Annotated in this window: 46 protein-coding genes, 2 rRNA genes and 1 pseudogene; 13 read left to right on the forward strand and 36 right to left on the reverse strand. The window is 72.6% G+C overall.

Annotated features, from left to right (window positions below; genetic code table 11):
* Positions 1-124 precede the first annotated feature (124 nt).
* Positions 125-1,726, reverse strand: coding sequence for an MFS transporter (locus HNR57_RS22450; protein WP_184562105.1), 1,602 nt, complete (start codon positions 1,724-1,726; stop codon positions 125-127).
* Positions 1,727-1,989: 263 nt separating this feature from the next.
* On the opposite strand from HNR57_RS22450, the gene HNR57_RS22455 reads away from it, so the two are divergent.
* Both HNR57_RS22455 and HNR57_RS22460 read left to right on the forward strand, forming a co-directional pair.
* Positions 1,990-3,177, forward strand: coding sequence for a mannosyltransferase family protein (locus HNR57_RS22455; RefSeq protein ID WP_184562107.1), 1,188 nt, complete (start codon positions 1,990-1,992; stop codon positions 3,175-3,177).
* A 227-nt stretch (positions 3,178-3,404) separates the two neighbouring features.
* A complete protein-coding gene (locus HNR57_RS22460; protein WP_184562109.1) occupies positions 3,405-4,388 on the forward strand; it encodes a phosphatase PAP2 family protein in 984 nt (327 codons plus the stop codon).
* 72 nt (positions 4,389-4,460) lie between these two features.
* Here the strand turns inward: HNR57_RS22460 and HNR57_RS22465 are convergent, their stop codons facing one another.
* Positions 4,461-4,676 (reverse strand): I78 family peptidase inhibitor, encoded by a 216-nt coding sequence (locus HNR57_RS22465; protein ID WP_184562111.1) that lies wholly within the window; start codon positions 4,674-4,676, stop codon positions 4,461-4,463.
* A gap of 430 nt (positions 4,677-5,106) precedes the next feature.
* Here HNR57_RS22465 and ctaD point away from each other — a divergent pair.
* A pseudogene (ctaD, locus tag HNR57_RS22470) lies at positions 5,107-6,678 on the forward strand (aa3-type cytochrome oxidase subunit I); the annotation flags it as partial.
* Here ctaD and HNR57_RS22475 read toward each other — a convergent pair.
* From HNR57_RS22475 to HNR57_RS22485, 3 genes are read right to left on the reverse strand one after another with little or no spacing between them, the layout of a single operon-like run.
* Positions 6,677-7,717: a helix-turn-helix transcriptional regulator gene (locus HNR57_RS22475; protein WP_246554821.1), complete on the reverse strand. Its 1,041-nt coding sequence runs from the start codon at positions 7,715-7,717 to the stop codon at positions 6,677-6,679. The pseudogene ctaD and the gene HNR57_RS22475 sit on opposite strands and share 2 nt — an antisense overlap.
* A gap of 38 nt (positions 7,718-7,755) precedes the next feature.
* A complete protein-coding gene (locus tag HNR57_RS22480; protein ID WP_184562115.1) occupies positions 7,756-9,042 on the reverse strand; it encodes an ABC transporter substrate-binding protein in 1,287 nt (428 codons plus the stop codon).
* Complete coding sequence (locus HNR57_RS22485) at positions 9,017-9,580, reverse strand: MTB12 C-terminal domain-containing protein (protein ID WP_184562117.1); 564 nt, start codon at positions 9,578-9,580, stop codon at positions 9,017-9,019. Before HNR57_RS22485 ends, HNR57_RS22480 begins: the two co-directional genes overlap by 26 nt.
* A 145-nt stretch (positions 9,581-9,725) precedes the next feature.
* On the opposite strand from HNR57_RS22485, the gene HNR57_RS22490 reads away from it, so the two are divergent.
* The 3 genes from HNR57_RS22490 to HNR57_RS22500 are packed head-to-tail and all read left to right on the forward strand — an operon-like array spanning position 9,726 to position 13,737.
* Positions 9,726-10,199 carry a hypothetical protein gene (locus HNR57_RS22490; RefSeq protein ID WP_184562119.1) on the forward strand — a complete coding sequence of 158 codons (474 nt, stop codon included), beginning with the start codon at positions 9,726-9,728 and terminating at the stop codon, positions 10,197-10,199.
* Positions 10,199-13,099 carry an ABC transporter permease subunit gene (locus HNR57_RS22495; RefSeq protein WP_184562121.1) on the forward strand — a complete coding sequence of 967 codons (2,901 nt, stop codon included), beginning with the start codon at positions 10,199-10,201 and terminating at the stop codon, positions 13,097-13,099. Before HNR57_RS22490 ends, HNR57_RS22495 begins: the two co-directional genes overlap by 1 nt.
* On the forward strand, positions 13,096-13,737 hold the full coding sequence (locus HNR57_RS22500) for an ABC transporter ATP-binding protein (protein ID WP_184562123.1): 642 nt from the start codon (positions 13,096-13,098) through the stop codon (positions 13,735-13,737). Before HNR57_RS22495 ends, HNR57_RS22500 begins: the two co-directional genes overlap by 4 nt.
* A gap of 72 nt (positions 13,738-13,809) precedes the next feature.
* On the opposite strand, the gene HNR57_RS22505 is transcribed toward HNR57_RS22500, so the two are convergent.
* Positions 13,810-14,442, reverse strand: a complete 633-nt coding sequence (locus HNR57_RS22505; protein WP_184562125.1) for a LysM peptidoglycan-binding domain-containing protein — start codon at positions 14,440-14,442, stop codon at positions 13,810-13,812.
* Between the two features lie 543 nt (positions 14,443-14,985).
* Here HNR57_RS22505 and HNR57_RS22510 point away from each other — a divergent pair.
* Together HNR57_RS22510 and HNR57_RS22515 are read left to right on the forward strand one after the other, a co-directional pair.
* Positions 14,986-15,783 (forward strand): DUF8842 C-terminal domain-containing protein, encoded by a 798-nt coding sequence (locus tag HNR57_RS22510; RefSeq protein ID WP_184562127.1) that lies wholly within the window; start codon positions 14,986-14,988, stop codon positions 15,781-15,783.
* Between the two features lie 85 nt (positions 15,784-15,868).
* Positions 15,869-16,255, forward strand: a complete 387-nt coding sequence (locus tag HNR57_RS22515; RefSeq protein ID WP_184562129.1) for a hypothetical protein — start codon at positions 15,869-15,871, stop codon at positions 16,253-16,255.
* A 63-nt stretch (positions 16,256-16,318) separates the two neighbouring features.
* Here HNR57_RS22515 and der read toward each other — a convergent pair whose 3' ends face one another.
* The 5 genes from der to aroH all read right to left on the reverse strand — a co-directional run bounded on the left by der (position 16,319) and on the right by aroH (position 20,788).
* The gene (gene der, locus HNR57_RS22520; protein ID WP_184562131.1) at positions 16,319-17,812 is read right to left on the reverse strand and encodes a ribosome biogenesis GTPase Der; all 1,494 of its coding nucleotides are present in this window, start codon (positions 17,810-17,812) and stop codon (positions 16,319-16,321) included.
* A gap of 78 nt (positions 17,813-17,890) precedes the next feature.
* Complete coding sequence (locus tag HNR57_RS22525; protein ID WP_184562133.1) at positions 17,891-18,538, reverse strand: lysophospholipid acyltransferase family protein; 648 nt, start codon at positions 18,536-18,538, stop codon at positions 17,891-17,893.
* Positions 18,535-19,197 carry a (d)CMP kinase gene (gene cmk, locus HNR57_RS22530; protein WP_376772274.1) on the reverse strand — a complete coding sequence of 221 codons (663 nt, stop codon included), beginning with the start codon at positions 19,195-19,197 and terminating at the stop codon, positions 18,535-18,537. The genes HNR57_RS22525 and cmk overlap by 4 nt, the downstream gene beginning before the upstream one ends.
* Positions 19,198-19,343: 146 nt before the next feature.
* A complete protein-coding gene (locus HNR57_RS22535; protein ID WP_184562137.1) occupies positions 19,344-20,429 on the reverse strand; it encodes a prephenate dehydrogenase in 1,086 nt (361 codons plus the stop codon).
* The gene (gene aroH / locus HNR57_RS22540; protein WP_184562139.1) at positions 20,426-20,788 is read right to left on the reverse strand and encodes a chorismate mutase; all 363 of its coding nucleotides are present in this window, start codon (positions 20,786-20,788) and stop codon (positions 20,426-20,428) included. The genes HNR57_RS22535 and aroH overlap by 4 nt, the downstream gene beginning before the upstream one ends.
* Before the next feature lie 179 nt (positions 20,789-20,967).
* Between aroH and HNR57_RS22545 the strand changes: the two genes are divergently transcribed.
* On the forward strand, positions 20,968-21,408 hold the full coding sequence (locus tag HNR57_RS22545; RefSeq protein WP_184562141.1) for a Rieske (2Fe-2S) protein: 441 nt from the start codon (positions 20,968-20,970) through the stop codon (positions 21,406-21,408).
* Positions 21,409-21,431: 23 nt separating this feature from the next.
* Here the strand turns inward: HNR57_RS22545 and HNR57_RS22550 are convergent, their stop codons facing one another.
* The 11 genes from HNR57_RS22550 to pyrG all read right to left on the reverse strand — a co-directional run bounded on the left by HNR57_RS22550 (position 21,432) and on the right by pyrG (position 34,528).
* Positions 21,432-22,451, reverse strand: coding sequence for an ADP-ribosylglycohydrolase family protein (locus tag HNR57_RS22550; RefSeq protein ID WP_184562143.1), 1,020 nt, complete (start codon positions 22,449-22,451; stop codon positions 21,432-21,434).
* The gene (locus HNR57_RS22555; RefSeq protein WP_184562145.1) at positions 22,448-23,167 is read right to left on the reverse strand and encodes an NUDIX hydrolase; all 720 of its coding nucleotides are present in this window, start codon (positions 23,165-23,167) and stop codon (positions 22,448-22,450) included. Before HNR57_RS22555 ends, HNR57_RS22550 begins: the two co-directional genes overlap by 4 nt.
* Positions 23,168-23,247: 80 nt before the next feature.
* Positions 23,248-24,309: a pseudouridine synthase gene (locus tag HNR57_RS22560; RefSeq protein WP_184562147.1), complete on the reverse strand. Its 1,062-nt coding sequence runs from the start codon at positions 24,307-24,309 to the stop codon at positions 23,248-23,250.
* Positions 24,309-24,998 (reverse strand): SMC-Scp complex subunit ScpB, encoded by a 690-nt coding sequence (scpB, locus tag HNR57_RS22565; RefSeq protein ID WP_184562149.1) that lies wholly within the window; start codon positions 24,996-24,998, stop codon positions 24,309-24,311. Before scpB ends, HNR57_RS22560 begins: the two co-directional genes overlap by 1 nt.
* The gene (locus tag HNR57_RS22570; protein ID WP_313674419.1) at positions 24,995-25,975 is read right to left on the reverse strand and encodes a segregation and condensation protein A; all 981 of its coding nucleotides are present in this window, start codon (positions 25,973-25,975) and stop codon (positions 24,995-24,997) included. The genes scpB and HNR57_RS22570 overlap by 4 nt, the downstream gene beginning before the upstream one ends.
* Positions 25,976-26,488: 513 nt before the next feature.
* A complete protein-coding gene (locus HNR57_RS22575; protein WP_184562153.1) occupies positions 26,489-27,067 on the reverse strand; it encodes a hypothetical protein in 579 nt (192 codons plus the stop codon).
* Positions 27,052-28,179, reverse strand: a complete 1,128-nt coding sequence (locus HNR57_RS22580) for a ParA family protein (protein WP_079128914.1) — start codon at positions 28,177-28,179, stop codon at positions 27,052-27,054. Before HNR57_RS22580 ends, HNR57_RS22575 begins: the two co-directional genes overlap by 16 nt.
* Before the next feature lie 424 nt (positions 28,180-28,603).
* The gene (gene ald / locus HNR57_RS22585) at positions 28,604-29,728 is read right to left on the reverse strand and encodes an alanine dehydrogenase (RefSeq protein ID WP_184562155.1); all 1,125 of its coding nucleotides are present in this window, start codon (positions 29,726-29,728) and stop codon (positions 28,604-28,606) included.
* Positions 29,729-29,866: 138 nt separating this feature from the next.
* Positions 29,867-31,906 carry a tetratricopeptide repeat protein gene (locus HNR57_RS22590; protein WP_184562157.1) on the reverse strand — a complete coding sequence of 680 codons (2,040 nt, stop codon included), beginning with the start codon at positions 31,904-31,906 and terminating at the stop codon, positions 29,867-29,869.
* Between the two features lie 242 nt (positions 31,907-32,148).
* The gene (locus HNR57_RS22595; RefSeq protein WP_184562159.1) at positions 32,149-32,775 is read right to left on the reverse strand and encodes an NUDIX domain-containing protein; all 627 of its coding nucleotides are present in this window, start codon (positions 32,773-32,775) and stop codon (positions 32,149-32,151) included.
* A gap of 94 nt (positions 32,776-32,869) precedes the next feature.
* A complete protein-coding gene (gene pyrG / locus HNR57_RS22600; protein ID WP_033312764.1) occupies positions 32,870-34,528 on the reverse strand; it encodes a CTP synthase in 1,659 nt (552 codons plus the stop codon).
* 525 nt (positions 34,529-35,053) lie between these two features.
* On the opposite strand from pyrG, the gene HNR57_RS22605 reads away from it, so the two are divergent.
* The gene (locus HNR57_RS22605) at positions 35,054-36,856 is read left to right on the forward strand and encodes a glycoside hydrolase family 15 protein (RefSeq protein ID WP_184562233.1); all 1,803 of its coding nucleotides are present in this window, start codon (positions 35,054-35,056) and stop codon (positions 36,854-36,856) included.
* A gap of 21 nt (positions 36,857-36,877) precedes the next feature.
* On the opposite strand, the gene HNR57_RS22610 is transcribed toward HNR57_RS22605, so the two are convergent.
* Positions 36,878-37,834: an LLM class F420-dependent oxidoreductase gene (locus tag HNR57_RS22610; RefSeq protein WP_184562161.1), complete on the reverse strand. Its 957-nt coding sequence runs from the start codon at positions 37,832-37,834 to the stop codon at positions 36,878-36,880.
* 125 nt (positions 37,835-37,959) lie between these two features.
* Between HNR57_RS22610 and HNR57_RS22615 the strand changes: the two genes are divergently transcribed.
* Entirely contained in the window at positions 37,960-39,639 is a 1,680-nt protein-coding gene (locus HNR57_RS22615) for a PucR family transcriptional regulator (protein WP_184562163.1), read from the forward strand.
* A gap of 5 nt (positions 39,640-39,644) precedes the next feature.
* Here the strand turns inward: HNR57_RS22615 and HNR57_RS22620 are convergent, their stop codons facing one another.
* From HNR57_RS22620 to HNR57_RS22640, 5 genes are all read right to left on the reverse strand, one after another.
* On the reverse strand, positions 39,645-40,787 hold the full coding sequence (locus HNR57_RS22620) for a glycosyltransferase family 4 protein (RefSeq protein WP_184562165.1): 1,143 nt from the start codon (positions 40,785-40,787) through the stop codon (positions 39,645-39,647).
* A gap of 210 nt (positions 40,788-40,997) precedes the next feature.
* Complete coding sequence (recN, locus tag HNR57_RS22625; protein ID WP_184562235.1) at positions 40,998-42,716, reverse strand: DNA repair protein RecN; 1,719 nt, start codon at positions 42,714-42,716, stop codon at positions 40,998-41,000.
* 171 nt (positions 42,717-42,887) lie between these two features.
* The gene (locus HNR57_RS22630) at positions 42,888-43,793 is read right to left on the reverse strand and encodes an NAD kinase (RefSeq protein WP_031112347.1); all 906 of its coding nucleotides are present in this window, start codon (positions 43,791-43,793) and stop codon (positions 42,888-42,890) included.
* On the reverse strand, positions 43,790-44,605 hold the full coding sequence (locus HNR57_RS22635; protein ID WP_184562167.1) for a TlyA family RNA methyltransferase: 816 nt from the start codon (positions 44,603-44,605) through the stop codon (positions 43,790-43,792). The genes HNR57_RS22630 and HNR57_RS22635 overlap by 4 nt, the downstream gene beginning before the upstream one ends.
* 31 nt (positions 44,606-44,636) lie before the next feature.
* Positions 44,637-44,939, reverse strand: coding sequence for a hypothetical protein (locus HNR57_RS22640; RefSeq protein WP_184562169.1), 303 nt, complete (start codon positions 44,937-44,939; stop codon positions 44,637-44,639).
* Positions 44,940-44,981: 42 nt separating this feature from the next.
* Between HNR57_RS22640 and HNR57_RS22645 the strand changes: the two genes are divergently transcribed.
* Positions 44,982-45,329 (forward strand): sterol-binding protein, encoded by a 348-nt coding sequence (locus tag HNR57_RS22645; protein ID WP_184562171.1) that lies wholly within the window; start codon positions 44,982-44,984, stop codon positions 45,327-45,329.
* On the opposite strand, the gene HNR57_RS22650 is transcribed toward HNR57_RS22645, so the two are convergent.
* From HNR57_RS22650 to HNR57_RS22665, 4 genes are all read right to left on the reverse strand, one after another.
* The gene (locus tag HNR57_RS22650; protein WP_184562173.1) at positions 45,313-46,200 is read right to left on the reverse strand and encodes an ABC transporter ATP-binding protein; all 888 of its coding nucleotides are present in this window, start codon (positions 46,198-46,200) and stop codon (positions 45,313-45,315) included. The genes HNR57_RS22645 and HNR57_RS22650 overlap by 17 nt on opposite strands.
* Positions 46,197-47,237 (reverse strand): FecCD family ABC transporter permease, encoded by a 1,041-nt coding sequence (locus HNR57_RS22655; protein WP_184562175.1) that lies wholly within the window; start codon positions 47,235-47,237, stop codon positions 46,197-46,199. Before HNR57_RS22655 ends, HNR57_RS22650 begins: the two co-directional genes overlap by 4 nt.
* Positions 47,234-48,277: a FecCD family ABC transporter permease gene (locus HNR57_RS22660; RefSeq protein WP_184562177.1), complete on the reverse strand. Its 1,044-nt coding sequence runs from the start codon at positions 48,275-48,277 to the stop codon at positions 47,234-47,236. Before HNR57_RS22660 ends, HNR57_RS22655 begins: the two co-directional genes overlap by 4 nt.
* Positions 48,278-48,363: 86 nt before the next feature.
* Complete coding sequence (locus HNR57_RS22665; RefSeq protein WP_184562179.1) at positions 48,364-49,395, reverse strand: HAD hydrolase-like protein; 1,032 nt, start codon at positions 49,393-49,395, stop codon at positions 48,364-48,366.
* Positions 49,396-49,467: 72 nt separating this feature from the next.
* Here HNR57_RS22665 and HNR57_RS22670 point away from each other — a divergent pair, with 72 nt between their 5' ends.
* Positions 49,468-50,760 carry a DUF1015 domain-containing protein gene (locus tag HNR57_RS22670; RefSeq protein ID WP_184562181.1) on the forward strand — a complete coding sequence of 431 codons (1,293 nt, stop codon included), beginning with the start codon at positions 49,468-49,470 and terminating at the stop codon, positions 50,758-50,760.
* Between the two features lie 82 nt (positions 50,761-50,842).
* Here HNR57_RS22670 and HNR57_RS39195 read toward each other — a convergent pair whose 3' ends face one another.
* The 4 genes from HNR57_RS39195 to HNR57_RS22685 form a co-directional block, all read right to left on the reverse strand.
* On the reverse strand, positions 50,843-51,634 hold the full coding sequence (locus tag HNR57_RS39195) for a tetratricopeptide repeat protein (RefSeq protein ID WP_221342898.1): 792 nt from the start codon (positions 51,632-51,634) through the stop codon (positions 50,843-50,845).
* Positions 51,526-52,671 carry a hypothetical protein gene (locus HNR57_RS39200; RefSeq protein WP_221342899.1) on the reverse strand — a complete coding sequence of 382 codons (1,146 nt, stop codon included), beginning with the start codon at positions 52,669-52,671 and terminating at the stop codon, positions 51,526-51,528. The genes HNR57_RS39195 and HNR57_RS39200 overlap by 109 nt, the downstream gene beginning before the upstream one ends.
* Before the next feature lie 279 nt (positions 52,672-52,950).
* Positions 52,951-53,067, reverse strand: a 5S ribosomal RNA gene (rrf, locus tag HNR57_RS22680).
* A gap of 105 nt (positions 53,068-53,172) precedes the next feature.
* Positions 53,173-53,385: ribosomal RNA gene (locus HNR57_RS22685) — 23S ribosomal RNA — on the reverse strand; the annotation flags it as partial.

Genomic DNA, 53,385 nt, shown 5'->3' on the forward strand with positions numbered 1-53,385 from the left:
TACAGGCGGCGCGCGGGTGGGCCAAGGCCGTCCACCGCAAGCCGCCAACGGCGAACCACCCCCACCGGCGACCCCGGCATCTCAACCCGCCGTAACGGGCGGCGCGTGGGTGGGCGAAGGGGCGTCACACCGAGACGCGTGAGTCCGCCGCGTCCCTGGGGGCAGGAAGCTCCACCGGCTCCGACTCACACTGCATGACCCGCGGCAACCGCAGCGCCATCACCGCCCCCAGCAGCAACAACCCCGCACTCACCAGCAACGTCACATGCAGCCCGTGCACGAACGCATCCCGGGCGGCATGCCGCAGAGCGGCACCGGCAGACCCGCCCAGCTGCGCAGCAACCTCGTACGCCTCCCCCAGCGAATGCCCCGCCGCCGCCGACGCCGACTGCGGAACGCCCGGCACACCCGACAACCCCGGCGCGTACGCCGCGTTCATCACCGTGCCCAGCAGGGCGATCCCGATCCCCGCCCCCAGCTGGTACGACGTCTCCCCGATCGCCGCCGCCCCACCGGCCTGCTCCTGCGGCGCCTCGCTCAGCATCGACTCGTACGCCCCGAACAGCGTCGTCTCCAGCCCGAAGCCGAGCAGCACGAACCCGCTCAGCATCAGCGCGCAGTCGTCCGTCCGGCCCAGCGCCGTCAGCAGCACCACCGCGAACGCCGTGAGGCAGAACCCGGCGCACACCATCCGCCGCGGCCCGAACCGCCGCAGCATCCGCGCCCCGGCCAGTCCGGCCGCCATGGCCGCGAACGTCAGCGGCAGCAGCCGCAGCCCCGTCTCCAGCGGCGACAGCCCGAGCACCAGCTGCAGGTACTGCGCCGCGATGAGTTCCAGTCCCACCAGCGCGAGCATCGCCAGCACGATGCACCCGACGGACGTACTGAACGCCGGCCGCGCGAACATCTTGAGGTCGACCAGCGGATACGTCCGCCGCCGCTGCCGCCGTACGAAGCCGAACAGCAGCGCCGCGCCCACCACCAGCGGCAGCACCGTGAGCAGGCTGCCCACCGACTCCCCGCTGCCGAGCCGCTTCACGCCCAGCACGACACCGAACAGCCCGGCCGCCGCCATCAGCGCACCGACCACGTCCCAGGGGCCCGTGCCGTCCCCCTTCGACTCGGGCAGCAGCAGCCGTCCCACCGGGAGGCTGACCAGCATCAACGGAATGTTGACGAGGAACACCGAGCCCCACCAGAAGTGCTCCAGCAGGAAGCCGCCGAGCAGCGGACCGACCGCCGCGCCCACCGCGGCCACGGCACTCCAGATGCCGATCGCGAGCGCCCGCTCACGCCGGTCCGGGAAGACCTGCCGCAGGATCGACAGGGTGGCAGGCATGATCATCGCGCCGCCCACGCCGAGCAGCGCCCGCGCCACGATCAGCACCTGGGCGCTGTCGGCCAGGGCCGCGAGGCCGGAGGCGACGCCGAACAGCGCGTATCCGAGGAGCAGCACTCTTCGGCGGCCGATGCGGTCGCCCAGTGTGCCGAACAGGATCAGCAGCGAGGCGCAGACCAGTGGGTAGACGTCGACGATCCAGAGCAGCTCGATCCCGCCGGGCTTCAGGTCCTCGGTGACGGCGGGGACCGCCACGTGCAGCACGGTGGCGTCGACGGCGACCAGCAGCAGGCTGACGCAGAGGACGACGAGAACCACCCAGCGGTTGGCACCGGCCCCGGCCGCCCGACGGCGCAGCGCAGCGGCGGCCGTGGTCGTCCCGGACATGTACGTACCTCCCAGAAGCTTCCTCGCGATCGGCGGGCTCACGGGGTGGGGGACGCCCCCGCGACTCGGCCGGAGAGGAGCGGTGGTCCCCGGCCCGCGCAAACGAAAAGCGAGTGACACGTCAGAGTACGCGAGTCCTCGACGGAGACCAGTGGCGGACCTCTCACACCTCCGGCGGAAGGATGTGGCGTACGCCACTTCCTCCCACCTCGTCCACGCCCCGGCCGGCCGGGTGGTTCCGGCCCGGGTCGATAATCGGGCGCGTGACCGATCTTGAGACGCGCGCGGCTCCGACCCGCGCCGGGGCGCTGCGCCGGGCGGCTCCGGCGCTCGCCGGGTACGCGGCCGTCCGTGCCCTGGGCCTGCTCGCCCTGTTCCTGTGGAGCGCGGCGCGGGACAAGAGCGCGTACACGCTGCTGACCGCCCGCTGGGACGCGCTCTGGTACGTCAGGGTCGCCGAGCTCGGCTACGGCTACGAGGTGCGGCTGGCGAACGGGGACGTGCACTCGAATCTGGCGTTCTTCCCGCTGCTGCCCTGGCTGGAGCGGCTGGTGGCGGCGGTGTCGCCGCTGTCGTACGCGGACGGGGGGTTCCTCGTCAGCCTGGTCGCCTCGCTCGCCGCGGCCTGGGGGATCTTCGCGGTGGCGGACCACGTGTACGGCCGCCGCGCGGGGGTGTGCGCGGTGCTGCTGTGGGCCGTTCTGCCGGTCGGGATCGTGCAGTCGATGGCGTACAGCGAGTCCCTGTTCACGGCGCTCGCGGCCTGGGCGCTGTACGCGGTGCTGACCGGCCGCTGGGTGACGGCCGGCGCCCTGGCCCTGTTCGCCGGGCTGACCCGCCCGGTGGGGCTGGCCGTGGTGGCGGCGCTGTGGGTGGCGGCGGTGGCCTCCTTCGCACGGGAGCGTCGTGCGGCCGGGCAGGACGGTCCGCCCGTCCCCGCCGAGCCCGGGGCCCGGACCCGGCGCGTCCTCGGCATGGTCCTGGCCCCCCTCGGCACCGCCAGCTACGTGCTCTGGGTCGGCCACCACACCGGCAAGGGCCCGCTGGGCTATCTGGACGTCCAGGCGGGATGGCGCAACGGCTTCGACGGCGGCTACGCCTTCGCCCGGTTCGTCGCCGACAAGTTCACGACGTTCCCGTCGGCTCTGGCCGGAGCAGGGCTCATCGTCGGGGTCGCGTCAGTCGTCTGGCTGTACGTGACCGGAGTACGTCAGCGCCAGCCGCTGCCGCTGCTGGTCTACAGCGGGTTCGTGACCGCGCTCGCCCTGTGCGCGTCGAGCTACTTCGGCTCGAAACCGCGTCTGCTGCTGCCCGCCTTCCCCCTCTTGCTGCCTCTCGCGCTGGCCCTGGCCAGGGCGCGTACGCGCAGGTCAGCGACTGTTCTGGGGTCTGTGGCGGTGGTCTCCGCGGTGTACGGGGCGTTCTGGCTGAACGGCTCCGGTCCGCCCTGACCCGCTGTGAGCGCGAGGGGAATTGCGCACCATGCCCCGGTGAACGAATTCAAAAGGGCAATAAAACCCGCATCCGGAATGATCAAAGGAATTGAAGGCCGCAGCGGCCGACGATTGCAGATTCGCTGGAAATAAACCCCCTCCTGAGAGGAATCCCACATCACATCGTCATCACAAAGCCGTTGATTCGCCCGGGATCTGAGCTCACTCGCTGTAACGTCGATTGGGTGCGTACCGAACCGAAGCTCACCCGTCTGGACCGGGTGTTCGCCCGGCTGGACCGTGAGCCGGAACGACCGGCCCACATCGATGTGCCGAAGATGAGCAGGCACCGCATCGTGCTCTTCGCGGGAACCCTGGCCTTCTACGGCGCGATCGTGTGGGCCGTGGTGATCACGTCCTGGCTGGTCCGGCTCGACTGGCAGGTCATGTTCTTCCGCCCGTACCAGCAGTGGTCGGAGATCCACTGGTTCGTCGACTACTACGTGGTCCTCGGCCAGCGCGGCCCGACCGCCGTGATGGTCGCGGCGTGGCTGGGCTGGCGCTCCTGGCGGCAGCACACCCTGCGGCCGCTGCTCGCGCTCGGCGTTTCGCTGCTGCTGCTGAACATCACGGTCGGCGCCGCCAAGTACGGCATGGGCCGTCTGGGCCCGCACTACGCGACCGTGATCGGCTCGAACGAGATGTGGCGCGGCGGCGATATATTTCCGAGCGGTCACACCGCCAACGCCGTGGTGACCTGGGGAATCCTGGCCTACCTGGCGTCCTCCGCGAGAGCGCAGCGCTGGCTTTCCGCCGTGTCCGCGGTGACCTCGCTCGGCGTGGGGATGGCCACGGTCTACCTCGGTACGCACTGGCTGAGTGATGTGCTCCTCGGCTGGACCGCGGGTCTGCTGATCATGCTCGGCCTGCCGTGGTTCGAGCCGCTGATCGCCCGTGCGGAGGCCGCGATCTTCGATCTGCGCGACCGTCTGCGGGCCCGTTGGCGCCGCACCCCGGCCGGTGCTCCCGTCGTGATCACACCACTGCCCGCCGACCGGGAGGACGTGGCGGCCCGCACGTCCCGGCCCCCGGTCTACCTGGCGCCGGGCCCGCACACGGCCCGCTCGGAGCGCACGCCGATCACCCCGGCAGGCAGCCGCCGCCCACCGCATCCGGAGCGCCACCCGCGCGGTTCGGCCTCGTCGGCCCGCCCCGTGGCGGGCGGCTGACCACGGCCGGTGTGCACCCCGGCATAGCGAAGGCCCCGGTTCCGTTCCCGGAACCGGGGCCTTCGCCGGGTCTCAGCCCTTCCAGGCCCGCGCCACCCGGCCGCCCTTGACCTCGAAGTTCAGCCGGCCCACGCGGTACTCCATCGTGATGATCGCCCCCGGCGGCAGCGAGCGCACCGTCGGCCAGCCGCGCTCCCGCGCGAGGCGTTCGGCCCGGCCGGCCTCCAGGCCGACATAGGCGTCCGGGCTGTCGTCGGGTTCCGCGGAAGGTGTCGGAGTCGGTGCCATGCCGCCACGCTATGTGCTGCCCGCCGACCATGGAAGTCCGGGCCCGCGGCTTCGGTCACTGTCCGCCCCCCGTCACGCTTCTGTCACAAGATCACGACAGGCGTTTCGGAAGCTGTCCGTCACACGGACGAGCGGTTCCGTACGCCTTCCGCAGGCATTCCATCGGAATTCCCGCGTGTCACATGAGCTCATGGAAAAGCCCGGCGGAAAGTGCCGGGTGAAGTGCCTCCAGGGCTCCATTGCTTTCCTGTGCCGCACCGGCCCGACGGGATCGGCGCGGCACAGGAAATACATGGCTTCGGCACACAGAGGCCGATACGCCCCCTGTCGGAGCGCGCTGTGACGCGAGCATCATGGCGTGAGCTCGCGGGTACGTGAGGCGCGGGCTGCGGCGGGCCCGGTGCGCGATCAGCGAAGGGGCGAGCGAGCGATGGGGACGCAGACCGTACAGGCGCCGGTGCCGCCCGAGCAGCGGACGCGGCACGGCCGGGTGCTGGTCGACTGGCTCACGACCACGGACCACAAGAAGATCGGCCACCTCTACCTGATCACGTCGTTCATGTTCTTCCTGGTCGCCGGTGCGATGGCGCTGCTGATGCGCGCCGAACTGGCCCGCCCGGGCCTGCAGATCGTCGACAACACACAGTTCAACCAGGCGTTCACCCTGCACGGCACGATCATGCTGCTGCTGTTCGCCACCCCGACCTTCGCGGGGTTCGCGAACGAGTTGATGCCGTTGCAGATCGGCGCGCCCGACGTGGCCTTCCCGCGGCTGAACATGCTCTCGTACTGGCTGTTCCTGTTCGGCGGGCTGATCGTGCTCGGCTCGCTGCTGGTGCCCTCGGGCCCGGCCGACTTCGGCTGGACCGCCTACGCCCCGCTCAACAGCGCAGAGCGCTCGCCGGGGATCGGAGCCGACCTGTGGATCATGGGGCTCGCGCTGTCGGGCTTCGGCACGATCCTCGGCGCGGTCAACTTCGTCACCACCATCATCGGGATGCGCGCCCCCGGCATGACGATGTTCCGGATGCCGATCTTCGTCTGGAACACGCTGTTCACGTCGATCATGATCCTGATGGCCTTCCCGGTGCTGGCGGCGGCGCTGCTGGTGCTGGAGGCGGACCGGCGGTTCGGCTCGCAGGTGTTCGAGGCGGCCAACGGCGGGGCGATCCTGTGGCAGCACCTGTTCTGGTTCTTCGGCCACCCCGAGGTGTACATCATCGCGCTGCCGTTCTTCGGCATCATCACGGAGATCATCCCGGTGTTCAGCCGCAAGCCGCTGTTCGGCTATCTGACGCTGGTCGGGGCGACGATGGCGATCACCGGCCTGTCGATGATCGTGTGGGCGCACCACATGTTCGCCACGGGTGCGGTGCTGCTGCCGTTCTTCTCCTTCATGAGCTTCCTGATCGCGGTGCCGACGGGTGTGAAGTTCTTCAACTGGGCCGGCACCATGCTGAAGGGCTCGCTCTCCTTCGAGACGCCGATGCTGTGGGCGACCGGCTTCCTGGTGACGTTCCTGTTCGGCGGCCTGACCGGGGTGATCCTGGCGTCGCCGCCGATGGACTTCCACGTGACGGACACGTACTTCGTGGTCGCGCACTTCCACTACGTCGTCTTCGGCACCGTCGTCTTCGCGATCTTCGCCGGGTTCTTCTTCTGGTGGCCCAAGTTCACCGGGAAGATGCTCGACGAGCGGCTCGGCAAGATCCAGTTCTGGGTGCTCTTCGTCGGCTTCCACACCACGTTCCTGGTGCAGCACTGGCTGGGCGCCGAGGGCATGCCCCGCCGGTACGCGGACTACCTCGCGGCGGACGGCTTCACCGCGCTCAACACCGTGTCGACGATCGGCGCGTTCCTGCTCGGCATGTCGACACTGCCGTTCCTCTACAACGTGTGGAAGACCGCCAAGTACGGCGTGAAGGTCGAGGTCGACGACCCCTGGGGCTTCGGCCGTTCCCTGGAGTGGGCGACGTCGTGCCCGCCGCCGCGGCACAACTTCACGACGCTGCCCCGGGTCCGCTCCGAGTCGCCGGCGTTCGACCTGCACCACCCGGAGTACGCGGCGGTGACTGCGCAGCCCGAGCCAGAGCGCCATCAAGCCGGTCCCGAGTCGTCCTGATCGCCTCGATCAGTCCGTCCGGCTCCAGCACCTCGAACTCGAAGCCCAGCATCATCACGTGGATGACCATCACGTCGAGGCCGGCGGCGCCGCAGCGCAGCAGACAGGTGTCCTCGCCCTCCGCCTCCAGCACCCCGGCGGAGGGCGAGATGCGTTCGGCGGCTTCCGCCAGGGGCACCAGGAGCCGCACGACGGCGTGGGTGGCGTAAGCGCGCGTGGAGACGCCCTGGGAGACGTAGGCGGCGAGGTCCTCGGCGGGTGGCTCGCGCGGGGTGAAACGCGGGCCGTGCGGCGGTCTGGGCGTGACGCGGTCCACGCGGAACGTGCGCCAGTCGTCCCGGTCGAGGTCCCAGGCGACGAGGTACCAGCGGCGCTCGGTGCACACCAGGCGGTGCGGCTCGACCGTGCGGCGGGTGGGGGTGCCGTCGTGGCCGCGGTACTCGAAGCGCAGCCGTTCGGCGTCCCGGCACAGGTGGGCGAGTTCGGTGAGCACGGCCGGGTCGACCGAGGAGGGCAGCGTGCTGCGCAGCATCGGCACGGTGAAGGCGTTCAGGGCGCCCACGCGGCGGCGCAGCCGGTTCGGCAGCACCTGCTCCAGCTTGGCCAGGGCCCGTACGGAGGTCTCGCCGATGCCGTCGATGCCCTGCCCGGCGGCGGTGCGCAGGCCGACCGCCACGGCGACGGCCTCGTCGTCGTCCAGGAGCAGCGGTGGGAGTTCGGCACCCGCGCCCAGCTGGTAGCCGCCGCCGGTGCCGGGGCTGGCGTTGACCGGGTAGCCCAGTTCGCGCAGCCGGTCGACGTCCCGCCGCAGGGTGCGGGCGCTGACGCCGAGCCGGCCGGCCAGGTCGGCGCCGGACCACTCGCGGTGGGCCTGGAGCAGGGACAGCAGACGCAGCAGACGGGCCGAGGTCTCCAACATGGGGCGAGTCTGCCAGGCCTTGCGGACAACTGCTGTCCTCAAGGCTCGTAGGCCAGCTGCGGGACGGTGAAGCAGGTGCGGTTCATGTCCGCCTGGCCCACCCAGCCCTTCCCGTCCTGCCAGCGGGCCACCGACAGGCAGGTCCTGCTGCTCTCGGGCGGCTCGGGCAGGCGCTCGAATCGGACGGGGAGCAGCAGCCCGCCGGCGGTGTAGCCCTGGCTGCGGTCCATGTACGCGTCGACGCACGCGCGCGTGATGCCCGTCTTCGTGCAGGACTTCGCCGCGTCCGTGAACCACCGCGCGGCCGCCCACCCCTCCAGCTGCCACTGGGAGTGCGTCTTCAGGTCCTTCGTCGCCTCGCGGAACTCCCGTACGGCCGGGTGGCCGGTGTCCTGGAAGTTGCGGCTGGCGCCGGTCGCCCACAGGGCGTTGCGGCAGCGGGGGGCGTCCTCGTAGTCGTCGGCGACGGTGGACGTCCAGTTCTGGACGTTGGTCACCTTGGCGGTGACGTCGGCGCCGGATTCGTCCATGGCCTGGCAGAGCCGGGCGTTGCCGTGCCCGTCGATCGCGTCGAACACCAGGTCGGCGCCCTGCTCCTTCAGATCGGCCGCGACGGCGCGGAAGTTGGGCAGCGCGAAGTCGACCTGTTCGGTGACGACCTTGTAGCCCTCGGCGCGCAGCCCCCGCTCGACGAGCCGGGCGTAGGCGGCCGAGGCGGACTGGTTGTAGGAGACGACGGCCGCGGTGCGGGCGCCGTGCTCGCGTTTGAAGTAGCGGTAGACCTCGGTGCCGCCGTACAGCTTCCCGTCCCAGCCGGGGGTGCCGGCGCGGGGCGCGAGACTGCCGTAGATGCCGTAGAGGTGCGGGAAGGTGTCGTAGGCGGTGCCGATGGGCTGGCCGCCGATGTCGGGTACGCCCGCGCGTGCGACACGGGAGGCGCCCGCGTAGTCCAGGGCGGTGGTGGCCACCAGGGCGACGACCTCGTCCTCCTCGACCAGCTTGTGCACGCACTCGTTGTTGCCGACGCCGCTGCCGCCGTCGTCACAGGCGCGCACCTCGACCCGGCGCCCGTCGACGCCCCCGCGCGCGTTGAGCCGGTCGAAGAAGGCGCGGGCCCCGTCGCGCGGGCCGGTGAAGGCGCTGCCGCCGACCGGGCTGGTGGCGCTGGTGATGATGCCGACCCGCAGGGGCGCGGCGTCGCGGGGTGCGGGGGTTCGGTCGTCGTGTTCGAAGTCGCTCTCCGGGAGCCGGCTGCCGCAGGCCGCACTCAGGGCGAGCAGCAGCACCGCGGCTACGGCCTCAGCAGCCCGGGATCGGTGACGCATTGCCGCTCATCTGCACCAGCGCGCACAGCGTCTTGGCGGACAGCTTCCAGGTGCCGTTCTGCTCGACGGCGCTCCCGGAGGCGTCGGGCAGGACCGTGGCGCCCTTCAGTGTGAGCGTGTACGTCACGTTCGCCCCGGTCGCCGAGGTGAACTCGATCTTGGTGACCTGCGCCTGGACCTGCCCGCCGCGCTCGTCACCGCTGAAGGCCTGCAGGACCGGGCCCATCCGGTCGCCGTTCTCCAGGACGGCCTGCTTCTCCTCGGTCGAGGTCTTCGGGTCGAAGAACTTCTGCCAGTTCTGTTTGATCTCCGCCTCCGCGGCGGCCCGGTCCGCCGGCGCGGTGGCCGGCGCGCTCGTGGTCCGCTCCGCGGTCGGTGTGGGAGGCGTGGACTCGCTGCCGCCGCCGTTGTCGTCGCTGCACGCCGCCAGGGCCGGGGCGAGAGCCAGGACCAGGGCGGCCGCGATCGCCGTACCCCGTCCCGCCGTACGTGGACCCCCCGTCGCGTTCCCCCGCTTGAGGTCGCTGCCGAGAACCATCTGGCTCACCACCGGGTGTCGGTCCGGGCCATGTGCGCCCGGTGCTTTCAGGGTCAGCTTCCACAGGGCATAGTGCAAGCGATCGGCGGACTTGAACAGGCAGCCCGACGCACGCACAGCCGAATCCGACGTGTGGGAGCCAGCGATGCGGACCAGCCGACTGCGGACCGTGCATCCCGTCCTGTGGGCCGGGTGGGCCGCCCTGGCCGCCGGCGCGGTGCTGTGCGTCGTCGGCTGGTACGGAGTCTCCGGCGAGCGTTACGCCGAACGGCAGCTGCCCTACCTCGCGTCCTGCACGATCCCCGGGGCCGGGCTGATCGTCGCCGGGGCGGTGCTGCTCGCCCGGGGCCGGGATGCGACCGCCGCCGCGCGCGTGGAAGAGCTGTACCACCTGCTGGTGGCGGCGGAGCCGGACGAGCCGGAGGCCGGCCGGGCCGCGCTCGCGCCGCTCGCGGTCAGCGGCGACCTGCTGATGGTGCCGGGCGGCACGCTGTGGCACCGCGCGGACTGCCCGCTGGTCGCGGGCAAGGCGGAGGCGGTCCCGGTGGACTCCAAGCTGATGGTGAGCGGTGAGCTGGACCCCTGCCCGATCTGCGAGCCGGCCGAAGAAACCGACTGATGTCGTCGCTGACGTACGACCTCACCCTCGCCGGGCTCTCGGTGGGCAGCGCGGCGGCGCTGACCGGGATCGGCCTGATCGTGACGTACCGCGCGACGGGCGTGCTGAACTTCGCCCACGGCGCGGTCGCGATGGTGTGCGCGTACGTGCTGCGGCAGTGCGTGGTCGAGTGGGGCTGGCCCCTGTGGCTCGGTGCGGTGGTGACGCTGCTGGTGCTGGCCCCGGGCCTGGGGGTGGTCCTGGAACGGTTCGTCTTCCGGCCCCTGGCGGTTCTGGGCGGCGACCCGGCGCAGACGCTGGTGGCGTCCATCGGGGTGTTCGTGCTGCTGGTGGGCGGTGCGGCGCTGCTGTGGGGGCAGGGGGCGCGGGACGACGCGCCGGTGCTGGTGCCGGACGAGCCGTGGGGGCAGCTGGCGGTGGTGCTGGTGCTGGCCGCCGGGGTCACGGCGGTGGTGCGCCGGACGCGGTTCGGGCGGGAGCTGCGGGCCGTGGTCGACGACCGGCGGCTGGCCGTGCTGGGCGGGATCGACGCGGACCGGGTCGCGGCGACGGGCTGGGCGTTCGGTTCGTTCACGGCCGGTCTGACGGGTGTGCTGCTCGCGCCGTACGTGCGTCTCGACCCGTACGGTCTGTCGCTGCTCGTGATGGAGGTCGTGGCGGTCGCGGTGGCCGCGCGGATGCGGAGCCTGCCGGTCGCGGTGGGGGTGGCGCTGGGCATCGGGGTGGCGCAGAGCCAGCTGACGCGGCTGCACCCGTCGGGCTGGGCCGAGCCGCTGCTCCAGGCGTTGGGCACGAACCTGTTCGTCGTCGCGTTGCTGGTCGCGGCGCTGGTCCTGCCGGGTATCGGTGAGCGGGACGCGCTGCCGCACACGGCTACCGCGCGCGTGCCGACCCCGCCGGGCGCCTGGATCGTGGTGTTCGTGCTGTTCCTGCTGCCGCTGGGCCTGGCCGGCCGGGATCTGCACACCTCGGTCCAGGTGCCGGCGCTGGCCGTGATCCTGCTGTCCCTGGTGGTCGTCACCGGGCGCGGCGGCCAGATCTCCCTGGGGCAGGCGGCGTACGCGGGCCTGGGCGCCCTGTTCACGGCACTGCTGGCGGCGGGCCGTTTCCCGGGGCTGCCCGCCCTGCCGGAGCTGGCGGCGCTCGTGGTGTCGGTGGTCCTGGTGGCGCCGCTCGGCCTGCTGACGGGCTGGCCGGCGATCGGCCGCCGGGGCCTCGCGCTCGCGCTCGCGACGTTCGCGGTCGGAGTGGGAGTGAGCCGCTTCGTCTTCGCCCAGCCGTACGCCACCTCCGGCCTGTCGCTGGGGCGCCCGGCGGGCTTCGACGGGGATCGGGCGTACTACCTCCTGGAGCTGCTCCTGCTGGCGGTCGCGCTGCTGGCGACGCACGCGCTGCGCCGGGGGCGGACGGGCCGGGCCCTCGCCGCCATGCGGGACCACGAGCGGGGCGCGCAGGCGGCGGGCGTCCGGGTGCCGTCCCTCAAGCTGCTGGCCTTCGTCGCGGGCGCCGCGCTGGCCGCGCTGGGCGGCGGCATGCTCGGCATGGGGCTGCGCGCCTTCGACGCCGCCGCCTACGACCCCGTGCGCGGTCTGCTGTGGTTCGCGGCGGTGGTGGTGCTGGGCGCCGACAGCACGCTCGGCGCCCTCGGCGCGGCGGCTCTCCTGGTCGGGCTGGACGCGGGCACCCGGGGCGGTGTCGCGGCGGCCCTGATCGGCGTGCTGGCGATCCTGGTGGGCCGTTTCCCGGGCGGCCCGTACGAGGCCCTGCGCACGGCCACGGAACGTCTCCGGCTGCGCCGCACCCCGGCCCTGACTCCGGCCGGCGCCCGGGCCCGCGGTCTGCTGCGCCCCCCGCAGGCGCAGGCGGCCCCGAGGGCGCCGGTACCGACCGGGGCGACGCGCGTGGCCGGCACCGGAGCGGCCGGTCGGCACGAGCCCCCGGACGGCGGGGGCCGCCCGGAACGCCACACGCCGGGCCGGGCGGTCCCCACCCTGCCGAGCGACGACACCGGCCGACCAACCACCCGGCCCGACCCCGAGAGGTCCCCCGGCCCCTCCCCGACCCCCCAGCCCGAAACACCGCCGAAGCCCTCCGCGGCGCCGCGGCCCAAACCGACCCCAGACGCCCGGCCCGAGACACCCCCCAAGCCCCCCTCGCCCACCGGCGCCCCGCCGCCCACGGCCCCGGCCACCGCTGTCCCCGCCGCTCCCCTCCTCACCGCCCGCCGCCTCCACGCCCGCTACGGCGGCTTCACCGCGCTCGACGGAGTGGACCTGGCCCTCTCCCCCGGCCGGATCACCGCGGTCGTCGGGCCCAACGGGGCCGGGAAGAGCACCCTGTTCCACTGTCTGGCCGGGACGCTGCCGCCCGCGCGCGGGACCGTGTGGCTCGGCGGGCGGGACGTCACCGCGCTGCCCGCTCACGCCCGCGCCCGGCTCGGTGTCGCACGGACCTTCCAGCAACTGGCCGTCTTCCCCTCGCTGACCGTCGCCGAGAACGTCCGTGTCGGCGCCGAGCAGGGCCGGGTGACCGACGCGGGCGCCGTGGAACGCGCCCTCAGGCTGCTCGGGCTCGACGGACCCCTGCGCGCTCGGCCCGCCGCCGGGCTGCCCACCGGGACGCTGCGCCGCGTCGAACTGGCCCGGGTCCTCGCGGGAAGCCCCCGCGTCCTGCTCCTCGACGAGCCCGCCGCCGGGCTCGACACCGCCGAAGTGACCGCCCTGGCCCGGGTCCTGAGGGCCCTGGCCGCCGACGGCACGGCCCTCCTGGTCGTGGAGCACGACCTGGACCTGGTGGCCGGTCTCGCCGACGTCGTGCACGTGATGACCGCGGGCCGGATCGTCGCCTCCGGCCCGCCCGGACGCGTGCTCGACGCCCTCGAACCGGGGGCCGGCCGATGACCACCGTCTCCCTGCGCCACGCACGCGTGCGCTACGGCCCCCTTGAGGCCCTGCACGGCATCACCCTCGCCGCCCCCGGCCCCGGCCTCACCGTGCTGCTCGGCCGCAACGGCTCCGGCCGCACCACCACGCTGCGCGCCCTGGCCGGCACCGTGCCCCTGTCGGGCGGCACGGTGGTGTGGGACGGCACGGACGTGACCCGCGTCCCCGCGTACGAACGCGCCCGGCGCGGGATGTGCCTGGTGCCGGAGCGGCAGGCCGTGTTCGGCTCGCTCACCGTGCGCGAGAACCTCGAACTCGCCGCGCGTGACCACACGGTGGCCCTCGACGCCTATCCACAGCTGCGGCCCTTGCTGGAGCGGCGCGCCGGCACCCTCTCGGGCGGGGAGCAGCGCATGCTCGCCCTCTCCCGGGCCCTGCTCGCACGCGCCCGCGTGGTGCTCGTCGACGAGCCCGCCCAGGGCATGTCGCCCTCGGTCGCGGCCCGGACGTACGAGCTGCTGGGCGCACTGGACGCCTGTGTGGTGGTCGCCGAGCAGCGGCTGCCGCCCGCCCTGCGGGACCGGCCCGCGATCGTCTACGAACTGCGCCGCGGGGCCGTCGTGTTCGCCGGGGAGGCGGGCGAGCTCACCGGCTGACGCCGGACGCCGAAGCCCCGTCCGGTCGGCCGACCGGACGGGGCTCGTGTCCCGGCGAGGGGGAGCAGCGGCTCAGAACTTGAGGCGCAGGCCGGGCACGATCACATCGGGATCCCCGCCGATGGCGGCCTTGTTGGCGGCGTAGAGGCGCTGCCAGGTGGTCCCGTGCCGGGCTGCGACACCGCTCAGCGTGTCGCCCCGGCGGACGGTGTAGTCACCGCGGGAGGAGCCGCGGTCCGCGTGTTCCGTGGAACGCGCCGGCGCCTTCGGCGGCTTCGCCGGGGCCGGCGCGGTGGAGGTGACCGGGTCGGCGGCGGGCGCACCGCCACTGGCCCCGGCGCGTGCCGAGCAGGTCGGCCAGGCGCCCCATCCCTGGGCGCGCTGGACCTTGGTGGCGACGGCGATCTGCTGGGACCTGCTCGCCCGGTCGGCGGTGGGCGCGTAGGCCGTGCCGCCGTAGGCGTTCCAGGTGGAGGCGGCGAACTGGAGACCGCCGTAGTAGCCGTTGCCGGTGTTGATGTGCCAGTTGCCGCCGCTCTCGCACTGGGCGATGCGGTCCCACACTCCGCTGTCGGCCGCCGCGGCGTTCCCGGTCGCGGCGAGCAGTCCGAGGGGCGCGAGCAGTGCCGCCCCGGCGAGGACCGCCGTCGTACGAACCTGGCTCTTCCGGGCGTCGATGCGAGAGGAATCGGCACATTCGGACATGTAGGTCCCTTTCGAAACACCCGGGATCCCCCAAGGCGGAGCGCCACTCCCGCGCCATGGGACGCGGACGCCGCGCTCGCCCCGTCCACCGGAGCGGTGCCGTGCCCGGTTCCTGGGAACCGGGCGGCCGGTGGACGTACCCGAGCGGTGCTCGTTGCACACGGCGGAGGAATCTAAGGAGGTCGGCGGCCGTCATCAACCAGTCGCCCGTCCGGGCAGGCCAGTTCACCGATACCTCGGGTAACGGCAATTTCCGGACACCCACTTCATTCGCGGATTTCCGGATTTATTTACCAACCCTCCTGACGGCCTGTGACCCACTTCACCCTCACAACACCCTTTACATATCCGCGAGTTGACGGTGAGTGCGCGATTCCGCGCGAGGCGTGACCCTGTGCGCTGGTTGGTTCGATTCCGTTCGCCCTGGGGCGTGACTCCCGCCACAGATCGCCCGTTGTCTTCTGCATGAGCCGGGACCTACCCGGACCACGGGCCGGGAGCCACCCGGCTTCGCCACGCACCGCATCCCCGAGGGAGCCACCCGTGCCGCGCATGCTCGACGTCAGCGACGAGGTACGCGCCGAGATCGGCGACGAAGAAGCCGACCGCCTGCTCGCCGGAGAGACCGCCCCGGGCAGCTACGACTGCACGTCCTGCCGCACTCCGGGCGACTCCGAGCAGGAGCGCACCAGCACCGTCCTGTTCATCGGTGACGAGACCGCCGTCCTCGCCTTCGCCCACGCCGGCTGTCTGCCCTCGCAGGTCGTGCAGGTCACCGAGGAGCAACTGCGGGGCGCCGTGAAGTCCATCACCGGCGACACCGTCGACGTGGAGCCCGACCGGGTGGTGCCCGAGCAGGCGGTGCCCGAGCAGGCGGTGCTCGGGGTCACCAGCGGGCTCGTCCTGATCGGCGGGGAGCTCCACCCGGCCCTCGTGGTGGAGCCGACCGGCCCCATCGCCCGGCCCGGCACGGCCGGCACCGGCGACGACTTCCTCCCGCTGCTCATCGAGCAGGGCTTCATGCCGCTGGCGGAGCTGTCCGCCGTACCGCCGGTACTGCACGGCTGGTCGGTGCTGCTCGCCATGGGCCGGCTGCACGCGGTGCTCCAGCCGGGCAGCAACGGCGGCCAGCCGGTGGCCTGGTGGCAGGCGCACCAGCCGCTCCAGGTGACCGAGGGCTGGCGGGTGGCCGCCACCAAGCACCAGCAGGTGCTGATGTTCGCCGCGCCCGTCGGCTCGATCGGCCGCCAGCCGCGCGAGGACCTGCTGCGGGACGCACTGGACAAGGCCGCGGCGAACGGAAAGCTGGTCGGCTCGGCGCTGCCGCTGGCCGGCACCTGAGCCGCCCGTCACCCGAGCACGCCGTAGACCTGCGAAAGCCGTACCCGGGCCGCATCCCTTGACCCGCGGGGTCGTTTGGACATACGTGCACGCATACGACGTTCCCCGCCGCCAGTCCTTCTCGCCGATCCCGTCCGCGCGATCGGCTCAGGACTCCCAGGGCGGCCCATCGGCCACGCCGATCTACGACGCGCTCTACGCCGAGTACGTCAAGTCCTTCCGCGCACTGCCCGGCGACCGCAGCGGCGAGGAGAGGCTGGGCTTCACCGCCTTCGGGAACACCCCGCACAGCTCGGGCTCGTACACAGGGGCGTACGGCAGCTCCTACAGCGCCTACAGCGCGGGCGCCCAGAGCGCCCGCCATGCCGCCGGGCAGCAGCCGCAGTGGCAGCGCGTCGGGACCATCGGCTCACACAGCACGGGGATGCACCACGTCCCGGCCGCGCTGCCGCCGGGACGGCGCGGCGTCTGAGCGAGCACCACACAGCGGAAAGGGCGGCCCCCGAACGGGGCCGCCCTTTCCGGTTGCTTCGCGCTACTTCTTCTTGCCGCGCTTCTCGCGCACCCGCACGGAGATGTGGATCGGCGTCCCGTCGAAGCCGAACTCCTCGCGCAGCCGGCGCTCGATGAAGCGCCGGTAGCCCGCCTCGATGAAACCGGAGGCGAACAGCACGAACCGCGGCGGCTTGGTGCCCGCCTGCGTGCCGAACAGGATGCGCGGCTGCTTGCCGCCCCGGACCGGGTGCGGGTGGGCGGCGACCAGCTCACCGAGGAAGGCGTTCAGCCGGCCCGTCGGGACCCGGGTCTCCCAGCCGGCCAGGGCCGTCTCGATCGCGGGGACCAGCTTCTCCATGTGCCGCCCGGTGCGCGCCGAGACGTTCACCCGCGGCGCCCACGCCACCTGGCCGAGCTCGGTCTCGATCTCCCGCTCCAGGTAGTAGCGGCGCTCCTCGTCGAGGGTGTCCCACTTGTTGTACGCCATGACGATCGCGCGGCCGGCCTCGACGGCCATGGTGACGATCCGCTGGTCCTGCACCGAGACGGACTCGGAGCCGTCGATCAGGATGACCGCGACCTCCGCCTTCTCCACGGCGGCCGCCGTGCGCAGCGAGGCGTAGTAGTCGGCGCCCTGCTGGAGGTGGACCCGCTTGCGGATGCCCGCCGTGTCGACGAACTTCCAGGTGACGCCGCCGAGTTCGATCAGCTCGTCGACCGGGTCGCGGGTCGTGCCCGCCAGCTCGTTGACGACGACGCGCTCCTCGCCCGCCACCTTGTTCAGCAGGGAGGACTTGCCGACGTTCGGGCGCCCGATCAGGGCGATGCGGCGCGGGCCGCCGATGCCGCCCCCGCCGAACGTCTCGCGCGGCGCCTCGGGGAGCACCTCCAGGACCTGGTCGAGCATGTCGCCGGTGCCGCGGCCGTGCAGCGCGGAGACCGGGTGCGGCTCCCCCAGGCCCAGCGACCACAGGTAGGACGCGTCGGCCTCGCCGCTCGGGCCGTCGACCTTGTTGGCGCACAACACGACCGGCTTGCCGGCCTTGCGGAGCAGCCGGACGACGGCCTCGTCGGTGTCGGTGGCGCCGACCTTGGCGTCGACGACGAAGACGACCGCGTCGGCGGCCTCGATGGCGTACTCGGCCTGGGCGGCCACGGAGGCGTCGATGCCGAGGACGTCCTGCTCCCAGCCGCCGGTGTCGACGACCTTGAAGCGGCGGCCCGCCCACTCGGCCTCGTACGTCACACGGTCGCGGGTGACGCCGGGCTTGTCCTCGACGACGGCCTCGCGGCGCCCGATGATGCGGTTCACCAGGGTCGACTTGCCGACATTGGGGCGGCCGACGACGGCGAGGACGGGCAGCGGACCGTGCCCGGCCGCCTCGATGGCACCCTCGACGTCTTCGAGGTCGAAGCCCTCCTCGGCGGCGAGCTCCATGAACTCCGCGTACTCGGCGTCGCCGAGCGCCCCGTGGTCGTGCTCGTACGCGCCGTCGGAGGCGTCCGAGCCGTCGGGCTGGATGTGGTCGTTCATGAAGTCCGTACCTCGTAGTTCATCGTGGTGGTCGGTGGAGTACCCGCTGTTCCGGGCTGATCCACTACTCAGTGTCGCCTAGCGCCCGGTGAGGCGCCTGGCGTTTTCCAGGTGGGCCGCGAGCTGCTTCTGGATGCGCCCGGTCGCCTCGTCCAGCGCCTTGCGCGTCCGGCGACCGCTGCCGTCGCCCGCCTCGAAGGGCTCGCCGAAGACGACGTCGACGCGGGAGCGCAGCGGAGGCAGCGCCTTTATCAACCGTCCGGGCTTGTCGGAACTTCCCAGCACGGCCACCGGGACGATCGGGGCGCCGCTGCGCACCGCGAAGTACGCGAGGCCGGCGCGCAGGGAGGCGAAGTCGCCCTCGCCCCGGGTGCCCTCGGGGAAGATGCCGAGCACGCCGCCGGCCGCCAGGACACCCAGCGCGTGGGTGATCGCCGTGCGGTCGGTGGTGTCGCGGTCGACCTTCACCTGCCCGATACCGAGCAGGAAGGGGTCCAGCGGCCCGATGAACGCTTCCTTCTTGATCAGGAAGTGCGTCGGCCGGGGCGCCACGCCCATGACCATCGGGCCGTCGATGTTGTGGGAGTGGTTGACCGCGAAGATCACCGGGCCGCTCGCGGGCACCCGCCAGGCGCCGAGCACGCGCGGCTTCCACAGCCCGTACATCAGGCCGACGCCGATACGCCGCCCGACCTCGGCACCCCGTGCCGAAGGCAGTTCGGTCACTTTCCGGCCCGCTTCTCCTCGACGAGGGTGACGACGCACTCGATGACCTGGGCCAGCGTGAGCTCGGTGGTGTCCACCTCGACGGCGTCGTCCGCCTTGGCGAGCGGGGAGGTCTTGCGGCTGGAGTCGGCGGCGTCCCGCTTGATCAGGGCCTCACGGGTGGAGTGGACGTCGGAGCCCTTCAGCTCGCCGCTGCGGCGGGCGGCACGCGCCTCCGGGGAGGCGGTGAGGAAGATCTTGAGGTCGGCGTCCGGCAGCACGGTGGTGCCGATGTCCCGGCCCTCGACGACGATGCCCTGCTCCGCGGAGGCGGCGATGGAACGCTGCAGCTCGGTGATCCGGGCGCGCACCTCGGGCACCGCGCTGACCGCGCTGACCTTGGAGGAGACCTCCTGGGTCCGGATCGGGGCCGCCACATCCACGCCGTCGACCGTGATGGTCGGGCCCTCCGGGTCGGTGCCGGAGACGATCTCGGGCTTGCCCGCGGCGGCGGCGATGGCGGACGGGTCGTCTATGTCGATGCCGTTGCTCACCATCCACCAGGTGATCGCCCGGTACTGGGCGCCGGTGTCCAGGTAGCTCAGCCCGAGCTGGGCCGCCACGGCCTTCGAGGTGCTCGACTTGCCGGTGCCGGCGGGGCCGTCGATGGCGACAATCACTGGCGTGGCGCTTTCCACAGTGGGGACCTTCCTGAACCGGGCTCGGCGGGGTGAGGGCGCGACTGCCCCGCACAAGGTTACTGGGTGCGGGTCACTCGTCCGGCCGCGCGTCCAGGGCGGCGGCGCACAGCTGCCGACCGTACCCGCTATTGCCGGAGCGCCCAGCCCCTCTCCCGCAGCGCGGCGCTCAGGACTGGGGCCGCCTTCGGCTCCACCATCAGCTGCACCAGACCGGCCTGCTGCCCCGTGGCGTGCTCGATCCGTACGTCCTCGATGTTGACGCCGGCCAGGCCCGCGTCGGCGAAGATCCGGGCCAGCTGTCCCGGCTGGTCGTCGATGAGCACGGCCACGACCTCGTAGGCCCGTGGCGCGGACCCGTGCTTGCCGGGGACGCGGACCTGCCCGGCGTTGCCGCGCCGCAGCACGTCCTCGATCCCGTCGGCGCCCTCACGGCGCTTGTGGTCGTCGGAGGACTGCAGGGCGCGCAGGGCCCGCACGGTCTCCTCCAGGTCGGCGGCGACGTCCGTGAGCAGGTCGGCGACCGGCGCGGGGTTCGCGGAGAGGATGTCGATCCACATCCGGGGGTCGGAGGCGGCGATCCGCGTCACGTCCCGGATGCCCTGCCCGCACAGTCGTACGGCGGACTCCTCGGCGTGCTCCAGCCGCGCGGCGACCAGGCTGGAGACCAGGTGGGGCATGTGGGAGACGAGGGCGACAGCCCGGTCGTGGGCGTCGGCGTCCATGACGACGGGCACGGCCCGGCAGTGCGAGACCAGTTCCAGGGCGAGGTTCAGCACCTCGGTGTCGGTGTCCCGGGTCGGGGTCAGCACCCAGGGGCGGCCCTCGAAGAGGTCGGCGGTCGCGGCCAAGGGGCCGGACTTCTCCCGGCCCGACATCGGGTGCGATCCGATGTACGCCGACAGGTCGAGGCCACACGCCTCCAGCTCGCGGCGGGGTCCGCCCTTGACGCTGGCGACGTCCAGGTAGCCGCGCCCGGCACCGCGGCGCAGGGCGTCGCCGAGCACGTCGGCGACGTGGGCGGGCGGGGCGGCGACGATCACGAGGTCGACGGGCCCGTCCGGCGCCTCGTCCGTGCCGGCGCCGAGCGCGGCCGCCGTACGGGCCTGCTCCGGGTCCGGGTCGGCGAGGTGGACGGTGACGCCCCGCTGAGCCAGGGCCAGAGCGGCGGACGTGCCGATGAGGCCGGTGCCGATGACGAGTGCGGTCCTCACTGGGCGATGTCCTTGCGCAGGGCGGCCGCGGCGCCGAGGTAGACGTGGGCGATCTCGGCCCGGGGCCGGTCGGACTCGATGTGCGCGAGGACCCGGACGACTCGTGGCATGGCGCCTTCGATGTCCAGTTCCTGGGCGCAGATCAGCGGCACGTCGACGATGCCCAGCTTGCGGGCGGCGGCCGCCGGGAAGTCGCTGTGCAGGTCGGGCGTGGCCGTGAACCAGATGCTGATCAGGTCGTCGGCGGCGAGATCATTGCGCTCCAGGATCTCCGCGAGCAGGGCTCCGACCTGCTCGTCCATGTGCCCGGCCTCGTCCCGATCGAGTTGGACGGCGCCCCGGACCGCTCGTACCGCCACGGCGATGCTCCTTGCTGACGTGCGTGTCGCTCTACGTCCGACCAGCCTAGTCAGCCCACACGGCCCGGGTGTGCGGCGCCCGCTCGCTGAGACGCCGGGATCAACACCTTTGGGTAAGTTCGGTGCCAAGATGATGCAAATTCCGATTCACCCCCCTTTGGCACTTCCGGAGTGACGACATGACCCACGAGACCACGCGCCGCACGGTCCTCCTCGCGACGGGTGCGACGGGAGCGGCGGCGCTCGTCGCGGCCTGCGGCGGCGGAGGCGACGGCAACGGTGCCGATGCGACGAGCTCCCCCACCGGCCAGGACGCGACGAGCGCCCCCGCCGGAAAGGTCCTGGCCAACCTGGACGAGATCCCGGTCGGTGGCGGCAAGATCTTCAAGGAAGAGGAAGTCGTGGTGACCCAGCCGGAGCAGGGTCAGTTCAAGGCCTTCTCGGCGATCTGCACCCACCAGCGCTGCGTGGTGGGGTCCGTCTCCGACGGTACGATCGACTGTCCCTGCCACGGCAGCAAGTTCAAGATCGCCGACGGCGCGGTGGCCCAGGGGCCGGCGACCCGGCCGCTGCCCGCCGAACAGATCACCGTGGAGGGGAACTCGATTCGCCTGGCCTGAGGGCCGCGCCCGGCACCGGGCCGTCACGCGTCCCACAGCACCCCGAGGGTGAGCAGGTCGCTCCGGTACTCGACGCGGTCGGCCCACTCGGTGGGCCAGGCCTCCGCACCCAGGTACGCGCCGGCGAAGGCGCCCGCCAGACAGGCGATCGAGTCCGAGTCGCCGGCGGTGCAGGCGGCACGGCGCAGGGCGGTCAGCGGCTCGTCGACGAAGAGCAGGAAGCACAGCAGCCCGGTCGTCAGGGCCTCCTCGGCGATCCAGCCCTCGCCGGTGGCCAGGCACGGGTCGGTCTCCGGTGAGACGGTGCGCACGGCGTGCCGGAGCCGTTCGAGGGCCTCCAGGCACTCGTCCCAGCCGCGCGCGATGAACCGCTCGGGGCTCGGGTCCCCGGCCCGCCGCCACAGGTCACCGAGCCAGCGCTCGTGGTAGCGGCCGCGGTTCTCCAGGGCGTACGAGCGGAGCAGGCCGATCAGCCCGGTCGGCTCGGCGCCCTGCGCGAGCAGGCGTACGGCGTGTGCGGTGAGGTCGGAGGCGGCGAGCGCGGTGGGGTGCCCGTGGGTGAGGGCGGACTGCAACTGGGCGGCGCCCGCGCGCTGTTCGTCACTGAGGCCGGGCACGAGGCCCAGGGGCGCGACGCGCATGTTGGCGCCGCAGCCCTTGGAGCCGATCTGACTGGCGTCCTGCCAGGGGCGGGTCTCGTGCTCCAGCAGGGCGCAGGCCCTGAGACAGGTGTTGCCGGGGGCGCGGTTGTTCTCCGGAGAGCGGTTCCAGGCGATGAACTCCCGGCGTACCGCTTCGGCCATCCCCTGGGGCGCGAGCACGCCCCGGTCCATCGCTGTCCGTATCCCCCGCCCGAGCGCCAGTGTCATCTGGGTGTCGTCCGAGACGGTGGCGTGCTTCGGCAGCTCCATCTGCCGCCAGGGTCCGCACTTGGCGAGGATCGAGGGAACGTCACTGAACTCGGTCGGATACCCCAGCGCATCCCCGAGGGCCAGGCCCGTGAGCGCTCCGGTGGCGGCTTGCTTGTGGACGAGCGTGGTCATGCGGGGCGTCCTTCCCGGGTGGGCCGGAGGAGAGGCGGGTGGAGGGCGGTGGCGGTTCCGGCGCGGTACAGCGCGGCGGGTTTGCCGCGGCCGCCGGTCAGTCGCGCGGCACCCGGGACGGCTTCGACGAAGCCCGGCGTGGCGAGCACCTTGCGGCGGAAGTTGGGCCGGTCGAGCTCGGTGCCCCACACGGTCTCGTAGACCCGCTGGAGCTCGCCGAGGGTGAACTCCGGCGGGCAGAAGGCGGTGGCGAGGCAGGTGTACTCGAACTTGGCGCCGACGCGGTCATGGGCGTCGGCCAGGATGCGGTCGTGGTCGAAGGCGAGCGGTCCGGCCGTGCCGTACGGCACCCAGCGGGCCTCGGCGGCGTCGCTGCCGCCGTGCGCCTCGGGGGCGTCGGGCAGCAGAGCGGCGAAGGCGACCGACACGACCCGCATCCGGGGGTCGCGGCCCGGCTCGCTGTAGGTCCGCAGCTGCTCCAGGTGCAGCCCCGAGACGTCGGACAGGCCGGTCTCCTCGGCGAGTTCACGCCGGGCGGCCGTCTCCGCGGACTCGTCCGGCTGCACGAAGCCGCCGGGCAGGGCCCAGCGCCCGGCGTACGGCTCCTGTCCGCGCTCGACGAGCAGCACGTGCAGCGCGTCGTCCCGGAGGGTGAACACGGCGAGGTCGACGGTGACGGCGAAGGGTTCGTGGGCGTACTTGTCGTAGCCGTCCATGACGAACACCCCCTTTAATAGTCAGCACGACTATAAAAGGGGGTGCGGGTCGCTCACAAGCCCTGGGGGACGCGCGGTCCCTAGAGGTCGACCTCCTGCATCAGCATCCCGACCTCCGTGTTGGACAGCCGCCGCAGCCAGCCCGACTTCTGGTCGCCCAGGGTGATCGGCCCGAAGGCGACCCGGACCAGCTTGTCGACCGGGAAGCCGGCCTCCGCCAGCATCCGGCGCACGATGTGCTTGCGGCCCTCGTGGAGGGTGACCTCGACGAGGTAGTTCTTGCCGGTCTGCTGGACGACCCGGAAGTGGTCCGCGCGGGCGTAGCCGTCCTCCAGCTGGATGCCGTCCTTGAGCTGCTTGCCCAGGTCGCGCGGGATGGGGCCGACGATGTGCGCGAGGTAGGTCTTCTTCACGCCGTACTTCGGGTGCGTCAGCCGGTGGGCCAGCTCACCGTGGTTGGTGAGCAGGATGACGCCCTCGGTCTCGGTGTCGAGCCGGCCGACGTGGAAGAGCCGGGTCTCGCGGTTGGTGACGTAGTCACCGAGGCACTGCCGGCCCTCCGGGTCCTCCATGGTGGACACGACCCCGGCGGGCTTGTTGAGCGAGAAGAACTGGTAGCTCTGCGTGGCGACGGTCAGGCCGTCGACCTTGATCTCGTCCTTCTCCGGGTCGACGCGCCGCCCCTGCTCCAGGACGATCTCGCCGTTGATCTCGACCCGGGCCTGCTCGATCAGCTCCTCGCAGGAACGCCGGGAGCCGAAGCCCGCACGGGCGAGGACCTTCTGCAGCCGCTCGCCCTCCTGCTCGGCGCCGGGGAAGGTCTTCGGGAGCTTGATCTCCTTCTTCCCGGCGTACCGGTCGCGGTTGCGCTCCTCGACCTGCGCCTCGTACTCACGCGGGCGCGCCGGGGCCGTACGCCCCTGCTTCTGAGGCTGCTTGGGCCCGCCCTTGGCGCCGCCGCGGGCGGAGCCGCCGCGCCCGGACTTGGGGCCGTCCTTCGTCGCCCCGGGGCCCACGTCGTAGCGGCGCTCCTCGGGGCGGGGCTTGCTGGGGCGGCCCTGCCCCTGCTTCTGGTCCCTGTTGTTGCCGGCGCCGCGGTGGTTACCGCGTCCGCCGCTCTTGCCGCTGCCGCTGCTTCGCATCAAAGTTCCGTCTGGTCGTCTTCGTCGTCGGTACCCGGGGTGGCCGGGCGGCTGCCCGGCACGTCGTCGTCAGGCGCGTCCGGGTCGAACGACGGTACGCCTTCCTGGGTCTCGGCCTCGATCGCCTCCGCCTCCGGGAGGAAGGGCGCGAGCTCCGGGAGCTCGTCCAGACCGCGCAGGCCCATCCGCTCCAGGAAGTAGTTCGTCGTCCTGTACAGGATCGCACCTGTTTCGGGTTCCGTGCCCGCCTCCTCTATCAGACCGCGCTGGAGGAGGGTGCGCATGACGCCGTCGCAGTTGACTCCGCGGACGGCCGAGACCCGGCTGCGGCTGACCGGCTGGCGGTAGGCGACGACCGCGAGGGTCTCCAGGGCGGCCTGGGTGAGGCGGGCCTGCTGGCCGTCCAGGACGAAGCGCTCGACGGCCGGCGCGAAGGTGGCGCGGGTGTAGAAACGCCAGCCGTTCGCGACGTACCGCAGCTCGAAGCCGCGGCCCTGGACGGTGTACTCGTCGGCCAGCTCGCGCAGGGCGTCCGCGATCTGGCGCCTCGGCCGCTCCAGTATCTTCGCGAGGTGCTCCTCGGTCGCGGGCTCGTCCACGACCATGAGGACGGCCTCCAGGGCCGGTTTCAGATCGAGACCGGCGACGGCACTGAGCCCGGCCGGCAGGTCGGTCGTTCGCTCGCTCACGCCTTCTTCTCCTCCTTCGGCGGCTCGGGCGGCCGGTCGAACTCGTCGGTGACGGTCGGTGCCTCGTCCCCGTCCCCGCCGGTCCACCGCACGAGCAGCTCCCCGAGCGCGGTCTCCTGGTCCAGCGCGACGGCCTTCTCGCGGTACAGCTCCAGCAGGGCGAGGAACCTCGCCACGACGGTCAGGGTGTCGTCGGTGTCCTCCACGAGGGCGCGGAAGCTCGCCTCGCCGAGCTCGCGGAGCCGGGCCACGACGATCTGCGCCTGCTCCTGCACGCTGACCAGCGGGGCGTGGATGTGGTCGACGTAGACCTGGGGCTTGGGCCGCGGCTGCATCGCCTTCACGGCGAGTTTGGCGAATCCTTCCGCCCCGATGCTGATGACGACGTCGGGCAGCAGCTCGGCGTGGTGCGCTTCGAGGCCGACGGTGCGGGGATAGCGCCGGGCCTCGTCGTCGAGGCGCCCGCTGAAGATGTCGGCGATCTGCTTGTAGGCGCGGTACTGCAGCAGCCGGGCGAACAGCAGGTCCCGCGCTTCGAGCAGCGCGAGATCGCCCTCGTCCTCCACCTCGGCGGCGGGCAGCAGCCGCGCGGCCTTCAGGTCGAGCAGCGTGGCGGCGACGACCAGGAACTCGGTCGTCTCGTCCAGGTCCCAGTTTGGCCCCATCGCCCGGATGTGGGCCATGAACTCGTCGGTCACCTTCGACAGCGCGACCTCGGTGACGTCCAGCTTGTGCCGCGAGATCAACTGCAACAGCAGATCGAAGGGCCCCTCGAAGTTCGCGAGCCGGACCTTGAAGACCCCGTCGTCCGCCGCCGCCCCGGCCTCACCGGCCGGGGGCGGGAGGTCCGGGGCGGGCGCGGAAGGCCCCTCGGACGCGGCCTCATCCGCGGGCAGCGTCTCGGGGGCAGTCCCGCTCGCTTCACCCACGAACACCGGCCCGCCCGCGCCCGCAGGCCGCGCGAGGGGCTCGGCCATGTCCGTGGGCGGCGCCACCGGCCCGGTCGCCTCCACAGGCGGTGCCAAGGGCTCGGCCGTGTCCGCCGGTCCGGGGGCTGCGGCTTTCGGGGACCCGACCGGCGCAGCCGCGGGCCCGGCGTCGTGGGGCGAGAAGCCCGGCTCGGCCACCGGGGCGCCGGGCCCCGCATGCGCGACGCCCCCGCTCGCAGACGGCACTCCGTACCGGACCGCCTCCGCCCGCGGTTCGACCGGCGGAGCGGTCCCGTCACCATCCGGGGAGCGCCCGGGTGACTCGGCCGCCCCGGCCCCGGCCGGCTCGACCGGCGGGGCCTCCTCCGACGAGGGGGAGGGCCCGACCTCCTGAGGCTCGATCTCCTGACGCTCGGCCTCCTGCGGCTCGGCCTCTGGCCGCTCAGCCGGCGGAGCCGTCCGCGGAGCCCCCGGCCCCCTCCCCAGCGCACGCCGGCGGCCGGCCGGGCCGCCGGGGGGAGGTGGGGAAGCGTTCGAGGTCATGGCCCCCGCAGGCTACCGCTACCGCCCGCGCAGTCGTCGTACGAGGATGCTGGCGTCTCCGCGGGTCTCCAGGTCGGCGAGGACCACCGCGACCGCCTCGCGGACGATGCGCCCGCGGTCGACGGCCAGGCCGTGCTCGCCGCGGAGCACCAGACGGGCGTGCTCCAGGTCCATGAGCTCCTCGGCCGACACGTAGACCGTGATCTTCTCGTCGTGCCGCTCACGGCCGCTGGGACGGCGCGAGGCGTTCCGCCCGCGCTTGCGGGGCGCGGCCCCGGCGGCAGAACCTTCCTGCGCCGTCTGCCGGCGGGCGGAGCCGGAGCGCTCGGCGGTCGCGGAACGGCTGTGCGCCTCCCCGGCCTCGGCCGGCTCCGCGTCCGCCGCGACATGTTCGGCGCCCTCGCCGTCACCGCCCTGCGCGGGCACCGACTGCGGTGCGTCCTCCGCGGCCGCTGCCGCCGCGTCGCCCTCCCCCGCCGGAGCGGGCACCCGGGCGTCGCCGTTGGCCTGACGCCTGGGCTGGGACGACTGAAGCGCCATCCCCCCTGTCGTACGGAAGAGTTCGTCGGCCCCCGGCAGACTCACTCGGCGTGACACCGGGCGAGCACCTCCCTGGCGAGCTGGCGGTAGGCGGCGGCACCGACGGAGTTGGAGGCGTACGTGGTGATCGGCTCACCGGCGACCGTGGTCTCCGGGAAGCGGACCGTGCGCCCGATGACCGTGTGGTAGACGTGGTCGTCGAACGCCTCGACCACGCGCGCGAGCACCTCACGGCTGTGCACCGTGCGCGAGTCGTACATCGTGGCGAGGATGCCGTCGAGCTCCAGCTCGGGGTTGAGCCGTTCCTGGACCTTCTCGATGGTCTCCGTCAGCAGAGCCACGCCGCGCAGCGCGAAGAACTCGCACTCCAGAGGCACTATCACCTTGTGCGCGGCCGTCAGGGCGTTCACCGTGAGCAGGCCGAGCGAGGGCTGGCAGTCGATGACGATGAAGTCGTAGTCGGGCAGCAGCGGCTTGAGGGCGCGCTGCAGCGTCGACTCGCGGGCGACCTCGGAGACCAGCTGGACCTCGGCCGCCGACAGGTCGATGTTGCTGGGCAGCAGGTCCATATTGGGGACCGCCGTCTTCAGCAGCACCTCGTCGGCCGCCATGCCCCGCTCCATGAGCAGGTTGTAGACGGTGAGGTCGAGTTCCATCGGGTTGACACCGAGTCCGACCGACAGCGCGCCCTGCGGGTCGAAGTCCACGAGCAGGACCCGGCGTCCGTACTCCGCGAGCGCGGCACCCAGGTTGATGGTCGACGTGGTCTTGCCGACGCCGCCCTTCTGGTTGCACATCGCGATGATCTTCGCGGGGCCGTGTTCGGGCAGTGGGCCCGGGATCGGGAAGTACGGCAGCGGCCGTCCGGTCGGGCCCACGCGCTCCCGGCGCTGTCTGGCCGCGTCGGGCGCGAGAGTGGCCGCGTACTCGGGGTCGGGCTCGTACTCCGCGTCGGGGTCGTAGAAGTGCCCCTCGGGCAGTTCGTCGTAGTCGGCGAAGTGGTTGTGGGGCGCGCCACTTCCGTCGCCGGCCATGGCGTTCACGTGATGGCCATCCATCTTCTGGTGTGCAGTGTGAGTCGCCTGCTGACTCTGGTGGGCTGCGAAGGTGCGCACAGCGACGGAGCCGACAGCCTCGAACCCCGCGGGCCCCTGGCCCGGTGCAGGCATTCCTGGTTGACCACCCCCGGGAGTAAATGTCGACTCATTCACAAGTCGTCTTACCTCCTTGGTGACCAGGAAACTTCTAGACAGGTCAGCGTGGCACCATGCCGACAGCTGGCGACTCTATGGCGTGTCGGGCGTCCGCAGCAACACAATCTGCCGGACCCGGCCCGATGTGTCGGCAATGAAACATCTCGCTGTCAAGGGCGTACGGCCGTCGCACGGCAGGTTTCACCGGTGTGCGAATCGGTGGAAGGGTTACGTTCGAGGCGAGTTGCGCGAGAATCGCGAAGTGACCATACACACATCCGGCCGGACCTTGTCGGCAAGGTCCGGCCGGATGCGCGGCGTTGACGACCCGTGTTGACGTATCGCCTTTGCCGGTTGGTTACTTAACCGACTTACCGGCTGTCGAGGGCGGTCGGGCGGCTCAGCCGAGCAGCGAGGACAGCTCCACGTGCTCCACTCCGTGCGCCTCGGCGACCTCGCGGTAAACGACCTTGCCGTCGTGGGTGTTGAGGCCCTTGGCCAGCGCCGGGTCGCGGCGCAGCGCGTCCGCCCAGCCGTGGTTGGCCAGCTCGACGATGTACGGCAGCGTCGCGTTGGTCAGCGCGTAGGTGGAGGTGTTGGGCACCGCGCCGGGCATGTTGGCGACGCAGTAGAAGACCGAGTTGTGGACCTGGAAGGCCGGCTCGGCGTGGGTGGTCGGACGGGAGTCCTCGAAGCAGCCGCCCTGGTCGATCGCGATGTCGACAAGGACACTTCCGGGCTTCATGCGCGAGACGAGCTCGTTGGTGACCAGCTTGGGGGCCTTGGCGCCGGGGATCAGGACCGCGCCGATGACGAGGTCGGCCTCCAGGCAGGCCTTCTCCAGCTCGAAGGCGTTCGAGACGACGGTCTGGATCTTCGTGCCGAAGATCTTGTCGGCCTCGCGGAGCTTGTTGACGTCCTTGTCGAGCAGGGTCACGTGGAAGCCCATGCCGATGGCGATCTGCGCGGCGTTCCAGCCGGAGACACCGCCGCCGATCACCACGGCGCGGCCGGCCAGCACGCCGGGGACGCCGCCGGGCAGCACGCCGCGGCCGCCGTTGGCGCGCATCAGGTGGTAGGCGCCGACCTGCGGGGCGAGGCGGCCCGCGACCTCGGACATCGGGGCGAGCAGCGGCAGCGCGCGGCTCGGCAGCTCGACGGTCTCGTAGGCGATCGCGGTGGTGCCGGACTCCAGGAGGGCGTCCGTGCACTCCTTGGAGGCGGCCAGGTGCAGGTACGTGAAGAGCGTCTGGTCCTTGCGGAGGCGGTGGTACTCCTCGGCGATGGGCTCCTTGACCTTCAGCAGCAGGTCGGCGGCGGCCCACACCTCGTCGGCGGTGTCCAGGATGTGCGCGCCCGCGGCCACGTACTCCTCGTCCAGGATCGAGGAGCCGACGCCGGCGCCGCGCTCGATGACGACCTGGTGGCCATGGCGCACCAGCTCGTGCACGCCGGCGGGGGTGATGGCCACCCGGAACTCGTTGTTCTTGACCTCGCGGGGGATGCCGACCTTCACGTCGATCACGGTCCTTGGCTCAGAGGGTATGGGGGGTCTTACTAGGACATACCCGGGCACGCACGGGCACACCGGGAGAGACCGCAGGAGAACGTGCGGCAGAGCCAGTCTAATGAAGGTGTTCTCGCTGTCTAGCCTTTCATTGCATCAATCTTCAGCTGATGCGGTACGGATTTCGCAGGCGTCAGGGTCATTTTGAAGGTTTGAGTCGCCGAGAATCCGCTCGGCGGCGGCCCGGTGCAGTCCGGCGGAGGCGGGATCACCCAGGTGTTCCAGGGTGTCGGCGACCCGCAGATGCAGGGCGGCCTGCAGGCGCGGGTCCTCGGCACGCCGCGCCCACTCCACCGCCTCCCGGCAGGTGCGCAGCGCCTCCTCGCGCCGGCCCGCGTACTCCTGCACCCGCGCCAGCTCGCTCAAGGCGCGTGCCTGGGCGGCCGCATCGCCGTTCTTGCGGTGCCCGGCGACCGCCGCGCGCCAGTTCCGCAGGGCCTCGCCGTAGCGGCCCGCGAGGGTGTGGGCGGCGGCGATCCGCCCGTAGAGCCGGGCGGCCTCGGCGCGCTCGCCCCGGGCGAGCCGCTCGACCAGCGCGCGGCCGAACCAGTCGGTGGCCCGGTCGTAGTCGCCGAGCTCCAGGTGTGCGCCGCCTACGGATTCCATCGCGCGGCCGGTCGCGTACGGGTCGTTCACCTCGCGCCCGGCGTCCAGCGCGGCCCGGTAGCGCGTCAGGGCGTCGGCCGTCCGGCCGGAGCGGGCGTCCAGGTCGCCGAGGTTGAGCAGGGCCGCGGCCCGCTCGCGGGGCAGTTTGCGGCGCTCGGCGATGCCGAGGACGAGGCTGTGGATGTCGTAGAGGTCAGCGGCGGCGGCCTGGGTGCCGATGTGGGCCGCCATCGCCCGGACCAGCTGGGTCATCAGCCGCCGGGCCAGGGTGTCCAGCTCCCCGTCGGCGACCGCGAGCCGGACCGAGGCCAGCAGCGCGGGCCGGGTCAGGCGCAGCCAGTCGGCGGCCGCCCGCGGGGTGGGAAAGCGCAGGGCGCTCGGCATGTCGAGGAGCTTCTGGCGCGCCTGGGGGCTGTCGGTCTCGGTGATCGCCCGGCAGGCCTGGAGCAGCCGTACCATCCGCTCCAGCATGCGAGCACGGGCCAGCTGGAGCTCGGCGGGGCGTTCGTGGTGCTCGGCGAGGATCCGCAGCTGGGGGTGCAGGCAGCCGGGCACCTCGTACTGCGGAATCGGGGAGTCCACCGCGTGCAGGAAGCCCAGGTCGACGAAGTCGTCGAGAGTGGGGCGGGCGCTGCCGACCGAGCAGCCGACGAGTGCGGAGGCGGTCTGCGGGTCGACCAGTCCGGCCGGGGCGAGGGCCAGCAGGCGCAGCATCCGGGCGGCACCGGCGGGCAGGGCGGCGTAGGCGAGCCGGAAGACCCGGGTCAGGGCGGTGCCCTCGGAGTCCTCGGCGCGCAGCTGCTTGGCGAGGTCGGAGACGGCGGCCTTCGGGCGCGCCGCGAGCCAGCCCCCCGCGAGCATCAGTGCGGCGGGCTGCCCCTGGCACTCCTCGGCGAGTCCCTCGGCGGCCCGGGGGTCGACGGTGATGCGGACCGAGCCGGTGTGCCGGGTCAGCAGTTCCACCCCCGACTTGGCGTCCAGGCCGCCCAGCGTGCAGGGGCGGACGTCGGAGATGCCGGTCAGCGGGCCTTCGGAGACCGCGACGACGAGGCAGTCCGGGGTGTCGGGCAGCAGGGCGTCGACCTGCTCGGCGTCGGCCGCGTCGTCCAGCAGGAGCAGGGCGCGGCGGTCGGCCAGGGCGGTGCGCAGGGCGTCGGTGAGGTCGTCCTCGCAGGCCCCGGCCGGCGCCGGCGTGTCCAGCGCGGTGAGGAGGTCACGGGCGGCACGTCCGACGGGGACCGGGGTGCCGCCGGGCTCGGTCAGGCTCGCCCGCAGCACCCCGTCGGGGTAACGGTCCGCAACCTGCCGGACGAGTTCCTCGGCGAGTGCGGTGCGGCCCGAGCCGGGCCGGCCGGCGATGAGCAGCACGCGCGCGCGGGGTGCTTTGCGGCCGGCCAGGGTGTCCAGTCCGGCGCGCTCGATGTCGGCGCGCAGTTCCTTCAACTCCCGTGTGCGGCCCAGGAACTCGATATCCCCGGCAGCGCGCCCGGCCGGCCGCACGTCGCCTGTCTCCACGACCTGATCCGCCACGGGCCACACTCCCGTCCCACCGCACACGCGAGCCCGCCGGGACTCCGGTTCGGGCGTGCCCCAGAGCCTAGTTCACGCTCTGCAACGTTCCGGGTGGAGCACGGCGGGGAGGACGGCCACTTCCCCCGATCGGATCAGCGGATCGTAGGACCGACCGTGCCCGAAAGGGCACGGGGAACCGCGCGACAAGCCACGACGGTGCCGCACCCGACCGACAACAGCACGGCACCCCCGGCGGAGCGCTACGCCTCGAACGGACGGGCCGGCCACGGAGCCTGGGCCGGGCGCAGGGCGTCCAGCCCGTCGCCGGACCGCGCGGCGACCAGGGACAGCACGCCCACGACGAGGCAGTTGTTGTGGAGCTCGCCGGCCAGCACGCCCCGTACGAGGTCCTCGACCGGCACCCGGTCGAGCAGCATGTCGGCCTCTTCCTCCTCGACCGCGAACCGCTCGCCCTCGGCCTCGGACAGGTCACGTGCCAGGAAGATCCGGACGGCCTCGTCGCAGCCGCCGGGCGTGGTGTAGACGTCGGTCAGCACCCGCCAGTCCTCGGCCTTGACGTGCGCCTCCTCGTACAGCTCGCGCTGCGCGGCGTGCAGCGGGTTCTCGCCGGGGACGTCGAGCAGTCCGGCCGGGATCTCCCACAGCTTGTGGCGCACGGGGTGGCGGTACTGGCGCAGCACCAGCACGCGGTCGTCCTCGTCGAGGGCGAGGACGGCCACGGAGCCGGGGTGGACCTGGTAGTCACGGCCGACCACGGTGCCGTCGGGCATGACCACGTCGTCGGTGCGGACGGAGGTCTTGTTGCCCACGAAGGGAGTCTGAGTCGCCCGGATCTCCCACTCCTCCGGGGCGTCCTTGATCGTCATGCCTGTCCTTCCACGTGCCACACGACCTGCCGAAACGAAACCGGGGTGCACACCCTTTGAAGGGATGCACCCCGGCCACCGTACAACTGGTGTGTTACTTCGAAGTCTTCCGCTCGACCGAGGCCTTGACGAGCCCGGCGAACAGCGGGTGCGGGCGCGTCGGGCGCGAGCGCAGCTCCGGGTGGGCCTGCGTGGCGACCAGGTACGGGTGGACGTCGCGCGGGTACTCGACGTACTCGACGAGCTTGCCGTCCGGCGAGGTGCCGGAGAACTGGATGCCCGTCTGCTTCTCCAGCTCGGCCCGGTAGGCGTTGTTCACCTCGTAGCGGTGCCGGTGGCGCTCCTCGACGTACTCCTTGCCGTCGTACACCTCGCGCACGATCGAGCCCTCGGCCAGCTTGGCCGGGTACATGCCGAGCCGCATGGTGCCGCCCATGTCACCCTCACCGGCGACGATGTCGAGCTGCTCGGCCATGGTGGAGATGACCGGGTGGGAGGTGGCCGGGTCGAACTCGGTGGAGTTGGCGTCGGTGATGTCGGCCAGGTTGCGCGCGGCCTCGATCACGATGCACTGCAGGCCGAGGCAGAGGCCCAGCAGCGGGATCTTGTTCTCGCGGGCGTACTTGATCGCGCCGACCTTGCCGAGCACACCGCGGTCGCCGAAGCCGCCGGGGATGCAGATGCCGTCGACGTCGCCGAGCTGCGCCGCGGCGCCCGCCGGGGTCTTGCAGTCGTCGGACGTGACCCACTTGATCTTCACGCGGGCCCGGTTGGCGAAGCCGCCGGCGCGCAGCGCCTCGGTGACCGACAGGTAGGCGTCGGGCAGGTCGATGTACTTGCCGACCAGGGCGAGGGTGATCTCGTGGTCGGGGTTGTGGACGCGGTCGAGCAGGTCGTCCCAGGTCGTCCAGTCGACGTCGCGGAACGGCAGGTCCAGCTTGCGGACGACGTAGGCGTCCAGGCCCTCGCCGTGCACCGTCTTCGGGATGTCGTAGATCGAGCGGGCGTCGGGGCAGGCCACCACGGCGGCCTCGTCGACGTCGCACATCAGCGAGATCTTCCGCTTGATCGCGGTGGGCACCTCGCGGTCGCAGCGCAGCACGATGGCGTCCGGCTGGATACCGATGTTGCGCAGGGCCGCAACCGAGTGCTGGGTGGGCTTCGTCTTCAGCTCACCCGAGGGACCGATGTACGGCAGGAGCGAGATATGGACGACGAAGACGTTGTCACGGCCGACCTCGTGACGGACCTGGCGGACGGTCTCCAGGAACGGCAGCGACTCGATGTCGCCGACCGTGCCGCCGACCTCGGTGATCACGACGTCGACCTCGTCCGTCGCCATGCGGCGGATGCGGTGCTTGATCTCGTTGGTGATGTGCGGGATGACCTGCACGGTGTCGCCCAGGTACTCGCCGCGCCGCTCCTTGGCGATCACGGTGTTGTACACCTGGCCGGTGGTGACGTTGGCGGAGCCGTCGAGGTCGCGGTCGAGGAAGCGCTCGTAGTGGCCGATGTCCAGGTCGGTCTCGGCACCGTCGTTGGTGACGAACACCTCACCGTGCTGGAAGGGGTTCATCGTGCCCGGGTCCACGTTCAGGTACGGGTCGAGCTTCTGCATCACGACGCGCAGACCGCGGGCCTTGAGCAGCATGCCGAGGCTGGAGGCCGTCAGGCCCTTGCCCAGCGAGGAGGCGACACCCCCGGTGACGAAGATGTGCTTGGTCGTCGAATTACGAAAAGCGGCGGGCGGCATGGCCAAGACGGGGCTCCCGTGGTCGCGGTCTGGGGGTGCGGTGCGGCTGCCCGCCGGAGGAATCCGGGGTGCCGACGCTGCGGTTCGGGGGTTCCCTGTCGGGAAGGGGCCCACCGGTCCACGGGCTACCAGCGTATCAGCGCCGCGGGGCGATGGCTTCCGGCCACGCTCCGCACACATCCCGACACGGAGGCGACCGTGCTCACCGCTTCCTCACCCGTTGCTCACTCGTTCGGCGTACTCGCCTTGTCCGGACGGGCACCCGGATCATCCGCGTGCGTCGTATCCTGCTCGGACACTCGCTGCCGAGCCCGTCCGGCCCAACGGCACCACCCCCCGCCCGTAACCACCGGAACAACATGAGCTCGTCAGTTCGTTGAGCAACAATTGGCGCTTTGCATCACGGCTGAGTGACCTGTTTTGCTTCATCGCTCAACGCCGCATTGCAAGACTTGCTGAAACCCCTTGACCGCACTAGCGACAGCCCCCTCGTGGGGTGACGTGGCCGTTCGACTGGAGTTGCACGTGGCCGGGCGCATCGAAGACTACGCACTCATCGGAGACATGCAGACCGCTGCCCTGGTCTGCCGGGACGGCACAGTCGACTGGCTGTGCCTGCCCCGCTTCGACTCGCACGCCATCTTCGCCGGCCTGCTGGGCACCGAGGAGCACGGCTTCTGGCGGCTCGGCCCCGCGTACGCCTCCGACCAGCAGCCCCCCACCGCCGCGCGGCGCAGCTACCGGGGCGACTCGCTGATCCTGGAGTCCGAGTGGGACACCCAGCGGGGCACGGTCCGGGTGACGGACTTCATGCCGCCGCGTGACGGCGCCCCGCAGCTGATCCGGATCGTGGAGGGCGTCTCGGGCCGCGTGCCGATGCGCTCGGCGCTGCGGATGCGGTTCTCCTACGGACGGGTGGTGCCGTGGGTGCACAAGCACGAGGGGCGCACGGTGGCCGTCGCGGGTCCCGACTCCGTGTGGTTCGACACATCCGCCGAGACCTACGGCAAGTCGCTGACGACGTACGCGGACTTCACGGTCGCGCCCGGTGACCGGATCGCGTTCACGATCTCCTGGCAGCCCTCGCACAAGGAGCCGCCGCCGCTGCCGGAGCCGGAGCAGTCGCTGGAGGCGACGGAGGACTTCTGGCGCGAGTGGGTCGACCACTGTACGTACCACGGGCCCTACCGCGAGGCCGTGGTCCGCTCGCTGATCACGCTGAAGGCCCTGACGTACGCCCCGACCGGCGGCATCGTCGCCGCGCCCACCACCTCCCTGCCGGAGGACATCGGCGGCGTCCGCAACTGGGACTACCGCTACACCTGGCTGCGCGACGCGGCGATCACGCTGTCCTCGCTGCTGCGCACCGGCTACCGCGAGGAGGCCCGCGCCTGGCGCGAGTGGCTGCTGCGGGCGGTGGCCGGCGACCCCGAGAACCTGCAGATCATGTACGGCATCGCCGGTGAGCGCGAGCTCGGCGAGGCGGAGCTGGACTGGCTGCCGGGCTACGAGAACTCCAGCCCGGTCCGGGTCGGCAACGGCGCGGCCCACCAGCTCCAGCTGGATGTGTACGGCGAGGTCACCGAGGCCCTGCACCTGGCCCACATGACGGGCCTCGCGCGCAACGACTACGCCTCGCTGCTCCAGCTGAAGCTGATCCGCTACCTGGAGGACCACTGGCAGGAGCCGGACGAGGGCATCTGGGAGGTGCGCGGCCCGCGCCGCCACTTCGTGCACTCCAAGGTGATGGCCTGGGTCGCCGTCGACCGCACGATCAAGCTGATCGAGTCCGGCGACGCCGACGGCCCCCTGGAGCGCTGGAAGGAGCTGCGCGACGACATCCACCGGGACGTGTGCGAGCGGGGCTACGACAAGGAGCGCAACACCTTCACGCAGTCGTACGGCTCCAAGGAGCTGGACGCCTCGCTGCTGCTGATCCCGCAGATGGGTTTCCTGCCGCCGGACGACAAGCGGGTCATCGGCACGATCGAGGCGATCCAGCGGGAGCTGTCCACCCCGGACGGCTTCATCCTGCGCTACCCGACCTCGGGCGGCGACGAGGGCGTCGACGGCCTGCCCGGTGACGAGGGCGCGTTCCTGGCCTGCTCGTTCTGGATGGCCGACGACCTGGCGATGATCGGCCGCGTCGACGAGGCCCGCAAGCTGTTCGAGAAGCTGCTGTCCCTGCGCAACGACCTCGGTCTGCTGGCCGAGGAGTGGGACCCGCGCCTGCAGCGCCAGGTCGGCAACTTCCCGCAGGCCTTCAGCCACGTGCCGCTCATCGACACGGCCCTGCGTCTGACGGCTTCGGGCGCGTACGGCGGCTGAGCCGGGCGGCCCGCGGGGATCTCACTCCGGCCTGAGGGCCGTGAGCGTGCGCTCCCCCGCGGGATCACCGGCCGTGGCCGGGACCAGGGCTATCTCGTCGAGTCCGGCCTCGGCGTAGGCGGCGATGCGGGCGCGGACGGTGTCGGCGTCACCGACGAGGGCGACCGTGCCGGCCGCCTCGGACGGCAGCGCCCGCAGCAGGGTGCCGGCGTCGGCGCCCTTGGCGGCCAGCTCGACGACCTCGGCGAACCCCGCGTCCACGAACATGTCGCTGTAGCCCGGCACCGCGAGGTAGCCGACGACGCTGCGCAGGACCTGCGTGAGCGTCTCCGGTTCCGGATCGACGGCGGCCGGGAGCCAGGCGGCCAGCCGCGGCGGCGTACGGCCCGCCTTCTCGGCGGCCGCGAGCATCCGGCCGCGCAGCATGCGGACCTGCTCGGGCGAGACGAGGTCGAGCAGCATCCGGTCGGAGTGCGCGACGGCGGCGGCGACCGCCCGCTCCCCGAACGCGGCGACGGTGACCATGCCGCCCGGCGGTGGCAGGCGGCGCGGGAAGCCGCTGCCGGGCACGATCGGCTCGCCCGGCACGCTGTCCATCAGCGCCCGTACGGCCGCCGCCGACTCCGCGAGGGCCGCCGCGGGCCGGGTCCGCGGCCGGCCGTGCACGCCCTCGACGACCCGCTTGCTGGAGGTGCCCAGGGCCACGCCGACGGGCCGGCCGGTGACGGCCGCGGTGGAGGCGGCGCCCCGGACGATGGTGAGCGGATCGCGCACCGACACCGGTACGGGCCCGGCGGTCAGCGTGACCCGCTCGGTGGCCGCGCCGATCGCCGCCGCCAGGACGAACGAGTCCCACGTGGGTCCCTCGCCCGCCCAGACCTCCCGGTAGCCGAGCCGGTCGGCGAGCACCGCGACCCGCAACGGTTCCTCGACCGGACTGTCGTCCTCCCGACCTACCGCCACCACGCTCATGTCCATGACGGCGCCCGTACCCGGTCGATCACCCGCTAATCCGGGGAGATCCGGCGCGACTTCCGGAAGGTGATCGTTTCGGTGCCCGCCGAAGATGTCCGGGAGGCACCCGCGCGGGTAGCGTCCGGACCATGGACAGCGGTACGGACAGCGGTTACGACACCCAGGGCGCCGGGATCACCGTGCAGCGGGCGCTGGAGCTGCCGGGGCTGCGCAGCGGGCTGCCCGAGGTGCTGGCGGGCGCCGAGCGGCTCGGTCGGACCGTGCGCTGGGTGCACGCCGGCGAGGTGCCGCACATCGCCTCCCTGCTCAAGGGCGGCGAACTCCTGCTGACCACGGGCTACGGCCTCGGCACCCGCCCCGCCGAGCAGCGGGCGTTCGTGCGCACCCTGGCCGAGCGCGGCATCGCGGCCCTGGTCGTGGAGCTCGGTCCGCGCTTCACCCGGCTGCCCGCGGCCCTCGTCGACACGGCACGCTCCGCCGGGCTGCCGCTCGTCCAGCTGCACCGCGAGGTGCCCTTCGTCACGGTCACGGAGGAGGTGCACACCGAGATCGTCAACGGCCACTACGCGCTGCTGCAGCGGGCCGAGGAGGTGCACCGGCGGTGCACCCAGGCCCTGCTGAGCGGCGGCGGGGTGCCCCAAGTGCTGGGCATCCTCGCCGACTTCGCCGGGAACCCCGTGTTCCTGGAGACGGCGGACGGGCAGTTGCTGTACGCGGCCGGGTCCGGGCCCGAGGGCGCGGACCCGCTCCAGGTGTGGGAGGGGCTGCGCGGCCAGCACAAGGACGAGCCGCCGCTCGCGGGTTCGGTGCTCGTGGACGTGCCGGGCGGGGGGCCCGGCAGCGGGGGCGTCCGGGCGCGGCTCATCCTGCTGCCCGTGCGGACTCCCCTGGCGCCGGTGCACCGGATGGCCGCCGAGCGGGCCGCGGGCATCCTGGCCGTGGTGCTGATGCAGGCCCGCCAGGAGGAGGAACTGGCGGCGCGCGGGCGCGGCGACTTCCTCACCGACCTCGCCGAGGGCCGGGTCACGGCGGAGGACGCCCCGGCGCAGGCCCGCGTGCTGGGTTTCCGGCCGGGCAGCGGCCCGCTGCTGCCGGTGGTCATGCGGCTCGGGGACGCCCTGTCCCCGGACGGGGGCGGCGCCCGCTCCGGTGGAGCCGAGAGCGGGGGTGGCTGGGCCGTGCTGGCCCGGGCGGTCTCCGAGGAGCTGGCGTCGGTGGGCGTGCCGGTGCTGCTCGGGGTACGGCCGGTGGAGGGCCGGGTGCTGGTGCTGCTCGGGCTGCGCGCGGAGTCGGAGCGGGCGGCGGTCGCGGACCGGGTGGCGGTGGCGCTGCGGGCCGGTGTGGGCCGGGCCGGGCTGCCGCGGCCGGGCGGGCAGCCGCCCGTGATGGTCGTGGGGACGGCCGGTGGCTGGCCGGCGGCGGCCTCGGGTCTGCGGCACGCGGCCGAGACGGCCACGGCGGCCCAGGGCCTGCCGGACCGGCCCTGGTACGACGCCCGCCGCCTGGACATCGACCTGCTGCTGTGGCGGCTGCGCGACCACCAGGACCTGGCGGCCTTCGTCGACCGCGCCCTCGGCCCGCTGCTGGAGCACGACCGCCGCTCCCGGCCGCCGCTGCTGCCCACGCTCGCGACCTACCTCGCCCACGCGGGACGCAAGGCGGAGACGGCCCGCGAGCTGCATCTGAACCGCCAGACCCTGTACAACCGCCTGGCCCGCATCGGGGAGTTGCTGGGCACGGACCTCGACGACCCGCAGACGGTGCTGGCCCTGAGCCTGGCCCTGCGGGCCCGCAGGCACGTCCCGTAGGACTGCTAGGAGAGGGGCAGGGGCTGAGTCAACTCGTCGTACACGCTGAGCACTTGGGCGACCGTCTCGTCCTCGGTCGGCCAGGTGGCGGCCTGCCGGGCTCCCCTGTCCGCCAGCAGGTCCCGGCGCGCCCGGTCTCCGAGCAGCCGGACGACGGAGTCGGCGAGGGCCCTGGCGTCCCCGTACGGGACGAGTTCGGCCGCGTCGCCGACGAGTTCGGGGATGCCGCCGACATCCGTCGCGACGAGCGGCACGCGTGCGTACAGGGCCTCCTGGGCGAGGACGGAGCGCGCCTCCCAGCGGCTCGGCAGCAGGGCGAGATCGGCCGCGGCCAGCAGGTCGGTGATGTCGTCGCGCCGCCCGATGAGCCGGACCGGCAGCCCCTCCTCCTCGATGCGCCCCTGGAGTTCACCGCGCAGCGGGCCCTCCCCGGCGATCACGACCAGCGGCACGGGATCGAGGCGGCGCCAGGCGCGCGCGGCGTCCAGCAGCACGTCGTATCCGCGGTGGCGTTCCAAGGAGCCGACGGCCATCAGCAACGGCCGTCCGATGGCGCCGAGTTCGGCGCGCACCTTGGGCCGTCGCCGGTCGGGGTCGTCGGGCTCGCGGGACCTGGGGGGACCGGGCAGCGCGACCGCGGCCAGCCGGGCGTCCCGCGCGCCGGTGAGCCGGGCCCGGTCCACGAGCGCCGAGGTCGTCCCCAGCACCACCGTGGCCGCCTTCACGACCCTGCGCTCCAGCACGCGCAGCATGTGGGCACGCGCCCCGTCGGCGTGCGCCCGGTCGTGCCACGTCACCACCAGCGGAGTACGCACGCGCCGCCCGCTGAGGGCGAGCACGGTACGGAAGGAGGCGTGCAGCCCGTGCGCGTGCACCAGATCGGCGTTGGCGCAGGCCGCCCGCAGCGCGGCCACCGACACCGGGTCGCTGCTGCGCGGCACGTGCACGTGGTCGGCCCCGGCACCGCTGAAGTCATAGGCGCGATCGGCCTCATAAGGGGCGCACACCGTGACTTTCACGCCCCGCGCGACGAGCCCCGCGGCCAGCGAGCGCACATGCGCACTGCTGGCGGCATTGCCTCCGCCCAGAACCTGCACGGTGCGCAGCGGCGACTGGCCATGCGGTGAGTGGCTGCTCACGGGGGTCACGTGGCCGGGCTCCTGGTTCGGGTCGGGCGGTCACGACGCGTACTCCGCCAAGGATGCCAGGACACAAGGGGGTTCCGGGCACGCCCGAGTCCCTGCGCTGCCGCGGCGGGGCGCGGCAGCGGGGGGAATGCCCCGGGCCGGGTCACCCACACGAGTGAAATCGGGCGCCCCTCCCGGCCTTGCCGCACCACCGCCGGTGCGCCGCTCCGGCTAGCCGTCCGCCCGGGCCGCCGCCAGCAGCTCCTCCGCGTGCGCCCGGGCCGTCTCGGAGTCCTCCTGGCCGGCGAGCATGCGGGACAGCTCCCGGACCCGGTCCTCGCCTTCGAGGACCTTGACGCCGGAGCGGGTCACGGACCCGTCGTTGGTCTTCTCGACCAGCAGCTGCCGGTCGGCGAAGGCGGCCACCTGGGGCAGATGAGTCACGACCACGACCTGCGCGGTCTTCGCCAGCCGTGCGAGCCGCCGGCCGATCTCGACCGCCGCCTTGCCGCCGACCCCGGCGTCGACCTCGTCGAAGAGGTACGTCGGCACCGGATCCGTGCCCGCGAACACGACCTCCACGGCCAGCATCACCCGCGACAGTTCACCGCCGGACGCGCCCTTGGCGATCGGCCGGGGCGGCGCCCCCGGGTGCGGGGCGAGCAGCAGCTCGACCTCGTCGGCGCCGGCGGGGCCGTAGGCGACCGGGCGCCCGCCGACCTCGACGCCGTCGGGGTCCTCGGTCTGCCGGATGTCGAAGGACACGCGCGCGTGCGGCATGGCGAGCGAGGCCAGCTCGGCGGTCACGGCGGCGGCGAACCGCTCGGCGGCCTCCGTCCGGGCGTCCGTCAGCGCCTGCGCCAGCCCGCCCAGTTCGGACCGCAGCGCGTCCCGCTCGGCGGTCAGCTCCCCGATCCGCTCGTCGTCGCCGTCCAGTTCGGTCAGCCGGGCGGCGCTCTGCTCGGCCCAGGCCAGCACGGTGGCGATGTCCTCGCCGTACTTGCGCGTCAGCCCCGTGAGCGCGGCCCGCCGCTCCTCGACGGCCGCCAGCCGCAGCGGATCGGCGTCCAGGTCGTCGGCGTATCCCGCCAGGTCGCCGGCCGCGTCACGCAGCAGGATCCCGATCTCCCCGATGCGGTCGGCCAGCGCGGCCAGCGCCGGGTCGTGCGACCGAACGGCGTCCAGGGCCCGCTGCGCGCCCGCGACGAGCGTCCCGGCGTCCACGCCCTCCGGGTCCTCGGGGTTGCCCGCGAGACCGGCGTGCGCGACCGCGGCGGCGGACGCCAGCGCCTCGGCGTGCCCGAGCCGCTCGGCCTCCTCGGCCAGCTCCACGTCCTCACCCGCGCGTGGTTCGACGGCGGCGATCTCGTCGAGCCCGAAGCGCAGCAGATCGGCCTCCTGGGCCCGCTCACGGGCCCGGGTGGTGATCTCGTCGAGTTCGGCGGCGACGGCCCGCAGCCGCTTGTACGCCTCGCCGTACTTGGCCAGCGGCCCGGCGACCGCGTCGCCCGCGTACCGGTCGAGCGCCTGCCGCTGCCGGGACAGCTTGAGCAGCCCCTGCTGGTCGGTCTGCCCGTGCACGGCCACCAGCTCGTCGGCGAGCTCGGCCAGGACACCCACCGGCACGCTGCGCCCGCCCAGGTGCGCCCGTGAGCGCCCCTCGGCGGAGACGGTACGGCTGATCAGCAGGGCCCCGTCGTCGAGCTCGGCCCCGGCCTCCTCGGCGCGTACGGCGACCGCGGCGTCCCGGGGGACGGTGATCCGCCCCTCCACGACGGCCTTCCCGGCCCCGATCCGCACGAGCGCCGGGTCGGCCCGCCCGCCCAGCAGCAACCCCAGGCTGGTGACCACCATGGTCTTGCCCGCACCCGTCTCACCGGTGACCGCGGTGAACCCGGGCGACAGCTCGACGACAGCATCGTCGATCACGCCCAGCGACCGTATCCGCATCTCCTCCAACACGGACACGACCTTACGAGGTCCCAGCCACGGATTGCGACTGGCCCACTGTTGTCACCCACGAGTGTGGCGGCGCCCCTTCCTCGGGGGCGCGGGGAACTGCGCGAACAGCCACAATCCGCCCGCACCCGCCGACGAAGCGGAACCACCCCCCGCAAACCGCTAGTGAGGCGCCCCCCGCCACCCGGAAACCGGCAGCGCGAACTTCGCCACCAAACGGTCCGTAAAGGACGCGTGGTGCAGCCGCGCCAGCCGCACCGGCACGGCCCCCCGCCGCACCTCCACCCGCGCCCCGGGCGGCAACTCCACCGTCCGCCGCCCGTCACACCACAGCACCCCGGGCGGAATGTGGGGCAGAACCTCCACAGCCAACACAGAATCCGGCGATGTCACGAGCGGCTTGGCGAACAGCGCGTGCGCGGAGATCGGCACCATCAGCAGCGCCTCGACCTCCGGCCAGACCACCGGCCCGCCCGCCGAGAAGGCGTACGCCGTCGACCCCGTGGGCGTCGCACACACGATCCCGTCGCAGCCGAACCCCGTCACCGGACGCCCGTCGATCTCCAGGACGATCTCCAGCATCCGCTCGGCGGACACCTTCTGCACGGCCGCCTCGTTCAGCGCCCAGTCCGTGTGCACGATGTCCCCATTGCGGTGCACGACGACATCGACGGTCATCCGCTCCTCGACCTCGTACGCCTTGGTGACCACCCGGTCGACGACCTTGTCGAGGTCGTCACGCTCGGCCTCCGCGAGGAACCCGACGCGACCGAGGTTGACGCCGAGCATCGGCACACCCGACGCCCTCGCGAACTCGGCACCGCGCAGCAGCGTGCCGTCACCGCCCAGCACGATCAGCAGCTCACAGCCGTCGAGGCACTGCGGAGTGGCCTCCTTGACCAGCTCCACCTCGGCCGGCAGCGGCAGATCGCGCGCCTCCGCCTCCAGGACGCGCACGCCGAGGCCGGAGCGCAGCAGCCCCTTCACCACGAGCTCGGCACTGCGCACGGCGGCGGGCCGCCCCGTGTGGGCGAGCAGGAAAACAGTACGAGCTCGGTTCTCGGTCAACGCGGCCCCTCCGCCACTGCACGGTCTGCCTCGGCCGGGTCCAGTTCCGGTGCCCCGGACCGCAGCCACAGAAAGTATTCGACATTCCCCGACGGCCCGGGCAGCGGACTGGCCGTCACGCCCTTCACCCCGAGCCCCAGCCCCCAGGCCTTCTCGGCCACCCCCCGTACCGCCTCGGCCCGCAGCTGGGTACTGCGTACCACTCCCCCGCTGCCGAGGCGCTCCTTGCCCACCTCGAACTGCGGCTTGACCATCATCACCAGATCGGCGTCCGGCTTCACGCACCGCACCAGGGCGGGCAGGACCAGCCCGAGCGGGATGAAGGACAGATCCCCCACGACAAGATCCACTGGCTCCCCATCGATCGCTTCAAGCGTCAACTCGCGTACGTTCGTACGGTCCTTGACGGTGACGCGTTCATCCTTCTGCAGGGACCACGCGAGTTGTCCGTATCCGACGTCCACGGCGACGACGTGGGCGGCGCCCGCCCGCAGCAGGACATCGGTGAAACCGCCGGTGGACGCGCCCGCGTCGAGCGCCCTGCGCCCCTCGACCGCCAGGCCCTGCGGCCCGAACACCGCGAGCGCGCCGGCCAGTTTGTGGCCGCCGCGCGAGACGTAGTCGGGGTCGCTGTCGTCCTGGGCCACCACGATCGCGGCCGCGGTCTCCACCTGCGTGGCGGGTTTGGTCGCGACGGTCTTGCCGACGGAGACCCGCCCGCCGGCGATCAGCTGCGCGGCGTGCTCGCGCGAACGCGCGAGCTTCCGGCGGACCAGCTCCGCGTCCAGACGGCGGCGTGCGACTCCTGCCACGTTCGGTTCAGCTCCTAGGTCCAGGCGGCGATCAGAGGGGGCGACCCGAAGGGTCTCGTTGAGGGGTGGTGGTCGGGTGACGCCCGGGAGCCGGAGGTCCCGGGCGTACGTCGAGCGCGGTGAGCGCGTCGCGCAGCCCCCGGTGTACATCCTCGTACACCTCGAGGTGCCCGTCCGTGGCGAGGTGGTCCGCGTCGCCGAGCCGGTCCAGGGCCGCGTCCACACCGGCGTCGCCGGTGGGCGTGCGCGGCACGTTCAGGGGGGCCGGGGCGGCGGGGTCGTACGCCGGCTCGTCCTCCGCCACCGGCGGGGTCTCCGGAACTGCGTCGTTCATGCCCCGACGCTACCGCGAACCGCTGCGGTACCGTCGGTCGCGATGGCCACGATCGAGGAGTGCCGCAGCGCACTCGACAAGCTTTCGGACAACATGCAGCGTGCCGAAGGGGACGTCCGCGACGCCGCGGCGCTGGACCGCTCGGTGAGCTGCCACATCACGGATCTCGACGTCACCTTCGTCGGCCGGATGCGCGGCGGGCGGATCGAGGTGCACGACACCGTGCCCGGGCCGCCGCCCGGCAAGGCCGAGATCAGACTCGCCATGACCGGCGACGACCTGGTGGCGCTGGTCGGCGGCGAGCTGAGCTTCGCCAAGGCCTGGGGCTCCGGCCGGGTGAAACTGCACGCGGGCGTGCGGGACCTGCTCCAGCTCAGGAAGCTTCTGTAGCCGAGACCTTCCCGGCCGAGGCCTGGGCGCGGGCCTTGCGCGCCGCAGGCACGACCAGCGGCGTGCCCGTCTCCGGGTCGTCGATGACCTGGCAGCGCAGCCCGAAGACCTCCTCGACCAGACCGGCCGTGACGATGTCCTTCGGCGCGCCCTCGGCGATGACCCGGCCCTCGCGCAGCGCGATGAGGTGGGTGGCGTAGCGGGCGGCGTGGTTCAGGTCGTGCAGCACGGCGACGAGCGTGCGCCCCTGCTCCTCGTGCAGCTCCGCGCACAGGTCCAGTACGTCGATCTGGTGCTGGATGTCCAGGTACGTCGTCGGCTCGTCGAGGAGGAGCAGCGGCGTCTGCTGGGCGAGCGCCATGGCGATCCACACGCGCTGGCGCTGGCCGCCCGAGAGCTCGTCGACGTAGCGGTCGCCGAGTTCGGCGACGCCGGTCTGCCGCATGGACTCCTGGACGACGCGCTCGTCCTCGGCCGACCACTGGCGCAGGATGCCCTGGTGCGGGTAGCGGCCCCGGCCGACCAGGTCGGCGACCGTGATGCCCTCGGGCGCGATGGACGACTGGGGCAGCAGACCGAGCGTCCGCGCGACCTTCTTCGCGGCCATCGACTGGATGACCTGGCCGTCTAGCAGCACCCGCCCCTCGCTCGGCTTGAGCATCCGCGACAGCGCCCGCAGCAGCGTCGACTTGCCGCACGCGTTGGGGCCCACGATCACGGTGAAGGAGTTGTCGGGTATCTCCACCGACAACTGCTCCGCGATGACCCGCTGGTCGTAGGCGAGGGTGACGTTCTCGGCGGACAGGCGGTTCACGGTGCTCCCTTGGTTGTTCAGTCCGCTGCTGGTGCTCTTCTCCGCACCGGTGCTCATATCCGGCCCGCCCTGCGCTCGCTGACCAGCAGCCACAGCAGGTAGACCCCGCCGAGCACACCGGTGACCACGCCCACGGGCAGCTGTTCGGCGCCGAACGCCCGCTGCGAGACCCAGTCGGCGATGACCAGCAGGGCGGCGCCCATGCACAGCGAGGGCAGCAGGTTCGGCCCGGGCGAGCGGGTCAGGCGCCGGGCCAGCTGCGGCGCGGTGAGCGCGACGAAGCTCACCGGGCCTGCCGCGGCGGTGGCGGACGCGGTGAGCAGCACGGCCGCCACCATCAGCAGCAGCCGCACGCGCTCGACCCGCACCCCGAGGGCGTACGACACGTCGTCGCCCATCTCCATCATCCGCAGCCCGCGCGCGTTGACGAGGACGAGCGGCACCAGCACGGCGGTCAGCGCGAGCAGCGGCCACACCTGGTCCCAGTCCCGCCCGTCGAGGGACCCGGTCATCCACACGACCGCGCGGGCCGCGTCCACGATGTCGGACTTGGTGAGCAGGTACCCGTTGACCGCCGTGACGATCGCGGAGACGCCGATACCGACCAGGACCAGCCGGTAGCCGTGCACCCCCCGCTTCCAGGCGAGCACATAGATGGCGAGCCCGGTCACCAGGCCGCCCGCCAGCGCCCCGGCCGCGACCTGGTTGGCGCTCCCGGAGCCCAGCACGATCACCACGAGGGCGCCGGCCGTCGCCCCCTGCCCGAGACCGAGCACATCCGGACTGCCCAGCGGATTGCGGGAGATGGCCTGGAACAGGGCCCCGCCCAGTCCGAGCGAGGCACCCACCAGCAGCCCCACGAGGACCCGCGGCAGCCGCAGTTCGGTGACGATGAACTCCTGGCCCGGATTGCCCTCGCCGGCCAGCGTCCGCAGCACGTCGGCGGCCGGGATCGGGAAGTCGCCGGTGCCGATGAGCACGACACTCGCCACGAGCGCCGCGAGGATCAGCAGGAGCACGACGGTGACGGCCCGCACGTCCAGGCGTATCGAGAGCCCGCCGGGGGTCCGCACGGCACGGTTGGTGGTCTTCACAGCTGCGCCGTCCTCCGCCGTCGTACGAGAAAGATGAACACCGGGCCGCCGAGGATCGCGGTGACGATGCCCACCTGGAGCTCCGAGGGCCGGGCCACGATCCGGCCGATGACATCGGCTCCGAGCAGCAGCACGGGCGACAGGATCGCCGCGTACGGCAGGATCCAGCGCAGATCGGGCCCGGTGAAGGAGCGCACCACGTGCGGCACCATCAGCCCGACGAACACGATCGGCCCGCACGCGGCGGTCGCGGCCCCGCACAGCACGGTCGCGGCCAGCATGGACAGCGCCCGGGTGCGGTTGAGGTCGGCGCCCAGGGCCTTGGCGGTGTCGTCGCCCATCGCCATCGCGTTGAGCGGCCGGGCCAGAGCCAGCGCCAGGACCGTACCGGTCAGCAGGAACGGCAGGACCTGCGTGATGGTCGAGTCGGTCGCCGAGGCCAGCGAACCGACCGTCCAGAACCGCATCTTGCCGAGCGCCGCCTCGTCCATGATCATCACGGCCTGGAGGTAGCCGTACAGCGCGGCGCTGATGGCCGTACCGGCGAGCGCGAGCCGCACCGGCGTCGCCCCCCGGCTGCCACCGAGGAACCACACCAGCGCCCCGACCGCGGCCGCGCCGAAGAACGCGAACCAGACGTAGCCGCTGAGCGAGGTGACCCCGAAGTACGTGATCGCCGTGACGACCGCGGCGGAGGCACCGGCGTTGATGCCGAGCAGACCGGGGTCGGCCAGCGGGTTGCGCGTGAGGGCTTGCAGGACCGCCCCGGCCAGGCCGAGCGCGGCGCCCGCGAGCAGCCCGAGCACGGTCCGCGACAGCCGCTCCGCCACGACGACGTCCCCGTAGGTCCCCGACTCCTCGAACAGGCCGTGCCAGACCTGGCCGAGGGACAGCTCTTTCGCACCGATCGCGATACTCGCCAGCGCGACGAGCACCAGGATCGCGACGGACAGCAGCAGCCCGAAGGCGCGCACCGCCCGTCGGGCCGGGGGCGCGGGGGCGGTCTCCGCGCGCTGTTCGGGGGGACTCTCGACCAACACGCAGTTAGGTTAGCCTACCCTCGCATTCGAGCAAGATTCGGATTCCCGGCCCGCCCCGGGTACCCGGCCCGGGCGCTGACAGACACTCAGATACCCAGCCGCGCCAGCGCCTTCCCCCCGTCCAGCTCGCACACACCCTCACCGGCCGCCGTCCACGCCGCGGCGCACAACGCCCGCAGCCCGTCCGGAGCCTCACCCTCCCCGTCGAGCTCCAGCCGGTCCGCACCGGCCGTCGCCGTCCAGCCACCGCACCGGAACCCGCCCTCGCCCGCCTCGACGACCTCCGGCTGACGGCCGAGCATCCCGCGCAGATCCGCGTCCACATACGTCGGCCGGTGCTGCGGCGGCGCGGCCAGCAGCTGCGCGCCGTCGGTGACACCGGTCAGGACCAGCAGCGAGTCGACGTCCCCGTTGAACGCGCCCTCGATGTCCGTGTCCAGCCGGTCGCCCACCACCAGCGGCCGCCGCGCCCCGGTCCGCAGGATCGTCTCCCGGTGCATCGGGGGCAGCGGCTTGCCCGCGACCTGCGGCTCGGCACCCGTGGCGATCCGGACGACCTCCACCGCGGCGCCGTTGCCCGGCGCGATCCCCCGCCCGCTCGGAATCGTCAGGTCGGTGTTGGACGCGAACCACGGCACGCCCCGGGCCACTGCGTACGACGCCTCGGCGAACCGGCCCCACGGCAGATCGGGCCCGCCGAACCCCTGCACCACCGCCGCCGGATCGTCGTCCGCCGACTCCACGGGCACCAGCCCGCGCTCGCGCAGCGCGACCCGCAGCCCCTCACCGCCGATCACCAGCACCCTGGCGCCCTGCGGCACCTGCTCACTGATCAGCCGCGCGACCGCCTGCGCCGAGGTGATGACGTCCTCCGCGCCGGTCGGTATCCCCAGCTCCGTGAGATGCCCGGCCACGGTGTCCGGCGTCCGCAGCGCGTTGTTCGTGACGTACGCCAGGCGCATACCGCCCTCCCGGGCCCGGGCCAGCGACTCCACGGCGTGCGCGATCGCGCTCCCGCCCGCGTACACGACACCGTCAAGATCGAGCAGCGCCGTGTCATACGCCTCGCTCAGGGCCTGCCCACTGCCCTCGGGCTTCGTCCTGACGCTCCGGCTCATCCAGCATCGCTCCTCGTTCGACGGCTTTCCCCCGATCATCCCCCATGGCACTGACAGCCGTACGATGCCGGGATGAACTCAGCAGGTCACTCGGAGGCAACGGCGCACCGAGGCCTGGAACTCACCCCGTTCCGAGGCCTTCGTTACGACCCCGACCGGGTCGGCAGCCTTGCCGCCGTCACATCTCCGCCGTACGACGTCGTGGTGCGCCCCGACGGCCTGCACCACCTCGAGGCCGCCGACCCGCACAACATCGTCCGCTTGATCCTCCCCCAGGCGGCCACGCCCAGCGCCCGCAATGAACGGGCCGCCGACACCCTGCGCCGCTGGCTGTCCGAGGGCGTCCTGACCACCGACCCGGAACCAGGCCTCTACGTCTACGAGCAACGCGACGGCAACGGCATGCTGCAGCGCGGCATCATCGGCGCCCTGCGCGTGTCGGACCCCGCCGAGCAGGTGGTGCTGCCGCACGAGGACGTCATGCCGCACGTCGTCGCCGACCGCGCCGATCTCATGCGCGCCACCTCGGCCAACCTCGAACCGCTCTTGCTGACCTACCGTGGCGACGACTCGACGGCGGCCACGGCCGACCTGATCGAGCGCACCGCCGAGCAGCCTCCGCTCCTCGCCACCACCACGGAGGACGGCTTCCACCACCGCCTGTGGTCGGTCACCTCCCCCGAGGACCTGGCCGCGATCCAGAGCGGCCTCGGCAGCCACCAGGCGCTCATCGCCGACGGCCACCACCGCTGGGCGACCTACCGCCGCCTCCGCATGGAGCACCCCTCCCCCAGCCCGTGGGACCACGGCCTGGTCCTCCTCGTCGACACGGCCCGGTACCCGCTCCGGGTCCGCGCCATCCACCGCCTGCTGCACGACCTGCCGGTCGCCGAGGCCGTGGCAGCCCTGGAGGGCCGTTTCCGCGTACGCCGGCTCGAAGCCCCCCTGCCCGAGGCCCTGGAAGCCCTGGCCGACGCGGCCTGCTCCGGCAACGCGTTCCTGCTGGCCGGCGACGGTGCCTTCCACCTCGTCGACCATCCGGACCCCGGCCTGCTGGCCCGTACGATCCCCGCAGACCGGCCGACAGCCTGGCGCACCCTCGACGCGACCGTCCTGCACGCCACGCTCCTGGAGCACGTCTGGCGCATCCCCGAGGACTCCCCCGCCCACATCGCCTACATCCACGACACGGCAGCCACGGTGGAGAAGGCGGAACGCGACGGCGGGACGGCCGTTCTGATGCACCCGGTCCGCGAGGAGGTCGTCCGCGACCTGGCCCGCCAGGGCGTCACGATGCCCCGCAAGTCGACGTCGTTCGGCCCGAAACCGGCGACGGGCCTGGTCCTGCGGGCGCTGGACCTCTGACTGGACCGCGGCGGCCCTGACACGACGAAGGGGCGGGACCCGAGGCCTCACGGCCCGGCTCCCGCCCCTTCTCCTGCGGACGTCAGTCCTTGTCGTCCCCGCGCTCGTCCTCGTCCTCGGTGTCGGCCTCGGTGTCGGCCTCCTCGGCCGTCGGCGAGTCCGGAGCCTGGGCCTCGTCGTCCTCGTCCTCGTCCTCGACCAGGGCGTCCACGAACTCCACGCCGTCCAGCTCGGCCAGCCGGTCCGAGGCGTCGGTGCTGCCGTCGCGGTCGGCCTCGACGGCCTTCGCGAACCACTCCCGCGCCTCGCCCTCCCGCCCGGCGGCGAGCAGCGCGTCGGCGTAGGCGTACCGCAGTCGCGCGGTCCACGGCTGCACGGAGTTCGCGGCCAGTTCCGGGCTCTGCAGCGTCACGATGGCCGCGTCCAGCTGCCCCATGTCGCGCCGCGCGCCGGCCGCGACGAGCCGCATCTCGACCTGCCCGGCCTTGTCGAGCTTGTGCACCTCGGGCGCCCCGGCCATGTCCAGAGCCTTCTCCGGCCGCCCGAGCCCGCGCTCGCAGTCGGCCATGACGGGCCACAGGTCGATGTTCCCGGTCATCCGCTTGGCGGCCCGGAACTCGGCCAGCGCCTCGCCGTACTTCTGGTTGGCGTACGCGGCGAACCCGGCGGCCTCCCGGACGGCGGCGACACGCGAGGCCAGCCGCAGCGCCACCCTGGAGTAGCCGTAGGCGCCCTCGGGGTCCTCGTCGAGGAGCCGCGCGACCATCACCAGGTTCCTGGCGACGTCCTCCGCGAGCGTCTTGGGCAGGCTCTGCAGTTCCTGCCGTACGTCCTTGTCGATCTCGTCACCCGTGACGTCCTCGGGGATCGGCAGCCGCTTGATGGGCTCCCTGTCCCGGTCCCGGTCCCGCTCCTCACGGAACCGGCCCGGGCCGCGCCGGTCGTCCCGGCCGCGGAAGCCGCCACGGTCGCCGTCACGCCGATCACCGTCACGCCGGAAGGCCGGACGGTCACCACGGTCGTCCCGACGCGGCCCGCGGCCGCCGCGGTCGTCACGGCCACGGAAGCCACCGCGGTCGTCCCCACGGCGGTCGTCGCGACGGTCGTCACGGCGGAACTCGCCGCGGTCGCTGCGGGGGCCGTCCTCGCGACGGAACCCGGGACGCCCGCCCCGGCCGGCGTCGTCGCGACGGAAGCCGCCCCGCTCCCCGCGGTCGTCCCCGCGACGCTCGTCCCGGCGATCGTCACGGCGCTCGTCCCGGCCACGGAAGCCACCGCGGTCGTCACGCCGGAAGCCGCGGTCACCGTCCCTGGGGCGGTCTCGATCGCCGCCGCGGAAGCCGCGGTCGCGGTCGTCACCACGGAAGCCGCGGTCGCGGTTGTCGTCGCGACGGAAGCCACCACGGTCCCGGTCGTCGCGACGGGGGAACCCACCACGGTCGCCATCGCGCCGTTCGCCACGACGGTCGTCGCGTCGGTCGTCACGCCTGTCGTCCCGACGGTCATCGCGCCGGAAGGCGGGACGGTCACCCCGGTCGTCCCGACGGAATCCGCCACGGTCGCGGTCGTCCCTGCGCGGCCCACGGTCACGGTCGTCACGCCGGCCGTACCCGCCACCACGGTTGTCGTCCCGACGGAAACCCCCACGGTCCCGGTCGTCACGGCGCTCACCACGGTCATCGCGGTCGTCCCGCCGGAAGGCGGGGCGGTCGCCGCGGTCGTCCCGACGGAACCCGCCACGGTCGCGGTCGTCCCTGCGCGGCCCGCGATCGCGGTCGTCACGCCGGCCGTACCCACCACCACGGTTGTCGTCCCGACGGAAACCCCCACGGTCCCCACGATCGGGGCGGTCACCGCGGTCGTCCCGACGGAACCCGCCACGGTCGCTGCCGCCACGGTCGCTGCCGCCACGGTCGCTGCCGCCTCGGTCGTTGTCGCGCCGGAAGCCCCCACGGTCTCCGCCGCGGCTCCCGCGCTGAGCGCCGCGGTCGTTCCGGTCGCTCCGGTCCCCCTCCCGTCGCCGCTGGTCGCGCTCCGGTCGGTCGTCGGGAGAGTTGGTGGACATGGTGACTCCTGTCTTCGGTACCGCAAGTCATTCTCGCGCAGCCGGGTGCCCAGCGCGCACTGCAAAAACAAAAAAGGACCCTTGGTCCCAGCTGAACGCTGGGACCAAGGGTCCTTCCAAAGATTGTTCGGCGGCGTCCTACTCTCCCACAGGGTCCCCCCTGCAGTACCATCGGCGCTGTAAGGCTTAGCTTCCGGGTTCGGAATGTAACCGGGCGTTTCCCCTACGCTATAACCACCGAAACCCTAATGGTTTCGAGCGAACAAGCACACTCTTTAATTGTTTGTTCTACTCAAAGCCGACAACTGTTCGTTGTTTCAGAACCAACACAGTGGACGCGAGCAACTGAGGACAAGCCCTCGGCCTATTAGTACCGGTCAACTCCACACGTTACCGTGCTTCCATATCCGGCCTATCAACCCAGTCGTCTACTGGGAGCCTTACCCTCTCAAGGAGGTGGGAATACTCATCTCGAAGCAGGCTTCCCGCTTAGATGCTTTCAGCGGTTATCCCTCCCGAACGTAGCCAACCAGCCATGCCCTTGGCAGAACAACTGGCAC

Source organism: Streptomyces paradoxus, from assembly GCF_014202475.1.
Lineage (GTDB): Bacteria > Actinomycetota > Actinomycetes > Streptomycetales > Streptomycetaceae > Streptomyces > Streptomyces paradoxus.

Bases quoted from the DNA above. Each gene is read 5' to 3' on its own strand.
- HNR57_RS22450 (WP_184562105.1), bottom strand. From the start codon at position 1,726: ATGTCCGGGACGACCACGGCCGCCGCTGCGCTGCGCCGTCGGGCGGCC.
- HNR57_RS22465 (WP_184562111.1), bottom strand. From the start codon at position 4,676: ATGGCACCGACTCCGACACCTTCCGCGGAACCCGACGACAGCCCGGAC.
- HNR57_RS22475 (WP_246554821.1), bottom strand. From the start codon at position 7,717: ATGTTGGAGACCTCGGCCCGTCTGCTGCGTCTGCTGTCCCTGCTCCAG.
- HNR57_RS22480 (WP_184562115.1), bottom strand. From the start codon at position 9,042: ATGCGTCACCGATCCCGGGCTGCTGAGGCCGTAGCCGCGGTGCTGCTG.
- HNR57_RS22485 (WP_184562117.1), bottom strand. From the start codon at position 9,580: ATGGTTCTCGGCAGCGACCTCAAGCGGGGGAACGCGACGGGGGGTCCA.
- HNR57_RS22490 (WP_184562119.1), top strand. From the start codon at position 9,726: ATGCGGACCAGCCGACTGCGGACCGTGCATCCCGTCCTGTGGGCCGGG.
- HNR57_RS22495 (WP_184562121.1), top strand. From the start codon at position 10,199: ATGTCGTCGCTGACGTACGACCTCACCCTCGCCGGGCTCTCGGTGGGC.
- HNR57_RS22500 (WP_184562123.1), top strand. From the start codon at position 13,096: ATGACCACCGTCTCCCTGCGCCACGCACGCGTGCGCTACGGCCCCCTT.
- HNR57_RS22505 (WP_184562125.1), bottom strand. From the start codon at position 14,442: ATGTCCGAATGTGCCGATTCCTCTCGCATCGACGCCCGGAAGAGCCAG.
- der (WP_184562131.1), bottom strand. From the start codon at position 17,812: ATGAACGACCACATCCAGCCCGACGGCTCGGACGCCTCCGACGGCGCG.
- HNR57_RS22545 (WP_184562141.1), top strand. From the start codon at position 20,968: ATGACCCACGAGACCACGCGCCGCACGGTCCTCCTCGCGACGGGTGCG.
- HNR57_RS22550 (WP_184562143.1), bottom strand. From the start codon at position 22,451: ATGACCACGCTCGTCCACAAGCAAGCCGCCACCGGAGCGCTCACGGGC.
- HNR57_RS22555 (WP_184562145.1), bottom strand. From the start codon at position 23,167: ATGGACGGCTACGACAAGTACGCCCACGAACCCTTCGCCGTCACCGTC.
- HNR57_RS22560 (WP_184562147.1), bottom strand. From the start codon at position 24,309: ATGCGAAGCAGCGGCAGCGGCAAGAGCGGCGGACGCGGTAACCACCGC.
- HNR57_RS22570 (WP_313674419.1), bottom strand. From the start codon at position 25,975: ATGGCCGAGCCCCTCGCGCGGCCTGCGGGCGCGGGCGGGCCGGTGTTC.
- HNR57_RS22580 (WP_079128914.1), bottom strand. From the start codon at position 28,179: ATGCCTGCACCGGGCCAGGGGCCCGCGGGGTTCGAGGCTGTCGGCTCC.
- HNR57_RS22595 (WP_184562159.1), bottom strand. From the start codon at position 32,775: ATGACGATCAAGGACGCCCCGGAGGAGTGGGAGATCCGGGCGACTCAG.
- pyrG (WP_033312764.1), bottom strand. From the start codon at position 34,528: ATGCCGCCCGCCGCTTTTCGTAATTCGACGACCAAGCACATCTTCGTC.
- HNR57_RS22610 (WP_184562161.1), bottom strand. From the start codon at position 37,834: ATGGACATGAGCGTGGTGGCGGTAGGTCGGGAGGACGACAGTCCGGTC.
- HNR57_RS22615 (WP_184562163.1), top strand. From the start codon at position 37,960: ATGGACAGCGGTACGGACAGCGGTTACGACACCCAGGGCGCCGGGATC.
- recN (WP_184562235.1), bottom strand. From the start codon at position 42,716: ATGCGGATACGGTCGCTGGGCGTGATCGACGATGCTGTCGTCGAGCTG.
- HNR57_RS22640 (WP_184562169.1), bottom strand. From the start codon at position 44,939: ATGAACGACGCAGTTCCGGAGACCCCGCCGGTGGCGGAGGACGAGCCG.
- HNR57_RS22645 (WP_184562171.1), top strand. From the start codon at position 44,982: ATGGCCACGATCGAGGAGTGCCGCAGCGCACTCGACAAGCTTTCGGAC.
- HNR57_RS22650 (WP_184562173.1), bottom strand. From the start codon at position 46,200: ATGAGCACCGGTGCGGAGAAGAGCACCAGCAGCGGACTGAACAACCAA.
- HNR57_RS22665 (WP_184562179.1), bottom strand. From the start codon at position 49,395: ATGAGCCGGAGCGTCAGGACGAAGCCCGAGGGCAGTGGGCAGGCCCTG.
- HNR57_RS22670 (WP_184562181.1), top strand. From the start codon at position 49,468: ATGAACTCAGCAGGTCACTCGGAGGCAACGGCGCACCGAGGCCTGGAA.